The organism is Chitinophaga niabensis (genome assembly GCF_039545795.1).
Lineage (GTDB): Bacteria > Bacteroidota > Bacteroidia > Chitinophagales > Chitinophagaceae > Chitinophaga > Chitinophaga niabensis_B.
In genome coordinates this window covers 6575710-6633005 of sequence record NZ_CP154260.1, presented here as the reverse complement: position 1 = coordinate 6633005, position 57296 = coordinate 6575710, and the positions used below count along the sequence as shown (strand labels likewise).

General features: G+C 45.7%; 57 protein-coding genes and 1 riboswitch (2 of these 58 only partly in view). Of the genes, 24 read left to right on the top strand and 33 right to left on the bottom strand.

Translation table 11 applies throughout. The features are described 5' to 3' along the window. The 4 genes from AAHN97_RS26740 to AAHN97_RS26725 form a co-directional block, all read right to left on the bottom strand. Positions 1-164, bottom strand: partial view of a FecR domain-containing protein gene (locus AAHN97_RS26740; RefSeq protein WP_343305134.1) — the 5' portion only. The gene continues 1030 nt to the left of window position 1, outside the view; the window shows 164 of its 1194 coding nt (coding positions 1-164); it begins with the start codon at positions 162-164; the stop codon falls past the left edge of the window. A 56-nt stretch (positions 165-220) separates the two neighbouring features. After that, positions 221-763 (bottom strand): RNA polymerase sigma factor, encoded by a 543-nt coding sequence (locus AAHN97_RS26735; RefSeq protein ID WP_343305133.1) that lies wholly within the window; start codon positions 761-763, stop codon positions 221-223. Positions 764-828: 65 nt separating this feature from the next. After that, positions 829-1371, bottom strand: coding sequence for a hypothetical protein (locus AAHN97_RS26730; RefSeq protein WP_343305132.1), 543 nt, complete (start codon positions 1369-1371; stop codon positions 829-831). A gap of 271 nt (positions 1372-1642) precedes the next feature. After that, positions 1643-1966: a YegP family protein gene (locus AAHN97_RS26725; protein WP_430516959.1), complete on the bottom strand. Its 324-nt coding sequence runs from the start codon at positions 1964-1966 to the stop codon at positions 1643-1645. Between the two features lie 81 nt (positions 1967-2047). Between AAHN97_RS26725 and AAHN97_RS26720 the strand changes: the two genes are divergently transcribed. After that, positions 2048-2605: a Crp/Fnr family transcriptional regulator gene (locus AAHN97_RS26720; RefSeq protein ID WP_343305131.1), complete on the top strand. Its 558-nt coding sequence runs from the start codon at positions 2048-2050 to the stop codon at positions 2603-2605. A gap of 82 nt (positions 2606-2687) precedes the next feature. Continuing rightward, on the top strand, positions 2688-3434 hold the full coding sequence (locus AAHN97_RS26715; RefSeq protein WP_343305130.1) for a type 1 glutamine amidotransferase domain-containing protein: 747 nt from the start codon (positions 2688-2690) through the stop codon (positions 3432-3434). Positions 3435-3462: 28 nt separating this feature from the next. On the opposite strand, the gene AAHN97_RS26710 is transcribed toward AAHN97_RS26715, so the two are convergent. After that, positions 3463-3993 carry a GNAT family N-acetyltransferase gene (locus AAHN97_RS26710; protein WP_343305129.1) on the bottom strand — a complete coding sequence of 177 codons (531 nt, stop codon included), beginning with the start codon at positions 3991-3993 and terminating at the stop codon, positions 3463-3465. A 60-nt stretch (positions 3994-4053) separates the two neighbouring features. Between AAHN97_RS26710 and AAHN97_RS26705 the strand changes: the two genes are divergently transcribed. Further along, complete coding sequence (locus AAHN97_RS26705) at positions 4054-4986, top strand: ankyrin repeat domain-containing protein (protein ID WP_343305128.1); 933 nt, start codon at positions 4054-4056, stop codon at positions 4984-4986. Between the two features lie 4 nt (positions 4987-4990). On the opposite strand, the gene AAHN97_RS26700 is transcribed toward AAHN97_RS26705, so the two are convergent. The 5 genes from AAHN97_RS26700 to AAHN97_RS26680 form a co-directional block, all read right to left on the bottom strand. After that, positions 4991-5362: a hypothetical protein gene (locus AAHN97_RS26700; protein ID WP_343305127.1), complete on the bottom strand. Its 372-nt coding sequence runs from the start codon at positions 5360-5362 to the stop codon at positions 4991-4993. Positions 5363-5430: 68 nt separating this feature from the next. Then, complete coding sequence (locus AAHN97_RS26695) at positions 5431-5865, bottom strand: FKBP-type peptidyl-prolyl cis-trans isomerase (RefSeq protein ID WP_343305126.1); 435 nt, start codon at positions 5863-5865, stop codon at positions 5431-5433. A 27-nt stretch (positions 5866-5892) separates the two neighbouring features. After that, complete coding sequence (locus AAHN97_RS26690) at positions 5893-6633, bottom strand: tetratricopeptide repeat protein (protein ID WP_343305125.1); 741 nt, start codon at positions 6631-6633, stop codon at positions 5893-5895. A gap of 20 nt (positions 6634-6653) precedes the next feature. Further along, positions 6654-7205 (bottom strand): hypothetical protein, encoded by a 552-nt coding sequence (locus AAHN97_RS26685; RefSeq protein ID WP_343305124.1) that lies wholly within the window; start codon positions 7203-7205, stop codon positions 6654-6656. A 66-nt stretch (positions 7206-7271) separates the two neighbouring features. Next, a complete protein-coding gene (locus AAHN97_RS26680; RefSeq protein WP_343305123.1) occupies positions 7272-8045 on the bottom strand; it encodes a DUF4350 domain-containing protein in 774 nt (257 codons plus the stop codon). A 110-nt stretch (positions 8046-8155) separates the two neighbouring features. Here AAHN97_RS26680 and AAHN97_RS26675 point away from each other — a divergent pair, with 110 nt between their 5' ends. Continuing rightward, positions 8156-8863, top strand: a complete 708-nt coding sequence (locus AAHN97_RS26675) for an MIP family channel protein (RefSeq protein WP_343305122.1) — start codon at positions 8156-8158, stop codon at positions 8861-8863. 127 nt (positions 8864-8990) lie between these two features. Here the strand turns inward: AAHN97_RS26675 and metE are convergent, their stop codons facing one another. Beyond that, positions 8991-11300 carry a 5-methyltetrahydropteroyltriglutamate--homocysteine S-methyltransferase gene (gene metE, locus AAHN97_RS26670; protein ID WP_343305121.1) on the bottom strand — a complete coding sequence of 770 codons (2310 nt, stop codon included), beginning with the start codon at positions 11298-11300 and terminating at the stop codon, positions 8991-8993. A gap of 145 nt (positions 11301-11445) precedes the next feature. Beyond that, a riboswitch (cobalamin riboswitch) is annotated at positions 11446-11643 on the bottom strand. Positions 11644-12055: 412 nt separating this feature from the next. On the opposite strand from metE, the gene AAHN97_RS26665 reads away from it, so the two are divergent. The 5 genes from AAHN97_RS26665 (at position 12056) to AAHN97_RS26645 (ending at position 15326) form a co-directional block, all read left to right on the top strand. Continuing rightward, complete coding sequence (locus AAHN97_RS26665) at positions 12056-12439, top strand: response regulator (protein ID WP_343305120.1); 384 nt, start codon at positions 12056-12058, stop codon at positions 12437-12439. A gap of 129 nt (positions 12440-12568) precedes the next feature. Beyond that, the gene (locus AAHN97_RS26660; protein WP_343305119.1) at positions 12569-12784 is read left to right on the top strand and encodes a hypothetical protein; all 216 of its coding nucleotides are present in this window, start codon (positions 12569-12571) and stop codon (positions 12782-12784) included. A 21-nt stretch (positions 12785-12805) separates the two neighbouring features. Next, entirely contained in the window at positions 12806-14092 is a 1287-nt protein-coding gene (locus tag AAHN97_RS26655) for a Y-family DNA polymerase (RefSeq protein WP_343305118.1), read from the top strand. A gap of 3 nt (positions 14093-14095) precedes the next feature. Next, a complete protein-coding gene (locus AAHN97_RS26650; RefSeq protein WP_343305117.1) occupies positions 14096-14572 on the top strand; it encodes a hypothetical protein in 477 nt (158 codons plus the stop codon). A 4-nt stretch (positions 14573-14576) separates the two neighbouring features. Beyond that, positions 14577-15326, top strand: a complete 750-nt coding sequence (locus AAHN97_RS26645) for an SOS response-associated peptidase (RefSeq protein WP_343305116.1) — start codon at positions 14577-14579, stop codon at positions 15324-15326. A gap of 115 nt (positions 15327-15441) precedes the next feature. Here the strand turns inward: AAHN97_RS26645 and AAHN97_RS26640 are convergent, their stop codons facing one another. Continuing rightward, a complete protein-coding gene (locus AAHN97_RS26640) occupies positions 15442-17496 on the bottom strand; it encodes an ATP-binding protein (RefSeq protein WP_343305115.1) in 2055 nt (684 codons plus the stop codon). A 678-nt stretch (positions 17497-18174) separates the two neighbouring features. Between AAHN97_RS26640 and AAHN97_RS26635 the strand changes: the two genes are divergently transcribed. The 4 genes from AAHN97_RS26635 (at position 18175) to AAHN97_RS26620 (ending at position 22486) form a co-directional block, all read left to right on the top strand. Beyond that, positions 18175-19560, top strand: coding sequence for a cytochrome ubiquinol oxidase subunit I (locus AAHN97_RS26635; protein WP_343305114.1), 1386 nt, complete (start codon positions 18175-18177; stop codon positions 19558-19560). After that, positions 19560-20594, top strand: coding sequence for a cytochrome d ubiquinol oxidase subunit II (gene cydB, locus AAHN97_RS26630; protein ID WP_343305113.1), 1035 nt, complete (start codon positions 19560-19562; stop codon positions 20592-20594). Before AAHN97_RS26635 ends, cydB begins: the two co-directional genes overlap by 1 nt. Positions 20595-20875: 281 nt before the next feature. After that, positions 20876-21835 (top strand): helix-turn-helix transcriptional regulator, encoded by a 960-nt coding sequence (locus AAHN97_RS26625; RefSeq protein WP_343305112.1) that lies wholly within the window; start codon positions 20876-20878, stop codon positions 21833-21835. Between the two features lie 48 nt (positions 21836-21883). After that, on the top strand, positions 21884-22486 hold the full coding sequence (locus tag AAHN97_RS26620; protein ID WP_343305111.1) for a GyrI-like domain-containing protein: 603 nt from the start codon (positions 21884-21886) through the stop codon (positions 22484-22486). Positions 22487-22682: 196 nt separating this feature from the next. Here AAHN97_RS26620 and rnc read toward each other — a convergent pair whose 3' ends face one another. From rnc to AAHN97_RS26605, 3 genes are read right to left on the bottom strand one after another with little or no spacing between them, the layout of a single operon-like run. Then, positions 22683-23411: a ribonuclease III gene (gene rnc / locus AAHN97_RS26615; protein WP_343305110.1), complete on the bottom strand. Its 729-nt coding sequence runs from the start codon at positions 23409-23411 to the stop codon at positions 22683-22685. 4 nt (positions 23412-23415) lie between these two features. Further along, positions 23416-24669, bottom strand: coding sequence for a beta-ketoacyl-ACP synthase II (fabF, locus tag AAHN97_RS26610; protein ID WP_343305109.1), 1254 nt, complete (start codon positions 24667-24669; stop codon positions 23416-23418). A gap of 23 nt (positions 24670-24692) precedes the next feature. Continuing rightward, positions 24693-24929, bottom strand: coding sequence for an acyl carrier protein (locus AAHN97_RS26605; RefSeq protein WP_012788038.1), 237 nt, complete (start codon positions 24927-24929; stop codon positions 24693-24695). A gap of 458 nt (positions 24930-25387) precedes the next feature. Between AAHN97_RS26605 and AAHN97_RS26600 the strand changes: the two genes are divergently transcribed. Genes AAHN97_RS26600 through AAHN97_RS26590 form a run of 3 tightly spaced genes read left to right on the top strand, consistent with a single transcriptional unit; the run spans position 25388 to position 30963 of the window. Beyond that, positions 25388-26467, top strand: coding sequence for an efflux RND transporter periplasmic adaptor subunit (locus tag AAHN97_RS26600; RefSeq protein ID WP_343305108.1), 1080 nt, complete (start codon positions 25388-25390; stop codon positions 26465-26467). Positions 26468-26490: 23 nt separating this feature from the next. Further along, positions 26491-29619, top strand: a complete 3129-nt coding sequence (locus tag AAHN97_RS26595; protein ID WP_343305107.1) for an efflux RND transporter permease subunit — start codon at positions 26491-26493, stop codon at positions 29617-29619. Between the two features lie 18 nt (positions 29620-29637). Further along, complete coding sequence (locus tag AAHN97_RS26590) at positions 29638-30963, top strand: TolC family protein (protein ID WP_343305106.1); 1326 nt, start codon at positions 29638-29640, stop codon at positions 30961-30963. A gap of 54 nt (positions 30964-31017) precedes the next feature. On the opposite strand, the gene AAHN97_RS26585 is transcribed toward AAHN97_RS26590, so the two are convergent. Further along, positions 31018-31443 carry a hypothetical protein gene (locus AAHN97_RS26585; protein ID WP_343305105.1) on the bottom strand — a complete coding sequence of 142 codons (426 nt, stop codon included), beginning with the start codon at positions 31441-31443 and terminating at the stop codon, positions 31018-31020. A gap of 93 nt (positions 31444-31536) precedes the next feature. Next, positions 31537-32286 (bottom strand): carboxypeptidase-like regulatory domain-containing protein, encoded by a 750-nt coding sequence (locus AAHN97_RS26580; RefSeq protein WP_074241139.1) that lies wholly within the window; start codon positions 32284-32286, stop codon positions 31537-31539. A gap of 118 nt (positions 32287-32404) precedes the next feature. Between AAHN97_RS26580 and prs the strand changes: the two genes are divergently transcribed. After that, positions 32405-33334 carry a ribose-phosphate diphosphokinase gene (gene prs, locus AAHN97_RS26575; protein WP_343305104.1) on the top strand — a complete coding sequence of 310 codons (930 nt, stop codon included), beginning with the start codon at positions 32405-32407 and terminating at the stop codon, positions 33332-33334. A 9-nt stretch (positions 33335-33343) separates the two neighbouring features. After that, positions 33344-33775, top strand: coding sequence for a GNAT family N-acetyltransferase (locus tag AAHN97_RS26570; RefSeq protein WP_343305103.1), 432 nt, complete (start codon positions 33344-33346; stop codon positions 33773-33775). Here the strand turns inward: AAHN97_RS26570 and AAHN97_RS26565 are convergent. Then, positions 33751-34137 (bottom strand): YcxB family protein, encoded by a 387-nt coding sequence (locus AAHN97_RS26565; protein WP_343305102.1) that lies wholly within the window; start codon positions 34135-34137, stop codon positions 33751-33753. The two genes, AAHN97_RS26570 and AAHN97_RS26565, sit on opposite strands and share 25 nt — an antisense overlap. A gap of 131 nt (positions 34138-34268) precedes the next feature. After that, the gene (locus AAHN97_RS26560; protein WP_343305101.1) at positions 34269-34763 is read right to left on the bottom strand and encodes a hypothetical protein; all 495 of its coding nucleotides are present in this window, start codon (positions 34761-34763) and stop codon (positions 34269-34271) included. 272 nt (positions 34764-35035) lie between these two features. On the opposite strand from AAHN97_RS26560, the gene AAHN97_RS26555 reads away from it, so the two are divergent. Next, entirely contained in the window at positions 35036-35782 is a 747-nt protein-coding gene (locus AAHN97_RS26555; RefSeq protein ID WP_343305100.1) for a diphthine--ammonia ligase, read from the top strand. Positions 35783-36915: 1133 nt separating this feature from the next. Here the strand turns inward: AAHN97_RS26555 and AAHN97_RS26550 are convergent. Beyond that, positions 36916-40239 carry a vitamin B12-dependent ribonucleotide reductase gene (locus AAHN97_RS26550; RefSeq protein WP_343305099.1) on the bottom strand — a complete coding sequence of 1108 codons (3324 nt, stop codon included), beginning with the start codon at positions 40237-40239 and terminating at the stop codon, positions 36916-36918. Between the two features lie 286 nt (positions 40240-40525). Between AAHN97_RS26550 and AAHN97_RS26545 the strand changes: the two genes are divergently transcribed. Beyond that, positions 40526-41287: a geranylgeranylglyceryl/heptaprenylglyceryl phosphate synthase gene (locus AAHN97_RS26545; protein ID WP_343305098.1), complete on the top strand. Its 762-nt coding sequence runs from the start codon at positions 40526-40528 to the stop codon at positions 41285-41287. Positions 41288-41712: 425 nt separating this feature from the next. Here the strand turns inward: AAHN97_RS26545 and AAHN97_RS26540 are convergent, their stop codons facing one another. Both AAHN97_RS26540 and AAHN97_RS26535 read right to left on the bottom strand, forming a co-directional pair. Further along, the gene (locus AAHN97_RS26540) at positions 41713-42441 is read right to left on the bottom strand and encodes a LytR/AlgR family response regulator transcription factor (RefSeq protein WP_074243099.1); all 729 of its coding nucleotides are present in this window, start codon (positions 42439-42441) and stop codon (positions 41713-41715) included. 59 nt (positions 42442-42500) lie between these two features. Beyond that, positions 42501-43532, bottom strand: coding sequence for a sensor histidine kinase (locus AAHN97_RS26535; RefSeq protein WP_343305097.1), 1032 nt, complete (start codon positions 43530-43532; stop codon positions 42501-42503). Positions 43533-43708: 176 nt separating this feature from the next. Between AAHN97_RS26535 and dxs the strand changes: the two genes are divergently transcribed. The 3 genes from dxs (at position 43709) to AAHN97_RS26520 (ending at position 48339) form a co-directional block, all read left to right on the top strand. Beyond that, positions 43709-45637, top strand: coding sequence for a 1-deoxy-D-xylulose-5-phosphate synthase (gene dxs, locus AAHN97_RS26530; protein WP_343305096.1), 1929 nt, complete (start codon positions 43709-43711; stop codon positions 45635-45637). Positions 45638-45681: 44 nt separating this feature from the next. Further along, a complete protein-coding gene (locus AAHN97_RS26525; RefSeq protein WP_343305095.1) occupies positions 45682-46737 on the top strand; it encodes a ferredoxin--NADP reductase in 1056 nt (351 codons plus the stop codon). A 168-nt stretch (positions 46738-46905) separates the two neighbouring features. Next, a complete protein-coding gene (locus tag AAHN97_RS26520) occupies positions 46906-48339 on the top strand; it encodes a PAS domain-containing protein (RefSeq protein ID WP_343305094.1) in 1434 nt (477 codons plus the stop codon). A gap of 3 nt (positions 48340-48342) precedes the next feature. Here AAHN97_RS26520 and AAHN97_RS26515 read toward each other — a convergent pair whose 3' ends face one another. From AAHN97_RS26515 to AAHN97_RS26470, 10 genes are all read right to left on the bottom strand, one after another. Beyond that, on the bottom strand, positions 48343-48717 hold the full coding sequence (locus tag AAHN97_RS26515) for a hypothetical protein (RefSeq protein ID WP_343305093.1): 375 nt from the start codon (positions 48715-48717) through the stop codon (positions 48343-48345). Positions 48718-48838: 121 nt separating this feature from the next. After that, entirely contained in the window at positions 48839-49552 is a 714-nt protein-coding gene (locus AAHN97_RS26510) for a pirin family protein (protein ID WP_343305092.1), read from the bottom strand. A 166-nt stretch (positions 49553-49718) separates the two neighbouring features. Next, the gene (locus tag AAHN97_RS26505; RefSeq protein ID WP_074241164.1) at positions 49719-50129 is read right to left on the bottom strand and encodes an OsmC family protein; all 411 of its coding nucleotides are present in this window, start codon (positions 50127-50129) and stop codon (positions 49719-49721) included. A 267-nt stretch (positions 50130-50396) separates the two neighbouring features. Beyond that, on the bottom strand, positions 50397-50924 hold the full coding sequence (locus tag AAHN97_RS26500; protein WP_343305091.1) for a YceI family protein: 528 nt from the start codon (positions 50922-50924) through the stop codon (positions 50397-50399). 46 nt (positions 50925-50970) lie between these two features. Next, a complete protein-coding gene (locus AAHN97_RS26495; protein ID WP_343305090.1) occupies positions 50971-51846 on the bottom strand; it encodes a pirin family protein in 876 nt (291 codons plus the stop codon). 106 nt (positions 51847-51952) lie between these two features. Next, a complete protein-coding gene (locus AAHN97_RS26490; RefSeq protein ID WP_343305089.1) occupies positions 51953-52867 on the bottom strand; it encodes a helix-turn-helix domain-containing protein in 915 nt (304 codons plus the stop codon). Between the two features lie 5 nt (positions 52868-52872). Continuing rightward, positions 52873-53664, bottom strand: a complete 792-nt coding sequence (locus AAHN97_RS26485) for a segregation and condensation protein A (RefSeq protein WP_074241172.1) — start codon at positions 53662-53664, stop codon at positions 52873-52875. A gap of 66 nt (positions 53665-53730) precedes the next feature. Further along, positions 53731-54675 (bottom strand): DUF3078 domain-containing protein, encoded by a 945-nt coding sequence (locus AAHN97_RS26480; protein WP_343305088.1) that lies wholly within the window; start codon positions 54673-54675, stop codon positions 53731-53733. A 77-nt stretch (positions 54676-54752) separates the two neighbouring features. Then, positions 54753-55127 carry a large-conductance mechanosensitive channel protein MscL gene (gene mscL / locus AAHN97_RS26475; protein WP_343305087.1) on the bottom strand — a complete coding sequence of 125 codons (375 nt, stop codon included), beginning with the start codon at positions 55125-55127 and terminating at the stop codon, positions 54753-54755. Between the two features lie 60 nt (positions 55128-55187). Next, the gene (locus tag AAHN97_RS26470) at positions 55188-55961 is read right to left on the bottom strand and encodes a PPK2 family polyphosphate kinase (protein ID WP_343305086.1); all 774 of its coding nucleotides are present in this window, start codon (positions 55959-55961) and stop codon (positions 55188-55190) included. Between the two features lie 70 nt (positions 55962-56031). Here AAHN97_RS26470 and AAHN97_RS26465 point away from each other — a divergent pair, with 70 nt between their 5' ends. Continuing rightward, positions 56032-56898, top strand: coding sequence for a DMT family transporter (locus tag AAHN97_RS26465; RefSeq protein WP_343305085.1), 867 nt, complete (start codon positions 56032-56034; stop codon positions 56896-56898). Between the two features lie 55 nt (positions 56899-56953). On the opposite strand, the gene frr is transcribed toward AAHN97_RS26465, so the two are convergent. After that, on the bottom strand, positions 56954-57296 hold the 3' portion of the coding sequence (gene frr, locus AAHN97_RS26460; protein WP_343305084.1) for a ribosome recycling factor. 221 nt of this gene lie beyond the right edge of the window; the window shows 343 of its 564 coding nt (coding positions 222-564); its start codon lies beyond the right edge, outside the window — the gene reads right to left on this strand; the stop codon is at positions 56954-56956.

Below are 57296 nucleotides of genomic sequence, written 5' to 3'. Positions count from 1 at the left end.
GCCTTTTCTTCATTGATCAGTTCTTCCAGGATCGCACGGTTACTTTCATGGGCAGCAAGCCACTGCTCCAGTTCAAGCCGCTCTGCATCGCTGAGCGTATTGCGGAGATAACCGGCCAGTAAACCCGTCATCCTGAAAGTAGTATGTAATTGCTGATCTTCCATGTACTTAAATAAAAACAGCACCCAAATACAAAATGGGACAACCGGGACCAATTATTTTAAAAAAAACTTAACAGGAAATTGAAAGATTTAGGGGAAAGCAGCTTCCGCAAGGATTTCAGGGCACGCATCTTTTGTTTGTTGACGGTACCGATGGGGATGCTCAGCCGCTCGGCGATCTCGGCATTTTTCAATTCCTCTTTATAGGCCAGTTCCATGATCAGGCGGTATTTTTCGGGGAGCTGTTCAATAGCGCCATATATTTCGCGCATGGCTTCTGCTTTGAAGATCGTGCTGAGGGTCACTTCTTCTGATATGGGCGCAGCAAGTTCCAGCGCATGTTCGTGTTTGCGCTGGCGCTGAATTTTTTCAAGGTAATTGAGACAGGCATTACGGGTGCTGATGTACAGAAATGCTTTCAGGGAGAGGAATGCATCAAAATCTGCCTGTTTCTCCCATACCTTCAGCATCACGCCCTGTACAACTTCTTCAGCGGCAAAGCGGTCTTTCAATAGCTTTTCTGCGAAAAAACAAAGGGCGGGGTAGTATTCGGAAAACAAGCAGTTAAACGTAGCCTCATCTCCGCGCCGTAATGCACTCATTGAAAAAGAATCGGGAAAAGCAGCCTTCATACCTCCGTTAATCTGGCAGAAAGATAGAAAAAAATCTACGCTAACACTATTTCCCTGTTTGTGCGGTTACCCGGCAGGTCTTCCGCCACAGCCATCACCCTGTATCCTGGATGTGCTTCAGTGCCTGCAGTATACATCCAATCCTTCCCGTTCCTGCCCATGAGGGCATTCCCTTCTTCCTGCATGACGCCCTCCGCATCATAAACCGCCACAGTCACCCGGTATACCCTGAAATCATCTGTAGCGCGGACAATAATGTCGTTTCCGGCCTTTTCTATGTTTTCTATCACCGGGGGATTGTAAGCATCCCTGATCGCAATATTATAGGCATTCTGCCCCGGCTGGGCCACGGAACGGTAAACAGCAGCCATATCCGGATCTGCCAATACTCCTTTTGCATAGGCCGTTGCCTCCGTGAATTTGTCCTGCGCCTCCAGCTGTTTCCCCGTTGCGGCTTTTTCCCTGGGTTGCTGGGCTTTGGATACAATCGTTTTCCCGCCCCTTTGTTTGATGGTTACCTGTTTACCGATACTGCCGGATAGTTTGTTGAGCAGCACATTATTGTCCGCTTTTGCCATAAAAAGAATTGTTTTGGTGTTATAACATTGTTTTTCAAGCTATTATAACAACAATGGCGGTTCAATTGTTCGGTTATTGAAGCACTCAGCTATATCGCTCCTATAGCATTCCTATAGCATTGTAGGCACATAGGTATATCGAAACGATATAGGAATGCTATAAGAGTGCTATAGGAATGCGCCTTCAGAGATATAGGGATATAGGATCATAGCACTAAAAAAGCCCGTAAGTAAAACTTACGGGCTTTTAATTTCGCTGAGGTTAAGCAGACTATTCAACTACATCCGCATCCGGCGCATTCTTTTTTACAGATGCAATACCTGCATCTCTGTTGGAAGTGCTGCTGTACGTTTCGCTGGTACCTATCACCTGGCTGTTTGCTGCTTTCAATACGAAGTAAGGACTTCCGTCCGCAGCCGTTTTCTTCTCATACCTTTCATCTGTCTGGGAATTATTCCGTACAGATTCGATGCCTGCCAGGCAATTGGCTTTTGCGGTGTACGTTTCACTGTTAAGAATGGTTTCGCCATTACCGGCTTTTAATGTAAATCGAAATTGTCCGTTGGAGGTTGGGGTGATAACAAATGTGGCCATAATGTATTGTTTTAGTAATAGAAAGTTAAAGAAAATAACGGAATTTTACACTGGGTTTAAATTTGTAATATAAAACCATTTATGTCTGACTTCCTGATAGAACATTTTAAACAGATCATTCCCCTGGATGAAAAAGAGGCGGCCTACATTGCCTCTCATTTCACTTATAAGAAATTTAAAAAACACCAGTTTGTGGTACAGGAAGGTTCTCCTGTCCCCTATAGCTTCCTCGTAGCAAAAGGTTCCCTGAAATCTTATCATACGGACGATAATGGTAAAGAACATATCCTGCAATTCGGATTTGAGAACTGGTGGATCACGGACTTTCACGCATATTCCAATGAAACACCAGCCACCATTCATGTGGACTGCATGGAAGACAGCGAGCTGTATTGCCTCTCCCTGCAGGACCGTGAGAAGTTATGCCTGGAAATGCATAAGGTAGCCTATTTCTTTCTCACAAAAGCCAATAAAGGATATCTTGCTTTGCAGCAAAGGATCCTTTCCCTGCTGAACAGCAATGCCAAAGAACGTTATGAACAATTGCTCCTGTTATACCCCGGCATCCTTAATAAAGTGCCTAAACAGCTAATTGCGGCCTACCTGGGTGTATCGAGAGAAACCCTCAGCCGTTTGTGATCTATGTCACATTAAATTGGTGATCTACCTCCTGTGCCGGATGTTGGCTGTTACTGAACTTTGTACTTCTAAAACAAATTGTATGAAGTACCTTTTATTTGCAGGCCTCGCTTTAACCGGTGGCCATGCAGCCAAAGCACAGGAGAAGAAAAAAGTGCTTATTGTATTAACCTCCCATGACCAGCTGGGCAATACCGGTGAAAAAACCGGCTTCTGGACGGAAGAATTTGCCACCCCTTATTATGCATTAACAGATCAGGGCATTGAAGTAACTATCGCATCTCCCAAAGGAGGCCAGCCCCCCATTGATCCTAAAAGCGATCTTCCTGAAAACAGTACGCCCGCTACTAAAAGATTTAAGGCAGACAAAGAGTTGCAGGAGAAGCTAAGCAAAACTATTCCGCTTTCAAAAATAAACCAGAAAGATTTCGATGCTGTATTCTATCCGGGCGGCCATGGCCCCATGTGGGACCTGGCAGAAGACAAACAGTCTGCAAAACTGATCGGATCATTCTATCAGCATAATAAGCCTATTGCGTTTGTATGTCACGCCCCTGCTGCGTTACAACATGTAAAGGATCAAAACGGAGAAGCTTTGATCAAGGGAAAAAAAGTAACGGCTTTTACGAACACTGAAGAAGCAGCTGTGAAACTGGATAAAGTAGTGCCATTTTCTTTAGAAGATATGCTGCGTTCGAAAGGTGCCAAATATGAAAGAGGAGCAGATTGGCAGGCATATGCCGTAACAGATGGATTATTGATCACCGGGCAGAATCCGGCCTCTTCAGAATTAGTGGCCAAACAACTGATACAGTTGTTAGCTAAGTAGTTCTAACCCCGGGGGATCTCTCCCGGGGTTACTCCAGCTTCTTCAGCATGTGAATATCCGTAGGTTCTTTTTCAAAAAGCACCTTATCCACTTCATCTGTAACCGCGGCCCCGTTCCCCATATAAAAAGAAACGGCGGACTTTGTTTCTGTAGAAGAGATATAGAGGGCCTTTGCCCCTCTTTTCTTTGCTTCCTCACTCAGCATTTGCAGGATGGTTTTTCCAATGCCCTTCCTTCTGAAATTCCGGGAAACATATAAGAGATCTACCTGCAACTGGTCCTGTACAGCGCCGATAAAAGCATGCGCCAATACACCAAAACCTACCAGCGCATCTTCATTAAATGCACCTATGCCCATACCGCCTTTTTGCAGTTCAGATCTGAATCTTTGCTGGACCTCCTTTAAGGCCACAGCATCCCAGCTGGAACATTCACATTGCATTTCAACGGAAGAAAGGGCGCCTTCATTCAGGGTATAGATCTTGTCTATTGATTCCGAGCGGTCAATCTGAGCCAGCTTGCCGGCCATTTCAGGGGTTAGGGGGCGATAGGTTATCATGTTACGAAGGTACTTGCATCTGCCCAAAAGAATCGTTAATTTAATACTAAATCCTCCCCCATGGAAAAGGACCCGATCGTTCAACAGACAGTGGCTGCCATTGATTCCGGAGATACCATTATCCTCGAAGCACTTATAGCAGAGAACCCCTGGCTATTAACCGAACGGCTTGTCAACGGAGAAGAAGGATATTTTAAAGACCCTTACCTCCTTTGGTATGTGGCAGGTAATCCTGTAAGGCAGCCAAAGCTGTCCGATAATATTTTAGATGTAGCCGCACTTATTATTAAAGCATTGCCTCAGCACAATTTGAAAGAGCAGGCAGGATATACGCTGGCGCTTGTATGTTCAGGCCGTGTGCCAAGGGAAAGCGGGGTACAGCTGGCATTGATAGATCTGCTGGTAGCAGCCGGCGCAGATCCTGAAGGTGGTTTTGGCACGGCGGCCATTCACCAGGAAGTGGAGGCGGTGGAACACCTGATCAAAAAAGGCGCAAAAATAAATATGCTGGCAGCTATCAGTACAGGGCGCACCGCCATTGCAAAAGAATTCATTGTATCTGCCAATGCAGAAGAACTTCAGCAGGGGCTTGCGCTGGCTGCATTGTATGGCAATACGGAATTACTGGAAGCATTGATAAAAGCGGGAGCAGATGTGAAAGCATTTTGCCCGCCGGGGTTCCATCAGCATTCTACACCACTACATCAGGCTGTGGCGGCACGCCATTTAGCAGCTGTAAAGATATTGGTGGAAGCCGGTGCAGATCTTTATATCAAAGACCCCACGTACCTGGGCACACCTATAGGCTGGGCGCTTCATCTGGAGCAGATCTCGGAAACGCCGGAACACGCAGCACAGTATAAAGCGATCAGTACCTGGCTCAGGGAATATATGAGCAGGGAAATTGCGCAGGACCTTTTCAAAGCAGGATTAATTTCAGCCGGGCAGGTGGAACAGGCGGTTCCTGTTATTGCTATAAAACTGGGGAAATGAACAACTATTTGATCGCTTCGCCCAATTCTTCGCTCATTTTTTTCATCTTGTTGTAAGACGCTTCACTGTTCCTGGTTTTATCCATTTTGATCTTCAGTTCTCCCGGGAAAAATTTGATATCGAAGGAGGTTTTGTCATCTAATGTGATGGAACCATCGTAGGTAACACTACCATCTCCGCCAAAGATATTATTGGGTTTTACGAAACGGTGCAGTACACGCTGTACGGCTTTATTATTTTTCTTATTAAAAGATGCGGTGATCTTATACGTTTCGTTGTTGTCTGAAATAGAGAGGCTGATTTTGTCTGTTGCATATGCAAAGAAGATACAAAAAACCAGTGCGCAGACAGAGAGAAGGGCGAATGCTTTTTTCATTGGAGGGGATTTACCCCTAATTTACGATAAATTTAAAAAGGCCCCGATAGTTCGGGGCCTCTAATTATCTAGCTGATGCCTAAAAGTTCCACTTCAAAAATGAGGGTACTGTTCGGACCGATGTAAGAACCGGTTTGCCTTTCCCCGTAAGCTAAGTTCGGCGGGATAAAGAAACGCCATTTGCTGCCCTGGGGCATTAACTGCACACCTTCCGTCCAGCCCTTGATCACCATGTTCAGGGGGAATGTAGCCGGCTGACCACGTTGCACAGAACTGTCGAATATTGTTCCATCTATGAGGGTACCATGGTAATGGCAGGTAACCTTGTTATTGGCAGTTGGTTTAGGGCCTGATCCTTCCGTGATCACTTCATACTGCAGGCCGCTGGGCAAAGCCACAACGCCCGGCTTATTCTTATTGGCTTCCAGGAAATCCTGGCCGGCTTTCAGATTTGCAGCGGCTTTTTCATTCTTCATATTAAACAGTTTATCAGCAATTCCCATATGATTTAATTTCTGCAAAAATAGCCATTATAAAGAAGATAATTCTCTTTTAGACAAACGTGCCCATTGTGCATGGAGCCTTCTTACATACCGGGGATGAAGTTCAATTTCATCTACGGCGGCCTGGAAATGTACCTTCGCCTCCTGCTGACGTTGTTGTTCCTTTAACAGCAACCCAAGGCGGTAACGGGCTTCGAGAGAATGGTGCAGGCGGATGATACGGTTGTATTCCTCTTCCGCTCTTTCCTTTTCCCCGCTTTTTTCCAATGCCTGCGCATACAGCAATTCATCAACGGAATTATTGATCCTGTTCTTAATGCTCAATACCTTGTGGAAATTGGCGGCGCTTTCCGCAAACTGCCCGTTGTGAAACTGGATCTTTGCGAGGGTAAGGAGGATGCCCTGATCATTGGGCCGCTGGGCAATACAGGACTGTGTTAAGGTGATGGCTTTATCATACTGCTTACTCAGCATATACTCTTCTGCCAGGTTCATTTTATTGGTAATGGTATCGGAGATCCGTAACCTGCGTTCCAGGTCCCGGATACGGGCGCCGGGGAAAAAGATCCGTTGCAGGTTATTCCAGAAATCACCCCTGTTAATTTCGGGAAGTATCTCCCGGATAATGTAAATGGCACAACCGATCACGGGAACAAACAGGATGATATAGACGTAGTCCCTCCGCCCTGTTTTAAAGGCGTGAAAGATACAGATCCCCTGCACTATAAGGATCAGGTAATAGGAATTATTCCACCAGAGAAATGGCATAGTGAAAAGGTAATTATTTTTTATTTCAGCAGCTGCAGGTCTTCCTGCATCTTTTGTAGCCGGCTAAGATAAGTGATGAACATAGGATCTACTCCCCCCATTTCCAGACTTAACTCATCGTTATCAATCTGGTATTGTGTGATCATCTTTTGCCTTTCCAGGGCAATTTGTGCCAGTTCCCGTAAAGAAGCATCCAGTCTTCCTTCAATTTTATACTGGCCGAAAGTAGTAGCAATGATCACATTATCAATAGTATTGAAGAGGAACACTTCATTGCCGTGTATCTTAATGATCTGGTTCTTATCTGTGAGCCGCAGGTGTTGTGTATCCATTCCCAATGCTCCTTCTATCACGTCTTTCAGGAAATTTTCGGGGTCCTTCAGATGGCCATACTCCTCGTACCAGTCCTGCAGCCTGAATAAAGTATCTGCCCCGTCATCATTTCCGAAGGGAGAAAATTCATCCATACAATCATAATAGAAATCCTCCTGTAGAATTTTAACGAAAGCAGGATGGGAGGTTTCCCTGGCAGGCCCTGCTCCTTCGGGATCATCAAAATAAAATTCAGGCATGGGTGGTTATTTAGTTGAACAGTTAAAGGTAAATATTGCGGCCTGTTCAACAAAATAAAACAGGCATCAACGTTTGCATTGCTGCAGTAACCATTTCACAAGGTCTTTTACTGCGGCAGGATTCTCATAGTCCGCTGGGATGCGTTTTCCATCTACATATTCATTATACAACCAGGGATCGCCTACTGCAAACACGGTTCCTTTTCCTACTTTGGAAACTGCCATGATCACATCATCGCTCATTGTTACGGAAGCTTTTGCAGGCGGTTTCACTTCCAGTATGCTTATCTCTTTGAGGTAGGCCTTTTTAATGGAAGGAAAGATGGGATGATTAGCTGGGATCAGCACGGCGCCTGTCGGGAAATCTTTTCCTTTTACCATGTTCCGGCTGCGGTCTGTAAACGTGATCCCGAATTTTTGGGAGAGTTTGCTGAACTGGTGAAGTTCTGCATTGGCGCTATCGTTTCCCATCATTACCAGTACGCCGCCATTTTCTACCCATTTATAAATAGCGTCTATGTGTGTTTGTGTTACCAGGTTAGGGCTGGGATTTTCTTTTGCATTGTCTGCATCCACAATGATATAGATGGCGGCTTTTTTCAGGTTGGCCGCGGTGGGGGCTTCATATAAAGTAGCCGTATCCGCACCATTGTTAAGGAATTCCTGCCCGAACATGGAAAATCCGCTTTGCGGGGTTTCGCTCCATTTGTAGTGCCAGGAATAGGTTTTGCCGGTGGAGTCCTTCTTCTGTTCGTTATTAAAATAGCTGTCCAGCAGCACCGTTTGTGCGGAAACGTGAAATGTGGCCATCACGAGGATGGCGGAGAGCAGTGTTTTCATCTTGTAGCTAATTTACTATGCTTTGACGTCATTTGCAACCGTTTGCATACGGCGTGGTGAACAATACTGTTAATTAAATTGTAGATTGAAGAACTAAAACAAACCCTTTTATGGAAATAAAATCATCCACAAAGTATTTTGCAGAATTGGTAGGTACGTTCTCCCTTGTATTATTTGGCTGCGGCGCTGCCGTGGTATCAGGTATTTCCACTACCGGCCCGGCAGGGATTGGTTTACTGGGTATTGCGATCGCCTTTGGTGTATCCGTTGTGGTGATGGCTTATGCCATAGGCGGCATCTCCGGCTGCCACATTAACCCTGCTATTACCATTGCCATGCTTACGGCGGGTAAGATCAAAGCGGGAGAGGCTTTGGGTTACATCATCTCACAATTCATCGGTGCTACCATTGCTGCAGGCGTGCTGTATTGCATCCAGAAAGGATTGCCCGGATGGACACCGGGAGAATGGGCTTTAGGTTCCAATGGCTGGGGACCCGGTTACCTGGCAGAATATAATATTGCTTCTGCCTTCCTGGCTGAGGCGGTGCTCACTTTCCTGTTCCTCTTTGTGATCTTTGGCACTACCTCTAAATGGGGGAATGGTACCATGGCCGGGCTGGCTATTGGGTTTACCCTTGTGCTGATCCACCTGGTGGCTATTCCTATCACGGGAACTTCTGTAAACCCTGCCCGGAGCTTCGGGCCGGCTATTTTTGCTGGCGGAAAAGCCCTGGAACAACTCTGGTTATTTATCGTTGCCCCGGTTGTTGGGGGAATTGCAGCTGCGATTGTATGGCGGGTGTTGGAGAAGAAGTAAGCCTCCGGTGCTGGGAAAAATCATTCTCTGTTAAAAAAAAGTCTCCCATGCCGGAAAACAAATGCCTTCCCACGCTGAAAAAGAAATAAACAAAAAGCCTCCCTGCACCGGGAGGCTTTTTTAGTTTTTATAAGGATGGTTGTTTTTCCTGTAAAAGGCTCCTCGCCTCTTTCGCCGCAGCCACCATATTCTCCAGTGCGGCTTTGGTTTCCGGCCATTTGCGTGTTTTCAGTCCGCAATCCGGGTTCACCCAAAGGTTCCGCACAGGCAGTAACACGGCCGCTTTTTGCAGGAGGCTCACCATTTCTTCTGTAGCCGGTACCCTTGGTGAGTGAATATCATACACACCCGGCCCTATCTCATTTGGATAATGGAATCCTGCAAAGGCTTCCAGCAGCTCCATTTGTGAACGGGAGGTTTCTATAGTGATCACATCTGCATCCATCGCTGCAATATGTTCAATGATATCATTGAACTCACTGTAACACATATGCGTGTGGATCTGTGTATCGTCCTTCACTCCGCAGGATGCTACCCTGAAGGCTTTCACCGCCCAGTGCAGGTATTGCCCGCGGTCATCTTTCCTTAAAGGCAATCCTTCCCGGATAGCCGGTTCATCAATCTGTATAACACCAATTCCGGCTTTCTCCAATGCCTGTACTTCTTCCCGGATGGCTAATGCAATCTGGTTGGTAGTGACAGAACGGGGTTGATCGTCCCGTACAAAAGACCATTGCAGGATGGTAACCGGCCCTGTGAGCATCGCTTTCATGGGAAGATGTGTTTGCGCCTGTGCGTATTTCGTCCATCTAACGGTCATGTCTTTTGGCCGGCTTACATCGCCATAGATCACCGGAGGTTTTACACAACGGCTACCATAACTCTGCACCCATCCATTACGGGTGAAAGTGAAACCATCCAGCATTTCGCCAAAATATTCCACCATGTCGTTCCGCTCGAACTCTCCATGCACCAGTACATCCAGTCCTATCTCTTCCTGCCAGCGTATAGCCGTAAGGGTGGCAGCTTCAATAGCTGTATCATATTGCTGCTGCGTGATGTCTCCTTTGCGCAGTTGTGCACGCAACTGGCGGATATCGTCTGTTTGCGGGAAAGAACCAATGGTAGTGGTAGGGAATAAAGGAAGATGGAATCTTTCCTCCTGCACCTTCTGCCTTTGCGGGAAAGGGCTTTGCCTGCTCGCATCTGCATTGGTGATAGCAGCCGTGCGTTGTTTCACTTCCTGTTTATGGATACGCGGAGACGCACTGCGCGATCGGATGGCTGCCTGGTTAGCTTTTAACAAAACATCATTACCTTTTAAGATAGCATGCAGTTCAAACACCTCCTGTAACTTCTGGCGTGCAAATGCCATCCATGACTTCATCTCCGGATCAAGGTCTGTTTCAAAGTCCAGGTCTGCCGGGGTATGCAGTAAAGAACAACCCGGTGCTATCATCACCCGTTCTTCTCCTAAAGCTGCTACTGCTTTTTTCAGGAAGTCCAATGATGTGGCATAATCATTCTTCCAGATGTTCCGGCCATCTACCACGCCCAATGATAAAGAGGTTTTAGGCGGCAGGGCAGCGAGTACTGCATCCAACTGATGTGGTGCACGGGTAAGGTCTATATGCAAACAACAAACCGGCAGATTAGCGGCCAGGACTGTGTTTTCTCTCAGGCCTTCAAAGTAAGTTGCTACCATGATCTTGAGCCCTTTGCATTGTTTGGCGATCTCCTGGTAAGCCTGTTTGAATGCATTGGTTTCTGCTTCCGTAAGGTCCATGGCCAGGAAAGGTTCATCCAGCTGCACCCATTCAGCGCCCTGTGCCTGTAACTTTTGCAGCACGCTGATGTATACAGGCAGCAACCTGTTCAGCAGGCTGATCCTGTGAAAACCGCTGCCCTTTTCCTTGCCAAGCAGGAGATAAGAAACGGGGCCGATCAATACGGGTTTAGGTGTATTGCCTGTATAATGGCGGGCACCATCAAATGCGCTGAACACTTTGCCGGAGAAAAGGCGGAACTCCTGCTTTGCGGTGAACTCGGGAACAATGTAATGGTAATTGGTATCGAACCACTTGGTCATTTCCATGGCTGTGATGTCCAGCCCATCCTTCTGGTAACCGCGGGCCATGGCAAAATAGAGGTCTATCTCCGTATTCTCTGCCACATCTGTTACCACAGGTGCGTAGCGGTCTGGTATGGCCCCCAGGAGCAGGGTCATATCCAATACCTGGTCATAAAAACTGAAATCATTACAGGGGATCAGGTCCATCCCTGCCTGCTGCTGGATAGCCCAGTGTTCTTCCTGCAGGCGTTTGGCGGTTGAAAATAGCTCGGGGCGACTGATGCGGCCCTGCCAGTACTGTTCGTTGGCTTTTTTGAGCTGACGTTGTGCTCCCATACGAGGGTAGCCAAGATTGTGTTTGAGCATACGCATAAACTTTTAAAACATTAATGTGAATTAATGTCCCTTACGGTTTCTGGTATGCTTTCAGGACTTGTGAGAGGTAAGAAATGAAAAGACACGTCAGGGCATGCCCTTCCGTTCCCGACTACTGCTTCAATTCGCGAAAGCATTTGTCTTACACAGCACGGCAAGTATCCTGGCTTGTAACATTACTGCCGTTCTTCTCACTCGTCTATTCAGGTTAGAGCAATGAACATGATTGGCAGTAACAGGTAGCGTTACTTACAGTTGCGCGACAGCCCGTGATTTGCACACGGTTCCAAATTAAAAGCGACTTTCATCGCCTACCGCACTGTGGAAAGAAAGAATAAGTAAAGAACTCAGGAGCAAATATAGGAAGGTGCAGAATATTTTCCTATACTTTGTTAAGCGGCAGTTAAATGACTTGTTTTTAAATTGATTCCGGTTAATGAGCGTTAACATACTGGAATGCAATAATTTTTGGCACAGTATTCGCAAATATGATTGCAGCTAAATGCATTTTGCTAAGTAGTTTTAACCATAACTAACCGGAAACCGAAGGCCCTCGCCACCATAGAGTAACTGTATACCTATATTGCCCGTTGAACCGCGAGCAAAAAACAACGGAACCGTATACACGCTACATCAGAGAAAAAAACAAAAACTTTCATTGGAAGCAGCATGGATTGCGCCGCTGGCTACACAGCAGCAGGGCATCGTACGTCCTATGCAGCCTCGTTAACTTATGTGTATCGTATATGAAAAAGATACTGGTTATTGAAGATGACCTGCTGATGATCCGTGTACTGGAGCTAATACTGAAGAGAGAAGGATTCGACACAGAGCTGGCATTAAATGGCAAAGAAGCTATTCTTAATCTTGTTTTGAATGATTATGATCTTGTATTGATCGATCTCAAACTACCATTTGAAGACCTGAGGGAAATGGCCGACCAGATCCGCAGGAGCCAGGAAGCAAGGCCCTTTCCTATTATGGTGATCATTCTCGGTGCCTTCATGCAGAGCGCTATTTCAGACTGGTTTGGCCTGGAAGCAGCTGAATTCATCACCAAACCTTTTTCACCACAAGATCTGGCAAAAAAAGTGAACCGCCTCCTGAATGTGAGGCGCCTGCAAGACTAGCCGGCCTTTTAATCTAACGTTTGTAACTCATTGGTCCGTTCCCCGGGTAATGACCCCGGTTATTTCCCGGGATAAATGGACAATCTGTTTATCAGCTCCTCCGTATCTTTATGCTTAAACCGCTACCGCATGGAGCCATTCTCCGTTACCATCAAAGAACAGTCTTATCTTGTAACACCTTATGCCAAAGGGTATTCCATTTCTTTTCACGTGACTGCGGAAAACAGTCATATTATTTTTGAACTGGATGAAGAAGATAACCTGCGGGCCCTTACCAGCGGGGATCCTGTGGATGCCGGCATTATTTCCGCACTGGCGGAAGCTATCACAAAACATTTTGCATAGTCCCAAAAATATTCGGTAGTTTTGCTAAAGAACTTAGCAAAAGACAAAATGATCGCCATTGTAGATTGTAACAATTTCTATGCGAGCTGTGAGCGGCTCTTCAACCCCAAGATCAAAACGAGGCCGGTGGTTGTATTGAGTAATAATGATGGATGCGTAGTAGCCCGGTCAGAGGAAGCCAAAGCCCTGGGCATCAAAATGGGAGAAGCCGCTTTTGCTATTGAAGACATGCTGGTGAAAAACAACGTAGCTGTTTATTCTTCCAATTATACCTTGTACGGCAGTGTTTCCAATCGTGTAATGAGCACGCTTGCCCGCTATTCCCCCAACATGGAAATATACAGTATAGATGAGGCCTTCCTGGATTTCTCCGGTATGAAAGATTTGTTTGCGCTTGCAGCAGATATCAAAAAAACCGTTGTACAGGAAGTGGGCATCCCTGTTTCTGTTGGGGTAGCTCCCAGCAAAACACTGGCAAAACTGGCCAACCGTTTCACCAAAAAACATTCCCGCGATATTGGTGTGCACGTACTGGATTCTCCCGAAAAAACAATCGCTGCACTGGCAGCCACACCGGTAGAAGATATCTGGGGTGTTGGTGCACAATATGCTGCCTTACTGCATAAACATAACATGCATACGGCATTGGATTTTTCCCGCGCGGCTGATGATTGGGTACGTAAAGAAATGTCTGTTACGGGCTTGCGGATGTTACGTGAATTACGGGGTATCCCTTCTATTGAATTGCAGGAAGAACCGCCGCCGAAGAAAGGCATGGGCGTATCCCGCTCTTTTGGAAAATTATTAACGGAGAAGAATGATATCAGGGAAGCACTGGCCAGTTACATGGCTATCTGCGGAGAAAGATTACGCCGCCAGAAAAGCTGTGCAAAACTGATCACCATATTCCTGCACACCAATAATTTCCGCACGCAGGATAAACAATATTACCGCTCCATCAATGTACAATTGCCCACTGCCACCAATAGCACAAAAGAACTGATCCATTACGCCATGCTGGGGCTGGACAGGATCTTCAAACCCGATTTCAATTTCAAAAAAGTAGGCGTGCTGGCGCAGGACCTTGTGCCGGAAGACCAGGTGCAGCAGAACCTTTTTTCTGAAGCTGATCTTGAAAGAGATGCCCGTTTAATGAAAGCACTGGATAACATCAACCAGCACTTTTCCAATAAACAATTGGTGCGGTTTGCCATCCAGGGAAATGGCATGAAGTGGAAACTGCGGCAGGAGAAATTATCTGCCTGTTTCACCACCCGCGTTCCTGAAATATTAAAAGCTAAAGCGTAGCACATGCATAATCCGCTCGCACTATTAGATAAGGTTGTACTCGATGGGCTCATCTCCGCGGGGCATGCTTATTTTGTGCGGCAGACCTATGCACGCGGAAATGATCCCCGCATGAAAGAAGTGCTGCTGCTTTCTCCCTACCTATCCAAAACAGCAGCACTGGCGCATTATGAAGCAATAGCCGAAGACCCGCGCAGGTACATTTACATTTTAGAAGAGCAGGAAAGGCTTTACCGTGCAGCAGCACAGCCACCCGGTTACCTGGTATATATAGCACTGCTGAACGAAAGAACATGGCAACCCTCTTATCAACTCGCTGCAAAGATCAGACGATATATCTCTTCAGAGACCGGCTGGAAACCGGAACGGAAGGATGAAGTGCAGGCCTCCCTCTTCATGCAGTTTGGAGAATTTTTTATTACATTGAAACTGAACCAGGAAGAAATTAAAGTACCCTTATCTGATATCGAAAAATTATAGCCCAATGTGTTACGATCTCTCTTTTTCTACCAGTATTGAATCAGTATATGATTATCTCCCGGAGCTGAAAGACCTTGGACAGCTGGATATGTATTTTGAGCCTACTTTTCACAAAGTGGCACAGGCTTATCCCAAGTGGCCTGTGGTGATCGCTGACAAAGGGCAGTTGAAACTCCTGAAATTTGAATGGGGTGTTATTCCCGGTTATATGAAAACACCGGAAGAAATAAAGAAAGGGCGTAAATGGATGGTGAATGCACGTTCTGAAAAAGTGCTGGATACAAAAGCTTACTGGAGCCGTATCCGTAAGAACCGTTGTCTTATTCCCGCCACCGGTTTCTTTGAACACCGGGAAATACCCGGTTGGAAAAATAAAGTGCCTTATTACATCAAGGTAAAAGATCGCAGCATGTTCTTCATTGCCGGGCTGTATGCTTACTCACATATTCCCCATCCTGAAACAGGAGAACTGCCGGGTACCTTTACCGTACTTACCCGCGATGCAAATGATATCATGAAGCGTATCCACAATGGAGGAGATAATGCAGGACGGATGCCGCTCATTCTTCCCATAGAACTGGAAAAGGAATGGCTGAATCCCAATCTAACGGATACGGATCTACAGAACATCCTGCAATACACGTTGCCTTCAGATAACCTTGAATACTGGCCGGTGAATTCTGTGAGAAAAGCAAAACCGGATGATGAAGGGGTTATTGAAAGGGCAGAGTATGAGGGCTTGCCTGCGTTATAAGAACAATAAAGCTGTGAATGGCAAGAGCATCAGGCTAGCTTGCACTGTAAAAATAAATATGCCTGGCTGCATTGCGATAACAACTTGCCTGCTGCTTAAAGCTGCAATCTGCTTATTAACTCACCTTCGCTACCATCCTTTCCTCTGTTACAAAACAGGGGGCATCTAAATATTTATCTACTACTTCATATAAGCGGTCGAACTCAACAGGTTTGATCAGGTATTCATTCACCCCTGCTTCCAACGCAGCTTCCTGTTGTTCGCGGAAAGCATCTGCAGAAATAGCAATCACCGGAATATGGCGCAGCGTGGGGTCTTCGCGGATCAGTTTCAATGCTTCACGTCCGGTCATTTTAGGCATATGCATATCCATAATGATCAGGTCCGGCATATGCGCACGGGTCATCGCTACGCCATCCAGCCCGTTATCTGCGATCATGATCTGAATGCCGATGTTAGAGAAGAACCGTTCCATGATCATCTGATTGGTCTGGTTATCCTCCATCAGTAAGATCCGTTTGCTGGAAGACAGTACGGAGAATTGCTTCTTGCCGGGAACAATCTCCTGCAGCTGCTGATTCTTTTCAATCTTCAATGGCAGCGTTACTGTAAAGGCAGTGCCTTCGCCCGGTTGACTCCAAACTTCTATTTCTCCACCCATCAGTTCTGCAATACGTTTGGAAATAGCCAGGCCGAGACCGGTTCCACCAAACTTGTGATAAATAGTTTTATCTGCCTGCTCAAATGGCTGGAAGATCAAAGCTTGTTTTTCTTTGGCAATACCTACTCCTTCATCCGCTACCCGGATGCACCATTGCAATGCATTCTTCTTAAAACAATAGAGTGTTACTTTTTTATTTGCAGGGGTGAACTTGATGGCATTTGCCAGCAGGTTATTCAGGATCTGCGAAAGATGTACACGGTCTCCCAGGATATGGGAAGGCAAGCCGTTATCGATCTGTAACTGCAGTCCCACATCCTTCAGCCTTGCGGCATTCTGGTAAATGGTCACCACGCTGCGCAGCCAATCCCGCAGGGCAAATGATTCCTGGCGGATATCATCTGTTTTGCCCGCTTCTATCTTAGCCAATTCCAGTACATTATTGATGATCTCCAGCAGGCTGTGGCTGCTGGTATAGATATTCTCAATGTAGCTTACAATATCACGTGGTACCTTATTCTTATTGCTCTTGTCGTTCAGCAAAAGATAACTGATACCAATAATGGCATTCAGCGGATTGCGGATCTCATGGCTGATCTCCCGCAGGAAAGCAGATTTGGCGGCATTGGCATTTTCCGCTTCATCCCTGGCAGCGGTAAGGTTAGCCCTGAGAGATTCCAGTTCGGCCACATATTCTTCCAGCTGCAGATCTTTCTTCTTCATCTGCGCCAGGGTATTCTGCAGATCTTTCAGGATCTCTCCCTGTACTTTATAATTCGCGTTCAGTTGTGCGGTACGGTTCTCTACTTCTCTTTCCAGTTTCTCATTATAACTTTCCAGTTCTTTATAAGCCAGTTTCAGTTCTGCTTCTTTACCGGCTATCTCTTCATGCCTTTTTCTCAATGATTTATTCCGGATGCCCAGGGTTTTAACAAGACTGGCAATATTCACCTGGTAGAAACTGATCACCATACCATTCAATACCACCACTACCGTCATGATCAGCCAGCGGAAAGCAAAGGTCATACTGCGGGTGAGTTCCATGGGTTGAACTACCTCGTAATAATAATTAGCTTCCAGTAATATAAGGCCGGTAACGGGCATGGCCATACAGGCACATTTGAGCCCCTTTTCCTTTGGAGAGCAGATCAATAATGGAACACCAATGAGAAAAAGCCCCAGGAAATGTACCTGTGTGCTTTCGCCGAAAGTTGTGCCATAATACAGCATTACGCAGCAATACACGAACAACAGTCCGAACTTGGCCTTGGCGTAATGATGTTTACGATTGAGCAGGAGGATGCTGAGGAAGCCGGCAACAAATGCCATGGCGGTATAAAAAATGATCCACTGACCTGAGATAAGTGAGAGCGATACACCGCAGAAAGTGCATAACAGGGCGGTAAGGAAGCTGAATGAATTCACGATCATAACCTTGCGGGCATCATCGTCTTTCACGGCAGAGGTAAGGCCTGTTTTCTTAATGATATTGAACTGGTGGTAGATCATTTTTCAAACAAATACCTGTATCAAATGTAAGGCATTTTCACATGCCATCAACAAAACAAATGAGACCGGCAACTTTAGTAATATTATGGTTATCAATAAATTAGTATAACTTCTCCTGCACAATATAACTGGCGGGGCAACGATTGATTAACAAAATCCGCGCTTAAAAAATTTTGGCCCGATAAAGATCGGGCCAGGGTAAAGTTTACTCTCCAATTTAACTTATTAAACTATCTGGTAATAAATATTTTTCGATCTTGGTTATGCTGTGTTCTAACCCTAATTTAATAACACAAAATGGTAAGAATTGTTAACCATTGGTTAATAATAAATCTTGGCCTGTTCAAAAAATGAACAGGCCCGGGGAGAACCCCAGACCTGTTAAATACGCTCCAATTTAACTCACGGCAGCCAGTTCTGCTATTGGTACTGCTGCTATGACGGCCCAAATATAAAAATCAGCCCAGCCGGGGAGTGTTAAAAGCTTGTTATTACACGAAGGTGCTATATGGAAACAACCATGATGGGTTAAAACCCATCTATTTATATATAAATAACCTTTCTTTCCTCCGGTTGTTTTATTAACTTGACTAAGGTCAGGCGGGATGCCTGATGTTAGTCACCATCCGCTCATTGTTACCATATTACTTTTGCAGGACCAACATCAAAAACCGGATTATGCCCTCAGTTGAAATCCTTTCCCGCATCCAATTTGCTTTCACCATTGCCTTTCATTATATATATCCCCCGCTCAGCATAGGTCTAGGTCTTTGCCTGGTGATCATGGAAGGCATGTATCTCCGCACGGGGATTAAAATGTATGAGGATATCACCCGCTTCTGGATCAAAATATTCGCCCTCATCTTTGGTATTGGCGTGGCCACGGGTATTGTGATGGAATTTGAATTTGGCACCAACTGGGCTGTTTATTCCCGCTATGTGGGAGATATATTCGGCAGCGCCCTCGCAGCAGAAGGCATTTTTGCTTTTGCCCTGGAATCCGGTTTCCTGGGTATTCTGTTATTTGGATGGAACAGGGTGAGCAAAGGCGTTCACTTTTTCTCCACGATCATGGTAGCCCTGGGTTCTATCTTTTCTGCCCTCTGGATTGTGATCGCCAACTCCTGGCAGCAAACACCAACAGGTTATATCATTGAAGGGGAAGGGCTGGAAGCCCGCGCCATCATTACGGATTTCTGGGAAATGGTGTTCAACCCTTCTTCTGTAGACCGTTTCTCTCATGTGATCATTGGTTCTTTCCTGGCCGGTTCTTTTTTAGTGATGAGTGTGGCCGCCTGGTATATTGTGAAAAACCGTTTTGTGGAACCTGCAAAAGCCATGTTCAAAGTGGGCCTTTGTGTAGCTACAATTGCTGCACTGGCACAGCTTTTCACCGGTCACCGTTCTGCCCATTATGTAAGTGAATACCAGCCCGCGAAACTGGCTGCCATGGAGGGACATTACGATAGTTCCGCCGTGGCTGATATGTACATTGTTGGCTGGGTGGATGCCAAGTCTGGCAAAACAACGGGCATTAAAATTCCCGGCGGACTTTCCTTCCTCACCCATGGCAGTTTTAATGCCCCCGTTACAGGATTGAATGCTTTCCCTAAAACAGAACGCCCTTCTGCTGTGAACTTCGTTTTCCAGACCTATCATATCATGATCAGTATTGGCATGTTCCTGATAGCGCTTACACTCACGGCCTGTTTCCTGCTCTGGAAAAAGAAACTGTTCTCCCAGAAATGGCTCATGACCATTTTTATATGGGCTGTGTTGTTGCCCCAGATTGCCAACCAGGCCGGATGGTATGCTGCAGAAGTTGGCAGGCAGCCCTGGGTAGTGTATGGCCTGCTGCGTACTTCGGATGCTTTATCCAAAGAAGTGAAAGCAGAACAGGTGGTTTTCTCCCTGGTATTATTCAGTCTCGTATACACTTTACTGTTAGTGCTTTTCCTCTACCTCCTGAATAAGAAGATTGTACATGGCCCGGAAATGACGCCGAATGAAGAAGATGGCAGCGATGAATTCTCTAAACGTAACATTAAACAACTGCAGGCATAATGGAAACAATTTTCGGCATAGACTTACCAACACTCTGGTTCCTGGTGATCGGAGGGCTCATTACGGGTTATGGCGTACTGGATGGATTTGATCTCGGCGCAGGGAGCCTGCACCTGTTCTTTAATAAAGAGGAAAGCAGGCGTATTGCACTCAATGCCATTGGGCCGGTATGGGATGGAAATGAAGTGTGGCTGGTAATTTCAGGCGGCGCCCTCTTTGCAGGCTTCCCATTGGTGTACGGCACTATCCTTTCCACCTTTTATGTTCCTTTCATGCTGTTCCTGGTAGCGCTCATTTTCAGGGCTATCTCCATTGAATTTCGCAGTAAGGAAACCATGGCCTGGTGGCGGAAAATGTGGGATATCAGTTATATGGTTTCCAGCACACTGATCACTTTATTACTTGGATTGATCCTCGGCAACCTGATCCATGGCCTGCCGTTCAATGAAAAACATCAGTTCACGGGTAACCTGCTCTCTTTCTTTAATCCCTATTCCATCCTCATCGCTTTTACCACCCTCTCCCTTTTTATGCTCCATGGTGCTATTTACCTGGTGATGAAAACGGAAAACCGGCTGTACGCCAAACTCACGATCATGGTGAACAACTGCAGCAAGTTCTTCATCCTCTGTTTTATCCTGGCTTCCATGTCTACCCTCATCTATATCCCCCATATGACGGACCAGTTCAAGGAATATCCATGGTTGTTTGCTCTTCCCCTGCTGGCAGTGCTGACCGTGCTGAACATCAAACGTAACATTGACAATCGTAAATATTTTACCGCTTTTGTGTTCTCGAGCTGCATTACGGCTATGCTCCTGATCCTTTTTGCCATTGGTTTATACCCTAATATCATTATTTCTACCACAGATCCTGCCAACAGTATCAGTATTTATCATGCCGCCTCATCGCCTAAAGCACTGAGGATCATGTTATTGATAGCAGCAATTGGTACGCCGCTGGTGCTGGGTTACACTATATTTGTCTTCTGGACCTTCAGGGGAAAAGTGAAGTTAAATGAGATGAGCTACTAAAAAAGAAACCCCGGCAAGGAATTGCCAGGGCTTTACCATTTAACCTAACTATATGCTGTAACAGCAACTAGTACTTTACAAACCGCCCTTTCAGGGGAGGTTGAATATCCTAAGGGGTTATGCTTTAATAGTTAGACGATGTTATTTTAAAAAACATGTGCGTTGAAACACCCTTTTCTACATCGTCATATTATTTGACCAATAAAGAAACGCAAAGTTTAAATACGTCAAAAGTTTTCCAGAGGTTTCCTCACGGCTACAGGAAAATGTAAATTTGGTGTATGAATCGTATCGACCGGCTAACTGCCATTCTTATTCAGCTCCAGGGCAAAAAAGTGGTGAAAGCCCAGGAAATTGCAGACCGCTTTGAAATAAGCCTCCGCACGGTATACCGGGATGTGAAAGCTTTGATGGAAGCCGGGGTGCCTGTTGGTGCCGAGGCCGGTACGGGCTATTATATTGTGGAAGGTTACCACCTGCCGCCGGTGATGTTCAACCGTACAGAAGCTGCCGCCCTCCTCACAGGCGAAAAACTGATGGAAAAACACAGCGACCACTCCAATCAACAACAGTTCAGCAATGCCATGCAAAAGATCAGGGCGGTGCTGCGGGGAACGGATAAAGACTTCCTGGAATCCCTGGATGATAATATTGCAGTACTCAAAACCCGCCCTTCCAATGTGGGCGAAGAATTTCCCAACCGCTTCCTGAGTGAGATCCAGGACGCACTGGCCCGGCAGAAGGTACTTTCTCTCGATTATTACTCTTATTATAGTGATACCTCCTCCCGCCGGGATATTGAACCCATCGGGATCTTTCATATGAACAGCAGCTGGCACCTTATTGGCTACTGCCGCTTGCGGCAGGATTACCGGGATTTCAGGGCAGACCGGATTAAAAGTCTTTCTACCACAGAACAGACCTTTAACAAGAGCAGCCGGATGAGCCTCCAGGAATTCATCGCCAAGGGACACAAACAAAATGAAGAACGGCTCACTGAAGTGAAAGTGCGTTTCACCAATGAAGTGGTACGCTACCTGGGTGAACAGAAATACTATTACGGTTTTGTGGAAGAAAGCGCCGGAAAAGATCATACGGAAATGACCTTCCTCTATGGCAGCCTCCCCTGTTTTGCCCGCTGGCTGCTGGCAATGGGCAACAACGCTACCATTATTTCACCGCTCAACATGAAAGATATCCTGCAGGTGAAGATTAAAGAATTACTGGCGCATCACTGCTGACATAATGTTGTCACTACCCCTGCTTTCCTTTGCATAAACTAACATCATATGCAAAAGACAGACCTCGCCAAAGAACACAAGCAATACTACAGTGCAAAAGCCACACCGGAGATCGTTACGATCACTGCGGCTGACTTCATTACCATTGAAGGTAGTGGCGATCCCAACTCCGCGCTGTTCAATGCAAAAGTAAAAGCGCTGTACACAACGGCTTACACGATCAAAAAGATCTTCAAACTGCAGGACAAAGATTTTAAAGTAGCCAAACTGGAAGGTTTCTGGTGGACGGAAAGTGGTGCTGAAGTAAATGCAGTACCTGTTAGCGAATGGGAGTGGAAATTACGGATACAGCTTCCTTCCTTTGTTAAAAAAAGTGATTTTACACAGGCAGTGGCACTGGCCGGCAATAAGCAGATACCTCACCTGGATGAATTGCGCTTTGAACATTACCCTGGAACACTGGCGGTACAGATCCTGCATACCGGTTCTTATCATGAGGAAACGCCTACGATCCACAAGATGCTGGCCTACATCAAACTGCATAACCTGGAAGTCAGCGGCACGCATCATGAGCTGTATATTACAGATCCTTCCAAAACGCCGAAAGAAAAGTTGAGGACTATTTTAAGGTTGGATGTGAAGTCGAAATAGCAGAGAAGTTGAAAGCTCCACTCAACCGGCTGTGAAATCGAAATAGCTATGTTAAAAAATAAAACCCTCGCCTCAACCGGCTGTGGAATCAAAGCAGGAGTGGGAAAATGGAGGATCATTCTTAATTCCGGCTGAGATCAAATCGCAGTGCTTTTAGATATTTGCACAAAGGTGAATGGGCAACTGTTCACCTTTTTTATTTATCGTCTGCCCCAATACCCAGCAGTTCTATAGCCTGGGAAGCTGCGATCTGGCTGGCATCTTTTTTATTAAAGGCTTTACCGGTGCAAATGAGTTCACCGTTGAGCATGGCGCCCACTGTGAAAATACGGCGGCCATTATCCATTTGTTCTTCTATCAGTTCAAACTCCAGCGTTTTGCCATTTTTGTTAGCCCAGCCATAGAGTTTGTTCTTGTGGTTCATTTCTACAGACTCCAGTGTTTCCAGATCAATGTAGGGAACAAGGAGGCGTTTGTGCACAAACTGTTTCGTTTGATTATATCCCTTATCCAGGTAAACTGCACCTACCAATGCTTCCAGTGTATTGCCAAAGATCTGGCTGATCTTCAGGAAGCTGTTATACTTATCATAGATGGTGAGTTTGCGCAGGCCCATTTTGATAGCGATATCATTGAGCTGTTGGCGGTTCACGATCTTTGAACGCATTTCTGTGAGGTAACCTTCTGTTTTGTAGGGGTATTTTTTGAAGAGGTAGTCTCCGATGATTGCTCCCAATATGGCATCACCGAGGTACTCCAGTCGCTCGTTGCTTTCGAGAAATTTCTCTTTGCTGGAACGATGGCTCAAAGCCACTTCATATAAAGCCAGGTTACCAGGGTGGAACCCGAGTAAATTATACAGGTCTTTATACAGTTGCTTTTTCCCGTAGATGAGCTTATATAGAAATCCTGGAAGTATTTTCACACAATCAAGGAACAAATTTTTTGAAAATAACCGAGGCATTGTGTCCACCAAAACCGAAAGTATTGCTGAGGGCTGCTCTTACTTCGCGTTTTTGGGCAACATTGAAAGTAAAGTTCAACTTGGAGTCCAGTTGGGGATCGTCCGTAAAATGGTTAATAGTGGGAGGAACCAGGCCTTCAATAATACTCTTGATAATGGTAATAGATTCCACTGCTCCTGCTGCGCCCAACAAGTGGCCGGTCATGGATTTAGTGGAACTGATATTCAGCTTATATGCTGCATCGCCAAATACCTGTTGTACTGCCTTCACTTCCGCAACGTCTCCCAGGGGGGTGGAAGTTCCGTGTACATTGATGTAATCAATGTCTTCAGGAGCCATTCCGGCGTCATTCAGTGCTGCTTTCATTACATTGAAAGCACCCAGCCCTTCCGGATGGGGTGCAGAAATGTGATGTGCATCTGCAGTGGCACCACCTCCTGCTAATTCTGCATAGATCTTTGCACCGCGTGCCATAGCATGCTCATAACTTTCCAGTACAAGTGCGCCTGCACCTTCTCCCATTACAAAACCATCACGGTCCAGATCAAATGGCCTGGAAGCCGTTTTAGGATCATCGTTACGTTCACTCAATGCCTTCATGGCGTTAAATCCGCCAACACAGGGTTCATTGATGATGTTTTCAGATCCTCCGGTAATGATCACATCTGCTTTGCCCCATCTGATATGGTACATTGCATCAATAATAGCATTGGTAGAAGAAGCACATGCTGAAACCACGGAGAAGTTAGGCCCTCTGAAACCATGCCGGATGGATATATGCCCTGCGGCAATATCCAGAATAAGGCGGGTGATCAGAAAAGGACTGAACCGCGGGGTTCCGTCACCAGCAAAGAATTCCTTCAGCTCGTGGCTGAAGTTGATCATACCTCCAACACCCGTACCCCAAATCACCCCAACACGGTCTACATCAACGGAATTGCGATCGATCTTTGCATCGGCAATTGCCTCATCGGCTGCAATAACTGCTGTTTGGGTGAAGGGATCCATCTTGCGTGCATCCTTCTTATCCATGAATTGAGTGGGATCGAAGTCCTTAAGCTCGCAGGCGAAGCGGGTTTTGAATTTGGCAGCGTCGAACTGCTTGATGAAGTCAGCGCCGGATACACCGTTCGCCAATCCCTGCCAAAAGGCATCTATGGAATTGCCGAGCGGTGTTAGCGCGCCTAAACCTGTAACGACTACTCGTCTTGGTTGCATTAAAACAGTTCTGATTAGTTGGATTATTTTACGTGTTCTTCCAGGTAAGCTACTGCCTGGCCAACAGTGGTGATAGTCTCTGCTTGTTCGTCAGGAATGGAGATATTGAATTCTTTTTCGAATTCCATGATCAGTTCTACAGTATCCAAAGAGTCAGCGCCTAAGTCGTTGGTAAAGCTGGCTTCAGGAGTTACCTCGGCCTCGTCAACGCCTAATTTGTCAATAATGATCTTTTTAACTCTTGATGCAATGTCTGACATAATTTTAAGTGTTTTTGGTTTAAAACTTGACTGCAAAAATATAATATTTATTGAATTGCCAAGACCATAGTCAAATTTTAACGGAGATTTTCCAATTTAGCATCACTGTTAAATCCTCACGAATGGCGCTTGTGGCGGGATGCGCGGTTGTTTAACGGGTTTCGATATACGCGAAATTCCTTATGTTATCTCCCCTTTTTGCGAACATTTACACCATTATATATTATATAAGCATCCCGATACCCTCTTTTTATGGCACATAGGTGTTATGACATACAAGTTGACCATTCAAATATTTATTGCACCACTTAACCAGATTTAAAACCGGAACGGGGTACGCTTGACGTCCAATTATTACATTTGTCCGGCCATGAAAGCGTAACTTGCAGGTAAGCGCAGGTGTCTACGTGGAAACTGATCAGAACAGGAAATCCAGCTAAACAATATATTTATTAATCATGCGCAATAAGACCTTAAGAATCGTTCTATTATTCCTTATTCTGGCGGTAGCCGGCTTTTTTGTATACAAAATGACCGCCAGGAGTGAACCCAAGGAATCCGCCGGACCATCCAAAACAGCAGGTCGCGGTGCAGGAAGACCCATACTCGCAGATGCTTATGTAGTTAAACCCGTTCTGCTGGACCAGGCCATTGAAGCCAGCGGTACCCTCCAGAGTAATGAAGAAGTAGAATTGAAACCGGAAATTACTGGCAGGATCACCAAGATCTATTTTAAAGAAGGCACCACCGTTAGTAAAGGCACCCTCCTTATTAAGATATATGACGGAGATATTGTTGCACAGATCCGTAAACTGGAGTTGCAGCGTGAATTATCCAAAACTACCCTCTCCCGCCAGCAACAGCTGTTAAAGATCAATGGTATCAGTCAGCAGGATGTGGATGTTACCAGCAACCAGGTGAGTGCTTACGGTGCAGATATCGAATATAATAAGGCGCAACTGCAGAAAACAGAGATCCGCGCGCCCTTTAGCGGAACGCTGGGGTTAAGGAATGTAAGTGAAGGCGCGATTGTGGGGCCAACTACTATTATGACCACCCTGCAACAGCTGAATCCTTTAAAAATAGATTTTGCTGCTCCTGAAAAATACCGCAATTCCATCAACAAAGGAGAACCGGTAACTTTCACTGTTACAGGCGATACACAAAAATATAAGGGTTCCATCTATGCCATCGATCCAAAGATCGACCTGGCTACCCGCAGCGTAATGATCCGCGCTTTAGTTCCTAACCCTACCGGTAAACTATTCCCCGGTTCTTTCGCTAAAACTTCTATCCGCCTAAAAGATAACCCGAATGCGATCATGATCCCCTCACAGGCTGTGATCCCGGGCACCCGTTTTAAACAGGTGATCGTGGCAGACAGCGGAAGAGCAAAATTTGTGAACGTGGAAACGGGCTCCCGGAATGAAAGTAATGTGGAGATCTTAAGTGGACTTCAGATAGGCGATACAGTTATCACAAGCGGTATTCTTCAATTAAAACCCGGCTCTCCCTTTAAGTATAATAAGGTACAGTAGAAGAACGCTAAAAAGAAATTAACATGAGTTTACCTTCCATATCGCTTAAGCGACCGGTACTGGCAATTGTGATGAACATCATTATTGTGATCTTCGGTCTTGTGGGTTATACTTTCCTGGGGGTACGGGACATCCCGGCTATTGACCCTCCGGTTGTGAACGTGCGCACCTCTTATGGCGGCGCCAACTCGGACATCATTGAAACACAGATCACGGAAACGCTGGAGAAAGCTATCAACGGTGTGGCCGGTATCAAAAACATCTCTTCCCTCAGCAGCCAGGGTAGCAGCAATATTACGGTGGAGTTTGAACTGGGAGAAGACCTGGAAGCTGCTACAAATGATGTGCGGGATAAAGTTTCACAGGCACAACGTAACCTGCCCCCTGACCTGGAAGCACCACCGGTAGTATCTAAATCGGATGCCAGCTCAGATGCCATCATTTCCATGACGGTGCAAAGTAATACCCGCAACCAGCTGGAAATAACAGAATTTGCCACCAACGTATTACTGGAAAAACTGCAAACCATCCCCGGCGTAAGTTCTATTCAGATCTGGGGAGAAAAGAAATATGCCATGCGGATCTGGATGGACCCATCCCGTTTATCCGCTTATGGCCTTACTCCCGGAGATGTGCAGGATGCACTCACAAGAGAGAACGTGGAACTGCCTTCCGGTAAAATAGCCGGTAATGCTACTGAGCTAACCGTGCGGACTTTCGGCCGGCTGGATACAGAAGATGAATTCAATGCGCTCATTATTAAAAATGTGAATGGCGCGGAGATCAGGCTGCGTGATATAGGACAGGCTGTATTAGGACCAGAGAACGAAGAAACGCAACTGAAAGAATCAGGTATCCCGCAGATCGCACTCGCATTGATCCCGCAACCGGGTTCCAACTATGTGGCTATTTCCAACGAATTCTATAAAAGGTATGAAAGTCTCAAAAAAGAAGTACCGGAAGATTTCAGCCTGAACATTGCGATGGATAATACGGCCTTCATTAAAAAGAGTATCCACGAAGTACAGGAAACACTCATCATTGCATTGGTACTGGTGATCCTGATCGTGTACCTCTTCTTCCGTGACTGGCTGATGGCGCTCCGCCCTATCCTGGATATTCCCGTTTCCCTGATCGGTGCATTCTTTATCATGTACGTCTGTGGCTTTACCATCAATAACCTTACCCTGCTGGCCATTGTACTGGCAACGGGATTGGTGGTGGATGATGGTATTGTGGTAACGGAGAACATCTATAAAAAGATTGAAGCCGGCCTGCCAAGAATGCGTGCGGCGAAGGAAGGTTCTGAAGAGATCTTCTTTGCGGTAATTGCTACTTCCATCACACTCGCTTTCGTGTTCCTTCCTATCATCTTCCTGCAGGGTTTTGTGGGAAGCCTGTTCCGGGAATTCGGGATTGTAGTGGCTGGCGCCGTATTGATCTCTGCATTTGTATCACTCACATTAACACCTGTGCTGAACGTAAAGCTGGCACATAAAACACATACACACTCCTGGTTCTACGAAAAAACAGAACCCTTCTTCCAGTGGATGGAACGCAGCTATAAGAACTCACTCACTGCCTTTATGAAAATAAGGTTCGTGGCGGTGGTGATCATTCTTGCCTGCCTTGGTATGATCTACTGGCTGTTCAACAGCCTGCAGTCAGAACTCGCGCCGATGGAAGACAGGAATACTTTCCGTTTATCTATCACCACACCGGAAGGAACTTCTTACGATGCGATGGATAAATATGTAACAGAACTGGTACAGTTCCTTGCAGACTCTATTCCTGAAAAAGAAGTGATCCTTTCTGTAACTGCTCCGGGCTTTTCCGGTGCCGGTTCTGTGAACACGGCCTTTTCTTTTGTAACACTTCCCGAGCCCAGTGAGCGTAAGCGTTCACAGAAGCAGATCGTGGAAATGGTGAACCGCAACATGTACCGCTTCCCGCAGGGAAAGGTATTTGCCATTGAGCAACAAACGATACAGGTAGGGCGCCGTGGTGGTTTGCCGGTATCTTTTGTATTACAGAACGTGAACTTTGAAAAACTTTCTGCCGTTGTTCCGAAGTTTGTGGAGGAAGCCAATAGCAATCCTGTATTCCAGGGAGTGGACGTAGATCTCAAATTCAATAAACCGGAGCTCCGCATCCAGATCAACCGCGCGAAAGCAACAGAACTGGGTGTTTCCGTAGCAGATATTTCTTCTACTTTACAACTGGCACTCAGCAACCGCCGCTTTGGTTACTTTATCAGGAATGGTAAACAATACCAGGTAATGGGCCAGGTGTTCCGTGCAGACCGGGATGATCCTATAGATCTGCAAAGCATCTATGTGCGTAATGCCCGTGGCGAAGCCATCCAGCTGGATAACCTGGTTACGATGGAAGAAGAAACAAGTCCGCCGGTGATCTATCACTACAACCGGATGAAATCTGCCACGATCTCTGCAGGACTTGCTCCGGGTAAAACTGTTGGTGATGGTATTGCTGCCATGAATGCTATCTATGCCAAACTGGAAAGAGAAAAAGTAATAGATGATTCATTTGATACAGCGCTGAGTGGTTCTTCCCGTGACTATGCGGAAAGTGGTTCCAATACCATGTTCGCATTGTTACTGGCACTGGTGTTGATCTATCTTGTACTGGCCGCACAATTTGAAAGCTGGGTGGATCCGTTCATCATTATGTTAACCGTACCGCTCGCCTTTGCCGGAGCATTGCTTTCGCTCTGGGTATTCGGGCAAACCTGGAATATCTTCTCGCAGATCGGGGTGATCATGCTGATAGGGCTTGTTACCAAGAACGGTATCCTCATTGTGGAGTTTGCCAATCATATGCGTGATGCCGGTAAAGACAAAGGCGTGTCTGCTGTGGAAGGTTCTGTGATGCGTTTACGGCCCATCCTTATGACCAGCCTTGCGATGGCCCTGGGTGCATTGCCCATTGCCATGAGCCTTGGTGCCGCCGCAACCAGCCGTATTCCGCTGGGTATTGTGATTGTGGGTGGTATTATGTTCTCGCTGGTGCTCACCTTATATGTGATCCCGGCGATGTACACTTTCCTGAGCCGCAGAAAAAAGAATGTTGAATATGAAGAAGCGTTGCTGCAGGAAAATCCGGAAGCGGCTGCTGCAACAGCACATGCATAAGAATCATTAATCAATACGATGAAACTGATCAGAATATTTTTAGCCGGCATTTTTTCACTATTGCTTGTTACGGGCGCCAAAGCACAACAGGTGCTTACGCTGGAACAGGCCATAGACCTTGGCTTAAAGAACAACTTTGATATCCGCCTCGCCAAAAATGATGCTGCGGTTGCTGCCAACGATAATGCCTACGCCAACTTTGCGTTTGCACCCCGTGTGAATGGTACTGCTTCTAAAGTATGGACCAATACCGGTACCAAACAGGAGTTCGGAAATGGCAACAAGCGGGATACAAGTGGTATCAAGAACAGGCAGTTCCAGGGAGCGGTCAATCTTAACTGGACGTTGTTTGACGGGCTTAAAATGTTTGCTACCCGCCAGCGTATCCAGGCGATTGAAATATTAGGTGAGATGGGGGTGAAGAACCAGGTGGAGAATACCATCGCTGCTATCATCAACAGCTACTATAATATCGCACAGCAGAAGCAACAACTCCGGGCACTGGCAGAACAAATGAGCATCTCTGAAGAAAGGGTGAAATTGTCTGATGCGAAGTTCCAGACGGGGCTTGGGCCTAAAACAGACTGGCTGCAGGCAAAGGTGGATTACAATGCACAACGTGCTATGTGGCTCCGTCAGCAAACAACAATTGAGCAGAGTAAAGCTTCGCTCAACCAGTTACTGGCTATTGCGGATGAAAGTACCAATTACGATGTACATGATACCATTCCGGTGAACCTCACACTGTCCTACGGCGAGATCCAGGAAAATATCCACCAGACCAATCCGCAGTTGCAGATGGCGAAACAGAACCTGGAGATTTCACGTATTGCTTTGAAGGAAGCGAAAGGGGATTTCTTCCCGGTGCTCTCTTTCAATTCTGCTTACAACTTTAACCAATCCAGGGCGAATGCAGCGGTGAACCAGTTCAGCCCTGTATTTAATCAGAACAAAGTTTTCAACTACGGATTCTCTGCTACGGTGCCTATCTTCAATGGTTTGAACGTACACCGCCAGGTGAAGAATGCGAAGCTGAACATCGAATACCAGCAGCTTGCTTTAGATAATCAGCAATCCCAGGTAAACCTTTTCCTGAGAAATGCGTTTAAAGATTATGAGTATTATAAAATGTCCCTCACGCTGGAAGAAGAAAGTGTAGACCTTGCGAGGGAAAATGTGATGGTGGCGCTGGAGCGTTTCCGGCAGGGGGTATCTACCACGCTGGAATTGAAGGAAGCGCAGCAAAGTCTTGAGTTGGCGGCTTACCGTTTGATCCAGGCAAGGTACAATACCAAAATCTCCGAAACAGAATTGATGCGTTTGAAAGGAACGCTTTTGAAATAATGAATACCTGCTTAAAAGAGAGGGCTGTTCCGCGAGGAATGGCCTTTTTTCTTTTTATGAAGTATCTGCAGAAAGCCTGCCGCGCAGAAGAGGGCGGAGTTTTTTTCTTTTGAGGGTGAAGGAGGTTTTTTTTGAGGGAAGAGGGAGATGATCTTTTTTACTGAGGGCTTGCCGCGCAGAAGAGTACGAAGTTTTTTTTCTTTTGAGGGTGAAGGAGGTTTTCTTTGAGGGAAGAGGGAGGTGATCTTTTTTACTGAGGGCTTGCCGCGCAGAAGAGTACGAAGTTTTTTTTTCTTTTGAGGATGAAGGAGTCTTTCGTTTGAAGGAAGAAAGTGATTTTCTTACTGAGAGCTTGCCGCGCAGAAGAGTACGAAGTTTTTTTTCTTTTGAGGATGAAGGAGTCTTTCGTTTGAAGGAAGAAAGTGATTTTCTTACTGAGAGCTTGCCGCGCAGAAGAGAACAGAGCCTTTCTCTTTTCAAAAGAAAACATACCTCCGCTCAATAGCGAACAAACCGATGCAGTGAGTGACACAACGGGGGCTGATTAAAGATCAATTGCTGATCCAAAAAAAATTATTGTTGTGTGGATGTATCCTTTGGTTTCAATCCCTGTTCCCGGAGATACCTGTCGTAGGATTGTTTGATGAAGAGCATCAGGTCATAATCCGATGCATTGAGCAGGAATGCATAACTGGGCCGGTGCGTGAGCATAAAGGAATCCAGCGCAGGGCTTTCCAGCTTGGTAAGTCTGGCCACGAGTTCAGGATTATAGCGATAGTCGATATGTTTCTCTTCTTCCCAATATTGCAATTGCTCCCCGAACTTCTCTTTCCGTTTACGGGCCTTGCTGGGAATCAGGTAACTCAATGCGGTGATAGGATTAGAAGGCAATGTTTTGAGAACGTCCAGCGCGCCGGGCCTTTTATATCCGAAGTATTTCTCATATTCATCCCGGATGGCCAGGGAATCCCTTTTATAGATCCGGCCACGCACATTCACCCCCTGCAATCCAAAGATCTGGCGTTTCAGTTCAACATTCTGGGTAGAGGAAATGCCGGTTGCAATGATAGATGTTCTTACATAACTCAGCATGGAAAACTCGATAGTATCTCCCGGAAGGGCTTCTATATAATAACGGCCGGTTTCATTACTCACCGTACCTATCCTTGCCCTTTTATTCCAGATACTCACAGAAGGCAGTCCCACACGGGTATCACCATCCGTAACCATTCCGGTTAACCGCACCTGCGCCGCCGCTTCCTGCAAAGCGGGCACTATAAAAATTAAGAGTGCAACAGCGTATCTGAATAGAAAATACTTCATACTAATATTTCAAATTTAGCGTTCCAAGCTCAAATGAAACGTTAAAAATATGCTTAATCCCTTCCCTATTGCCGTTGGATTTGCATAAATTCGGTCATAATCATCCGAATATTGTGCCATGCCGAAAAAGATCTTATTTGCCACACAACGTTACCAATATCTGAAAGCACGCATTTTAGCGATCGCCCCGGCAGACTGGGAAGATGGTCATATCATTATCCGGGATTTCCCGGACGGGGAGCATTACCATCGTATAACCAGCAACGTTAGCGGGAAAGAAGTAGTGCTCATTGGAGGGACCATTGATGATAAAGAAACCCTCGAACTCTTCGACATTGCCAACGGTTGTATCCAAACAGGCGCTACCTGCCTGAACCTCGTGATCCCTTACTTCGGCTATTCCACCATGGAACGTGCCGTACAGCACGGGGAAATTGTAAAGGCCAAGAACCGTGCTATTCTTTTTTCAGCTTTACCCACCACCCTCAATACCCGGGTAATAATGATAGACCTCCATGTGGATGGCATCTCTTATTACTTTGAAAGTAATGTCCGCCCGGTACACCTGTATGGCAAACTGCTGGTGCGGGAAGCTGCCCTGGAACTTGCGCAAGGTAAACCTTTTGTGCTGGCCAGCACAGATGCAGGCCGGGCAAAATGGGTAGAATCCCTCGCGAATGACCTCCAGGTGACTGCAGCTTTTGTCTTCAAACGCCGTATTTCAGGCGAAGAAACGCATATTACCGGCATCAGCGCTAATGTGGAGGGCCAGCTGGTGATCATCTATGATGATATGATCCGCACCGGCGGTTCCCTGATCCAGGCTGCCCGTGCTTACAAAGAAGCCGGTGCCCGGGAAATTGCCGTAATCACTACCCATGGCATCTTTGCGGGCAATGGATTTGAGAAGATCCGCGACAGTGGTCTTGTTCAAAAGGTGATCTGCACAGATACCCACCCTAATGCCCTGCAAATAACAGACCCGCTTTTACGCGTACAATCTGTGGCCCCGCTGATCCTTGATTATTTTCTGAGCATTCCGCAATAATTTTGTTCCATGTTTGATATACGACTTATTGAATACGGCAGCTGTGATTACCAGGCCATGGTATCACTGCGTGATAAGATACTCAGAGCACCGCTGGGCCTCACTTTTTCTGACGAATACCTGCAACAGGAGATCTCCGATGTGCTCATAGGCGGCTTCGAAGAGGAAAAACTGCTGGCCTGCTGCATTCTGACCCCTGTGAATGAAACAACGGTGCAATTGCGCCAGATGGCTGTGGATGATCATCTACAGGGTAAAGGCACGGGCAGCAAGATCCTGCGGTTTGCGGAAGTATATGCTTTGGAGAACGGTTTCCGGGAATTAATGATGCATGCGCGCGAAGAGGCAGCGCCTTTTTATCGTAAAAACGGATATGATGTGCGGGGAGAAGAATTTGAAGAAGTGGGCATTGCCCATTATGAGATGTTCAAACGACTGTAATCTTTGAAGATGGCCTGCATCAGGCGGCTGAAATTATCTTTGGCATCCTCACTTTCAAAAGCGCTGGTAGGAATGAGAAAAAAACTGCGCTTATCCCTGTACAGAAAGAAAAAAGAATTTGTTTCCACGATCTGGGAGAAATTCTTCCAGGACAATGATCTTTCCCCCGGGCCGGTAGAAATGGCCATGCCTTCTTCATTATAACGCAAACGGATACTGTCCTTAAAAGTAGCGGCTTTATTATAGGTAGATACGGGTAACAAATACCAGAATGCCCATCCCAGGATCACCATCATGGCAGAAATACCCAGGAGTGCATTAAAGTTCACCACATGAAACAGGTATCCTGTTACTGTGGCCACCAATAAAATAATAAGAGTGTTACGAAATACTTTTATCTCGCCACGCCGGAGAAAGTGGAAGCGTAATGCATTTATAACCTCTTCCCTATTGTACGTAAACTGAAGGAAATGCATTCATCGAACTTACGAAATTATTTTGATGCAGTCAAAGACATTGGTGCATCTAAATCATCGCAAGTGGAAACGGGTGCATTCTTCCGATTTACGGCGGAAGTGGTCATGCGCTTGTCTGTCAGGTCTTCTTCATTCAGACCGGGGAAATTCTTTTTGATGAATTTCAGGTACTGCTGCAAGACTTTGGGATCAACCTTGAAAGGAGCTACCGGCGCGTCTATATTATCGCCTTTTATGGAGGAGCTGTTATTTACGCGGGTTTCATTTTGCAAATACCATTTGTAGAGGTCTACCATGGCTTTTTGCATTTCAGTATCATCTACCTTTTCTACTTTGGAAGACTGGGGCAGGGTCCATATGAACTCTTCCAATCTGTTTGTATTGGTGGTAGTTTTGGCTTTTGCACCTTTGTCGGTTTTCTCGCCGTTATTGTCATTCTTATCGCCAGGATGGGCGAACGCTGCAGTGGCAGTTACTGTTCCCAGCACCAGCAAAAACAACAGCTGTTTCATAAGGTAATTTTTAATGACCTAAAAATACTAAATAAATAACATAAAATACTCCCCGGGGGCTAAATACGCACTTCTACGGGACAAACTGCGGTTTTCACGGTATAAACAGCCTCGGAGTACAAATAAAAGACGACCCATGGGATAAAAAGTTGCAAACCGGCCCCATCTTTTTTAAAATATATCCGCTGGCCAGGGGATCAGCCCCTAAAACGCAGGTTCCCTTATATATATTACGTAGCCGGTAAGCAGGATTTTGAATAATTTTACAGTACATGAATGCATATATTAATTGGAGTGGCGGAAAAGATGCTTCTTTCGCCCTCTGGCAATTGCAACAACAGCCCGATTACCGCATCCGGTATCTCTTCACCACACTCAGTGAAACTTTCCAACGTGTTTCCATGCATGGAGTGAGAGAGGTGCTGCTGGACGAACAAGCTCGCCAGACGGGCATTCCCCTTAAAAAGGCCTATTTGCCTGAAAATGCTTCCATGGAAGATTATAACCGGATAATGAGCACACAACTGGCTGAATTACAGGCAGAAGGGATCAGTCATGCTGTTTTCGGGGATATTTTCCTGGAGGATCTGCGTACTTACCGGGAAACGCAACTGGCGCAGATTGGCATGGAAGGAGTGTTCCCGCTTTGGAAAAAAGACAGTACCCAACTGGTAAAAGATTTCATTGCAGCGGGCTTTAAAGCCATTATTGTTTGCGTGAATGCCAAATATCTTCCGGCTTCTTTTGCGGGCAGGATCATTGATGAAGCCTTCCTCGCCGATCTCCCTGCAGAGGTTGATCCTTGCGGAGAGAACGGCGAGTTCCACAGCTTTGTGTTTGACGGCCCCCTCTTTTCTACACCTGTGGCTTTTACAGTAGGTGAAACGGTAGAAAGAGTGTACTCCCCTGTTCGTAATGGGGAAGGTAATTGCTATAAAGATGATGGTGAAAACTGTTTTCAACAAGAAACGACTGATTGGGACACCCGTTTCTATTTCTGCGATCTGCTTCCTGTCTGAAGGCCTTTAGTTAGGTTTTTGATTCTTTGGGTAAACCACATCATTCCCGCACACCGGTAAGAAAAACAAAAGCAATGGATGAATCCATTGCTTTCGAGAGTCATTTACTTTGCAAGAAGATTCTCGCGGTGTAGGAATATTTGGTTTTTCATAGGACAGTAACCATATAAAAATTAATACTTTAACAAATATAAAATAATTTGAATAAATAGGAAAAACTCTTTTCTAATATTCAAAATTGTTAAAATAAGTGGCGGAAAATGAAAATAAATAAAATAAAAGCCACTTTTTTGAAGGAAATCGAATGTAAAAGCTACCCAAGAGGCAAAATCGGTTTTGCAAGGTTCAGTCCGGAGGAGGAGTTTGTTAACAAATAAGGCGCTTTTTTGCCCAAACTGGCACTTAGTATGGCATATTTAACAAATGGGAAACTGCTGTTAACATTTCAACTATTTGGATGATCCTATCTTTGCAAAAGATGCTACATGATCACGTAGTAGTATCGGGATAAATCTTTGTGGTTCGGGTAGAATTTTCCAAACGCATTCTATTTTACTACTACAAGATGTTATCAATTGCATCTTTCATCTTATTTCAATTGTGAAGATGCAGATCTGTTGAAACCATTTCACAATGCTTTTTAAGCAGTATTGATAAGCTACCCTCTAAGGCGCAATCCCTTTCCTGGAGCATGTTTCAGCGCTCCTTACTTTCTCTTCCATTTAAGTATACATTTATTACCAGCTTCACAATTGATATGCTTTGCATACTAATTCATGCATCTTTTTTGCAGTGAGTGTGTTATTTTTTGCAAATTCTTCGTAAAAGTCAGGTGAGAATGGCTTCGGCTGAAACCCTTTGTGGGAAAGGGGGAAAAGAAAAAGGGCACTTAGAAAAGTGCCCTCAATTTGTTACTATCCTATGAAAACCCTATTTGTATACAAAGGTATATCTATGTTAACTTTATTTGAAATTTTTACCTTCGAATAACAAATAATTAACAAACGATTTGCTGCGTACAATCCACACAAACCCAACACCAAAGCCACTTTCGAAGGGTACTATCAAAATACTTTTTTTGCCATGCTTGTTAAACATTCCTAAACAATTGCCTGCACAATTGCATGAACAGATCAGCTGCAACCCATGCTGTTCCCACAATTCAGGCATTTGTAACAAGTTCCTGAACGCACCGTGATGTGACCACATGTGCTGCAGGCAGGTGCATCACTTTGCATGCTACGCATGTATTCCTGTGTGCTGTTCTCTCCGCTCGCAGCTGCTACAGGCTGAGCTTTCGGAGATTTCTGTCCGGAGGGATTACTTGCTGCACCAACAATCCTCATATTGGATAATTCAGGTTTAACGACGGGTTCATCCCAATCATCTTCTCCTGTATTACCTGGTGCATCGAGTATATGTACAAGATCAGTTCGGCCTAAGTATTCATAACCAAGCACTCTGAAAATATAATCGATCAATGAAGTGGAAGAGCGGATGTTTGGATGATCTACCATACCAGCAGGCTCAAAGCGGGTAAACACGAACTTATCTACAAACTCTTCCAGCGGCACTCCATACTGCAAACCAACAGATACTGCAATCGCAAAGCAGTTCATCAGGCTGCGTAAGGTAGATCCTTCTTTTGCCAGATCAATGAAGATCTCTCCCAATGTTCCATCGTTGTATTCGCCTGTGCGCAGGAAAATAGGTTGGCCTCCTACCTTTGCTTTCTGCGTAAATCCGCGGCGTTTGGCAGGTAAGGTTTTTCTTTCCACGATCCTGGATAATGCACGTTTCAGTGAGGTATCCGAACTAGCGATCATCCGCTTATTCAATTCCTCCAGCAATTCATCGATCGTGAGCTGATCCATATCTATGATCTGCCCGCCACCTTCTGCTGAGGTTTCCGTTGCTTCTGCTGATTTCTTCCGCTTATCTCCTTTTGTATTGAGTGGCTGGCTCAGTTTAGATCCGTCCCTGTATAAAGCGCAGGCTTTGAGGCCTAACTCCCAGCTGAGTTTATAAGCATCTGCAATCTCTTCTACCGTTGCCTCATTGGGCAGGTTGATGGTTTTGGAAATAGCGCCTGAAATAAATGGTTGTGTAGCTGCCATCATACGGATGTGGCCATGTGGATGTATATAACGCTCTCCTTTTTTGCCGCATTTATTAGCGCAGTCAAAAACAGGAAGGTCCGCTTCTTTCAGATAAGGCGCTCCTTCTACCGTCATAGTGCCACATACATAATCATTGGCCGCTTCAATCTGCTCATCTGTGAAGCCTAGTTCATGCAACAGGCTGAATTCCATGTTATAGAATTGCTCCGGCGTGAAACCAAGTCTTTGCAGGCATTCTTCACCCAGTGTATATACGTTGAACACAAAGGCCACATCAAATGAGGAGGTCACCGCCGCATCCAGCTTCCGGATCTCCTCTGCAATAAATCCTTTCTCGCTCAGTGTTTGCGGGTTGATGTAAGGCGCTCCGGCAAAACTGCCTGTGCCCTTTGCATAATCCACAATGGCTTTGATCTCATGCTCTTTATACCGGAGGTTGCGTAATGCGGTAGGAATAGATTGATTGATGATCTTGAAGTAACCACCACCGGATAACTTTTTAAACTTAACGAGTGCAAAATCAGGCTCCACGCCGGTTGTATCGCAATCCATTACCAGCCCTATTGTGCCGGTTGGCGCAATCACGGTGGATTGTGCATTGCGGTAACCATATTTTTCACCTAACTGCACGGCATCATCCCAGGCTTTTGTAGCAGCCTTCAGTAAGGTATCAGGACAATATTTTGCATTGATCCCTAATGGTTTGATCTCCAGCCCTTCGTAAGCATCTGCCGCATCGTATGCTGCTGCCCGGTGGTTACGCATCACGCGCAGCATTTCTGTTTTATTCTCTTCATATTTTGGGAAAGCGCCCAGGTGACTGGCCATTTCCGCTGAAGTTTTATAAGATACGCCGGTCATGATGGCTGTAATAGCTCCGGCAATTCCGCGGGCTTCTTCACTATCATATGCTATGCCGCTTACCATGAGCATGGAACCCAGGTTAGCATATCCCAGCCCGAGTGTTCTGTACTCATAACTGAGCTGGGCCACTTCTTTGGAAGGGAATTGTGCCATTAATACAGAGATCTCCAGTACAACAGTCCACAGCCGCACGGTGTATTCAAAACCCGGCACATCAAACTGGTTGCTGGCTTCATCAAAGAAACGGCGCAGGTTCACAGAGGCCAGGTTACAGGCTGTATTGTCCAGGAACATGTATTCCGAGCAGGGATTGGAAGCATTGATGCGACCACCTTCCGGACAGGTATGCCATTCATTGATGGTGGTATCATATTGTGTTCCCGGATCTGCACAACGCCAGGCGGCATAAGCAATCTGGTTCCAGAGGTCCGCCGCTTTTACTGTTTTAACGGTTTTACCATTCATGCGGGCCTTTAATTCCCAATCTGCATCTGCTTCCAGTGCATGGAAAAAGCTATTGGGGATCCTCACGGAGTTGTTGGAGTTCTGGCCGGAAACCGTTTTATACGCATCTCCCTCATAATCAGAAGAATAGCCTGCCGCAATGAGGGCCGCTACTTTCTTTTCTTCTTCCACCTTCCAGTTCACGAATTCCAGGATCTCGGGATGATCGAGGTCCAGGCAGACCATTTTTGCAGCCCTGCGGGTGGTGCCACCTGATTTAATGGCGCCTGCGGCCCTGTCCCCTATCTTAAGAAAGCTCATCAATCCGCTGGAAGTACCACCACCGCTTAGCTTCTCTCCATCGCCACGTACATGGGAAAAATTGGTACCTACGCCGGAGCCATATTTAAAAATACGGGCTTCCCTTACCCAGAGGTCCATAATCCCCCCGTCATTTACGAGATCATCACTCACACTGAGGATGAAGCAGGCATGGGGCTGGGGTCTTTCATATGCTGAGGTGGATCTTTCCAGTTTATTGGTACGGGGGTCTACAAAATAGTGCCCCTGGGGTTTGCCTTTGATCCCATAACTCTCATGCAGCCCGGTGTTGAACCATTGCGGGGAATTAGGTACACAAGCCTGGTTGAGCATGCAATAGGCCAGCTCTTCATAAAAGATGGCAGCATCCTGCGGGGAGGCAAAATAAGCATATCTTTCCCCCCAGGCACGCCAGCAATTGGTCATTCTGTGCACCACCTGTTTCACGGAGGTTTCCCGGCCAAGGGAACCATCCGCCTGGGGAACACCCGCTTTCCGGAAATATTTCTGAGCCAGAATGTCTGTAGCTATCTGCGACCATCCCTTGGGAACTTCTACATTATTCATTTCAAAAACCACATCCCCGCCAGGGTTGCGGATTACAGAGGAGCGATATTCATACTCGAACTGATCATAGGGGCTGATACCCTGTTGGGTAAAGTGACGGGTGAATCTAAGGCCACCAGCCTTATTATCTTGATTTTTCATATGCCCTAGAATATTTACAGGATTAAGCAAATCGGTTTATAACTCTCTATCTACGCGGGATTACTAAAATAATTTTTAAAACCTTTCTACGCTTATTATTCTTATCCACAGGCTGTGCATAAGCGAAAAGACCAGGCCGATTAACAATCAGGGGGTAAAATGGAGAACTTGGCACTCTTTTGGTGCTATTTCAGTTGTAAAATCAATGCTATGCATACTTATTTAACTATGTGCCTTATTAGAAAATAATTTATACATTTGCCACAACCGGAACAATGCAATATTAATGTATAAAAAAATATACAATTCCTTTATTGAAAGAAAGGCAAAAGGTACAAAGTCATTCGCAGTTCTAATTGATCCCGATAAGGTAACCCCTGCCGGTATTGCTGATCTGACTGCCAAATGCACTGAGGCGAAGGTTGATTATATATTTTTGGGTGGAAGTCTTGTGATCACCAACCATCTTGATGAGGTGGTGCAACAGATCAAGGCTACCTGTTCTATTCCGGTGATCCTCTTCCCGGGTAGCCCTTCGCAGGTTTCACGATTCGCGGACGCATTGCTTTATCTTTCTGTGATCTCCGGCCGTAATCCCGAATTACTCATTGGCCAGCACGTAGTTTCCGCGGCGGCAGTGAAAAAAAGTGCCCTGGAAGTGATCTCTACCGGTTACCTGGTAATTGACGGAGGTGCCCCTACCACCGTTTCCTATATTAGTAATACTACCCCCATTCCGGCAGATAAAGATGATATTGCTATGGTTACTGCCATGGCCGGCGACATGCTGGGCATGAAAGTGATCTATATGGATGCCGGCAGCGGCGCCCGTAAACCTATTACGGAAAGCATGATCCACAGGGTTGCCAGCCAGGTAGACATCCCGGTTATTGTTGGTGGCGGTATCCGCGATGCGGAAAAAGCCTACCGCAATTGCAAAGCCGGTGCAGACATTATCGTTGTTGGAAATGCCATTGAAAAAGACTTTTCCCTTATCAAGGAAATTGCTGATGCCGTACATCAGGCGCCGGTGAATGTTAATCGCTAAGTTGCTCTTATCCTGTGGGTTCCATTCTGCAGGATAAAAATCCGCACATCAAAAATTATTTACGGGAAATGCAAAAATGTATAAAATCTTCAACGAGGTTGTATATCTTAGCATCCGAATTATAGAGCTATCTATTTTAATTAAACCAACCAGGAAGAGAATCCCCCGATATACCGTGAAGTAAGTCCGTGTGTTTTTATGGTTCCATTTCATTCCCTTGTATTGCTGCCTGGATGGTGATTATATCTCCATGTCTATTACCGTGTTAGGTAATGGCGAAAACAACATTGTAAATCTGGCCCGAAATGGCCTTTTTTCATAAGCATAATTTAGCGGGCTGTTCTTTCCAGGACAGCCCTTCTGTATTCCTATAAAAAAAGCAGCATGCGGTTGTGCATACTGCTTCCTCATTATTGAAGGTCTCTTTATAAGCTCATCATTTCTTTAAACTTCACTGCCTGGCGGCGGCTCACTTCTATTTTTTCCCCTCCGCGCATTTCCAGCAATAAACCTCCGTTGAAGTAGGTATCGATCCTTTCTATCATCCGCAGGTTCACAATGTGTTTGCGGTTAGCACGGAAGAACACTCTTTCGTCCAACCTTTCTTCCAGTGCGTTGAGTGATTTGAGGATGAGAGGTTTGTTGGTTTCAAAATATACCCTCGCATAGTTACCCACGCTCTCAAAGAGGCGGATCTCCTGGAGTTTTACAAACCAGCAACGGTCTCCATCCTTTACAAATACCTGGTCACTTTCTCCCAGGATATTGCGGATACCGGAAGCGGCAGCCAGCCTTTCTTTTTCATCCACCTGGTGCAATTTGTGAATGGCATCTGCCAGCCGCTTGGGTTCTATGGGCTTTAGCAGATAATCCAGGGCATTGTATTCGAATGCCTTGAGGGCATATTCGTCATACGCCGTGGTAAAGATCACCTGTGGTGTTCTTTCCAGCTCAGCCAGGAGGTCAAATCCGGTTTTATCCGGCATCTGGATGTCCAGGAATAAAAGGTCAGGCCTCAGCGTTTCTATCTTTTCCATCCCGTCTTTTGCATTCACCGCCTCTCCAACTACCACTATTTCCGGGTGATCTGCCAGGAGTTTCTTTAGTTCACTCCGGGCCAGCCTTTCATCGTCTATGATCAATGCTTTTTTCATACTACTGTTTGCATTTTTGGTTGATGATCCTGCGTCCATGACATGCAGGACGCATCTTTTTATAACAACGGCATCAGCACTTTTGCTTCAACAGTTGCTTTATCAAGGTTATAGATTTCAAATGAGGCACGTTTGCCGAACAGCAATCCCAGTCGCTGGCGGGTGCTGGCCAGGCCAAATCCGTTGCCATTCAGGTTCTCTATGATCTGCCCGGTATTCCGGATGGTGATCTCATGCTGCATATCGTGCACATGAGAACCTATCAGGATCAGGCCGCCGTTCACTTCCCGGGAAATTCCATGTTTAATGGCGTTTTCTACAAGGGTTTGCAGCATCAGCGGCGGTATGGGTAACTCCAACGTTTCCGGGTCTATATCATATTGCACTTTAAGTCTCTCTTCAAAACGGATATTTTCTAATGCAAGATAATCTTTTACGATGCTCAATTCGTTTTCCATACTCACAGTTTCTGCTTTATCCGCCTGCATGGAATTGCGCAGGATATTGCTTAATTCCGTGATAGCAGTGCGGGCCCTTCGAGGGTTTTCATCTACCAGGGCCCTGATGCTGTTGAGGGCATTGAAGATAAAATGTGGGTTCAGCTGCGATTTGATGGTTTTAAGCTCCAGGGTACGCACAGTAGCCTCCAGCTTTAATTGTCCCAGTTGGGAATTCCGGCTCTCCTCCACATAATGCCACATGAAATAGATCACCGCCCACAATGCCAGGAAAACCGTTTGCTGAAAGATCACTTTCAGCCAGTAATTATTAAAATCGAACTCCAGGTGGCTGGGATTGATCAGCCAGGCCAGACAGGTTAGTAAAAAGGAGTCCAGCGCAGCACATACCAGGATACCAAAGAAAAAGTAGATAGCTACATTCTCAAATGGCTTTTCTATCCATTTAAATTTGACGATAATTGCCCGAAAAGCATGTGTGATAAGAATACCCAGTACCACCACCTCTAAAACGTGGATTAACATGGAGGTCCCCAGGAAGTCGAAGAAGTAACCGAAGAAAAAGTAAAGAAAGGCATAAGCTCCCCACCCCAGAATCTGACACCACCAATATTTTGACAAGCGTTTAAACATCCCTGAAAAGTTAGCAAAGTCTTTCGATTAAATAAAACCTCGCGTGTCATCCAAAAGTAGTTCCTGCGCCCATGGGTCTAAAAGCAATTTTTATCAATGGCGGAATAGGCATTTAAATGGGAACCCTTAAATAACTTAAAAACTTGTATTTTTGGGGCTTAAACCCTAATGCTGATATGGAAATTACGGCCGGTCAATTACTAAGCCAGATCGAATACCCTTCTGATCTGCGAAAATTGAGCAAGGAGCAGCTTCACCAGGTGTGTGACGAGCTGCGCCAGTTCATTATTGACGTGGTGAGCGTACATGGCGGACACTTTGGTGCCAGCCTGGGTGTGGTTGAGTTAACTGTTGCCCTTCACTACATTTTTAACACCCCTTATGACCAACTTGTTTGGGACGTGGGTCATCAGGCTTACGGGCATAAGATCCTCACGGGCAGAAAGAGCGTTTTCCATACCAACCGTAAATACAAAGGCATCAGTGGTTTTCCGAACCGTGGAGAAAGTGAATATGACACTTTCGGGGTAGGCCACTCCAGTACTTCCATCGGCGCAGCATTAGGTATGGCCATTGCTTCCAAAAACAAGGGAGAACTGGACCGCCAGCATATTGCCGTAATTGGTGATGGCGCCATGACAGCCGGGATGGCTTTTGAAGCCCTCAACCATGCAGGGGTATCCAATGCCAACCTACTGATCATCCTGAACGACAACTGCATGTCCATAGACCCTAACGTAGGGGCTTTGAAAGAATATCTCACAGACATTACCACTTCTCATACCTATAACAAGTTCCGGGACGATGTATGGAACCTGCTCGGCAAGCTGCCGGTAGGCAAGAAATTCACGCGGGACATGGCCTCCAAACTGGAAGCCAGTGTTAAAGGCATGGTGTCCAAATCCAGCAATCTCTTCGAAAGCCTGAACCTGCGCTACTTTGGTGCAATAGACGGGCATAATATCACCAAACTGGTGGATACGCTGCAGGACCTGCGCGATATTCCCGGTCCCAAACTGCTGCATATTGTTACCACAAAAGGTAAAGGTTATGCACTGGCGGAAAAAGATCAAACCAAATGGCATGCGCCCGGTTTGTTCGATAAGATCACAGGTGAGATCTTTAAGAAAACTATCGATACGCCGCAACCACCTAAATACCAGGATGTTTTTGGCCATACTATTATTGAACTGGCTGAACTCAACAAAACCATTATGGGCATTACCCCGGCTATGCCTTCCGGCTCTTCCCTCAAACTGATGATGGAAAAGATGCCGGACCGTGCCATTGACGTGGGAATTTGCGAACAACATGCCGTAACCCTCTCTGCAGGCCTTGCCACACAGGGGATGACGGTGTTCTGCAATATCTATTCTTCCTTTATGCAAAGGGCATACGACCAGGTGGTGCACGATGTGGCTATCCAGAACCTGCCCGTGATACTCTGCCTGGACCGTGCAGGTCTTGTTGGTGATGATGGTGCTACGCATCACGGGGCTTATGATATCTCCTACATGCGTTCCATTCCCAATATGATCGTGAGTGCGCCGATGAATGAAGAAGAATTACGGAACCTGATGTATACTGCCCAATTGCCTGGTAATAAATCACCTTTTGTGATCCGCTATCCGCGTGGAGAAGGTGTAATGGCAGATTGGCGCAAACCTTTCACAGAGATCCGTATTGGCACCGGCCGTAAGATCCAGGATGGCCGCGATGTTGCGATCCTTTCACTGGGCCACCCCGGAAATTTTGTGACTGAGGCCATGAAAGAACTGATGACAGACGGACTGCAACCCGCACATTACGATATGCGTTTTGTAAAACCACTGGATACAGCTATGCTGCATGATATCTTCCAACGTTATGATAAGGTGATCACTGTTGAAGATGGTTGCCTGCAGGGTGGATTCGGCAGCGCTGTAATTGAATTCATGGTAGATAACGATTACAAAGCTGAAGTAAAACGTTTGGGTATTCCTGACCGTCTTGTGGAGCATGGTAAACCAGCAGAACTGCAAAGAGAATGTGGTTATGATGCTATCGGTATTGCGAACACCGTTCGTGAAATGCTCAAGAGTAAAATTACTGTTCACGCCAGTTGATAAAGGCACTGCGGCCATCGGAATACCGGTGGCCGTTTTCCATCATGAACAACCTGTATATACAATTACGTATTACCGCCATTATACCGGAAACCCCGGATACTTTCACTTACCGGTTTGAAGCAGTTGATGGTAAACCTGTTCTTTACCAGGCAGGCCAGTTCCTCACGTTCCTGATCACCCTGCATGGCAAAGAGATCCGCCGGTCCTATTCTTTAAGTTCCACCCCCGGCATAGATCCTCATCCCGCTGTAACCATTAAAAGGGTCACGAATGGGGAAGTATCCCGTCATATCATCCGGCATTGGCAGATCGGCGAGATTGTAACCTCCCTATTACCTTCCGGCCGTTTTACCCTGGAAAGTATGCCGGTTATAAAACGCGACCTGTTCCTCGTAGCGGCCGGCAGCGGCATCACGCCTCTTTTCTCCATTTTGAAACATGCTTTGAAATCGGAGACAGCTGCGCATATCACCCTCATCTATAGTACCCGTAATAGCGCAAATACCATTTTCTATCAGCAGATCCTGGCCCTGCAGCAACAGTATCCGGAACGCCTGACTATTTTGTGGCTGTTCAGCGATCCTGAGGAAGCAACCGGCATGTTCCGCCGGATGAGCAACAGCCTGCTGGAAATGATAGCTCCCAAACACCTGAAATACGATCCCGAACTGGCACAGTTCTTCCTTTGCGGCCCTGCAGAATACATGCGCATGGTGCAATTCACCCTGGTGTTTTTGGGTTTTAGCCCAGCACATATCCATAAGGAGAATTTTGTGGTGAACACGGAAGCAAAAATTGCCCGTATTCAAATACCGCAGGATACAAGTATCAAGCGGGTATTACTTAATATGAAAGGGAAGGAACAGGTATTGGAAGTGCCTGGAAATGAGAGTATACTGCATGCTGCTTTACGGCAGGATGTACACCTGCCTTATAGTTGTAAGGGCGGTGTTTGCGGTTCCTGCATTGCAAAATGTACCGGGGGTAAGGTATGGATGTCTGTAAATGAAGTACTTACGGATAAAGAACTGGCCCAGGGTTTAATCCTCACCTGTACAGGTTACGCACAAAGTGACCAGGTAACATTGGAATGGTAGAAATTGGCCAGTCCGCCAAATTTCCATAAATTGATTTCAAATTAATGCGATGAGCTATACTGCTCTAAAGCAGCAAGTCTTTATCTCCTCCTGGGATTGGTATGGACAAGCTGCTATAGCTGGATTTGGCTTTCTCTCGCAGCACGGTTCCCCTCAGTTAACCTCGCTTTGCTCCAGTATTTGTTGCATGCGTTCTTTATTGCCGGCTCGGCTGTTTTTATTTACGTGCTCGTTAGAAAGGACTTCAGAAAGAACATTAAACATTCAGAACAGTACCGGCAGTTGTTTTATGAACATCCGGTACCCATGTGGATCTATGATTGGAAGACTTTGCGATTCCTGGCAGTGAACAATGCTGCTATTCAGAAGTATGGATACAGCAGCGAAGAATTTCAGCAGATGAGTATCCTGGATATCCGCGATCCGTCTACCATTCCACAGATCCTGGAAGATGTAAAAAAAACGATTCAACATATTGCTTACCGCGGCATCTGGCAGCATCGGAAAAAGAACCAGGAAGTATTTGCAGTAGAGATCTATTCACACAGTACAAAGTATAGAGGACGGGATGCCCGTATTGTTATGGCAATTGATGTGGATGCCGAAATCAGATCAACTATTATGGCCAAAGACATTGGAACCCGCTATGAATTATTGGCACAGGTGACCCAGGATTATATTTATTACTGGGACATTGCCACCAACCACGTGACACGCAATCACGGGCCGGCTTCCCTTTTTGGATATAAGGAAGAAGATATCCTCCATAACGGAGCCTGGTGGAAGGAAAATGTACATCCGGATGATATCGGTAAAGTAATGACTTCCGTTGAACAGGCCATGCGTAACGGTGATATCAACTGGGAAGAGGAATACCGTTTCCGTTGTGCGGATGGCCAGTATAAATATGTGAACGACCGTGGGTACATTATCTATAATGATCAGAAACAACCGGTAAGGATGATCGGTGCGGTGCAGGATATTGATGACAATACCCGGCAGAAACATGAGATAGAGTTATTGTCTATGGTGGCCAGCAAAACAATCAGTTCCGTGCTGATCACGAATGCTGCCGGTGAAATTGAATGGGTGAATGAAGGGTTTGTGCAACAGACGGGATACACTTTAATAGAATCTCTCGGAAGACGGCCCAGGGAACTGCTGAGCGGCCCTTCTTCCAACAAGGATACCTTGCAGGAGATAGATATAAAAATGGCCAGCAAAAAGCCCTTCTCTGAAGAATATGTGAACTATAAAAAGAATGGGGAAGCTTATTGGGTAAAAATGGATGTTACACCCATCCTGCAGGAAGACGGGAATGTTTTCAAATTTGTATCTATCCAAACGGATGTTACGGAACGCAAAAAGTTTGTGAACCAGCTACAGCATCAGAATGAAGTATTGCAGGAAATAGCCCGCATCAATTCACATGATATCAGGAAGCCGGTTGCTTCTATACTGGGCATTGTTTCCGTGATGGACCTGGATAAGAACGAACCTGCCCTCAACACCCGTTTATTACAGATGTTACAGGAAAGTACAAAAGAGCTGGATGCTATGTTGTACAAGATCCAGGATAACCTGAAAAAGATGAATGACTAAAGCCTATTTGAAGGATTCGAACTGGTGGAACTCCCCTTTTAATTCATCGTGTAGTTTGTGAAAAACCTGCATACGGTCCTGCATGGTATTGAAGTCGTCTATCGGTCTGTCCTGGTGGATGAAAACAGGGTTGTTGTTACCCATGCTTTTTGCCGATTGTTTGAGATCATGACACATTTCGTCTGCAACTTCCAGCTGGCGGATAAACTGGTTTTGAAAGTGCTCGATGCCCACCATTCTTTCCGGGTCTGCCTGGAGTGGGACTATTTCTTCCAACCTGCTGCGCATGGAACGTATGTTGTTCCTGACTTCGTCAACTTCTCCTCTCCAGGCGAGGAGCTGTGCCTGCAGGTCTGATGTCTGTGTTGGTACTTCCATGATATATTGATTTAATTGAAATAAACATATCGATTTCCCTTTCACTTCTAATTTACGACACTTTTCTCTTTCAAAGCACAAACATCCGGGGATTTTATTCACCGGATGTTTGTTGTTTTTGTCAGGCAACCATGGGTATATCCATTAACAAAAATGAAGCATCTTCCTGCACGCTGAGGTCCAGTTTATCATAGTCTGAAACTGCTATAGCATCGCGGCTGTCCAGTATTTCATCTCCTACTTTCACCTTACCGCTGAGCACTAAAAGATAAGCACCATTGTCCTTTAATTTAGGGCTGTAAGTAAGGGTCTGGCCTTTATCGAACTGCCCGAGAGAGAACCATGCATCCTGGTTGATCCAGAGTGTTTCTTCACTTTCTTCAGGTGCTACCACTAACTGCAATTTATTATGCCGGTCAGCAGGGTCAAATGTTTTCTGATCGTAGCGGGGTTGAATATCTTTTACTTTTGGAAACAACCATATCTGCAGGAATTTAACGGTTTCTGTTTTGGAAGCGTTAAACTCTGAGTGTTGTATACCTTTACCGGCACTCATGATCTGCACATCGTGCTGATTGATGATCTTATGCCTGCCTGTATTGTCTTTATGTTCCAACGCGCCGGATAAAGGAATACTTACTATTTCCATATTATCGTGGGGGTGTGCACCGAAGCCCATGCCGCCTTTTACAGTATCATCGTTCAGCACGCGTAATGCACCGAAATGAATTCGTTCGGGGTTGTAATAACCTGCAAAGCTGAAGGTGTGATAAGACTGCAACCATCCGTGATCTGCGAATCCGCGGGTATTTCCGCGGTGAATAACTGTTTTCATATTTAAATCCTCCTGTTTGTTTTTCTATTGCAAAGATCCTTCAAACAAGCGCTTTTATCAATGGACGAATTCGACAAAAGCATGCACTATTCCTTATAAGTCTTTACAACAACAAAGGCCGTCAGCATTGCTTTCCGGCCTTTGAAATATTTGTATGCAAGCTCGTTTACACCAGCTTTGCATCCATAGTGATCTTTGTGTTGAGCAGTTTGGAGATAGGGCAATTCTCTTCTGCATCTTTTGCATATTCCGCAAATTTTTCAGCATCCAAACCAGGTACGCTGGCAGTTACTTCCAGGTGGCTGTTAGTGATAGCGCCATTCTCAAAAGTGATGGTAGCTTTTGTATCAATGTTACCGGGTGTTAAACCTGCTGCAGAAATAACAAAGCTCAGCTTCATGGTAAAGCAACCTGCGTGTGCGGCAGCAACCAGTTCTTCAGGATTAGTACCTGCGCCATCTTCAAAACGGCTGGTGAAAGAATAGGGGGTATTGCTCAATACACCTGTTTGGGTTGAAACTGTTCCTTTTCCTTCTTTACCGGTGCCTTTCCAATTGGCAGATGCGGATCTTTTCATGATTCAAATTTTTTATGGGTGAAATGTGAGTGATAGAGGTCTAAAATTAATGAATTATCGTAAACCCGTTGTTAATAAATAAAACCGGGCGAATTAAATCGCCCGGTTCACCTAAAACCCTAGACATTCATCTGCACTAATTCCACAAAATCTTTCATCAGGCATGTATCTCATCTGCAGTTCTTAACCTTCTCACATGCTTCCAGCCTATCTCTCGTTAACCTTCTATGCCGGGTATTGGTCCGTAGTATCTATTGATTGGTTTACTTATGCTTGTTTGATCATTTGCACGGCAGCGATCAGGCGCACTTCATCACTTACCACTAATCCACCGGCTTCTGTAGTAGCCGTCCAGGTTAAACCGAAATCTTTACGGTTGATCTTACCTGTGAGTTCAAAACCGGCTTTGGTTTGACCATAAGGGTCTACTGTAATCCCGGTATATTCCACGTTCAGTTCAACGGGGCGGGTATTACCACGGATGGTCAGATCACCTTTCAGTACAAAGTTTTCAGCATCTTTCTTCTTTACTTCGGTAGAAGCAAAAGTAATTTTAGGGTGGTTTGCCGCATCAAAGAAATCTTCGCCTTTCAGGTGTTCATCACGTTGTGTATTCTTGGTGCTGATGCTGCTTACGTTTGATTCAAAAGTGATCTTTGCATCGCTGAAATCATCCTTATCTCCGCTGAGGGTAGCATCGTATTCTCCGAAATAACCGGTCACGTTAGTGATCATCAGGTGTTTTACTTTAAATTCTATTTCGCTATGCAGCGCATCAATTTTCCAGGTTGCCATTTGTTTGTAGTTTTAATTTTTTATGAATGATTAGTGTTTATTGGTCTTAGTTCAGTGAGCCCATTTTGCCGTTGTTGTAATCTTCAACAGCCTGTATGATCTCTTCTTTCGTATTCATTACAAAGGGCCCATATGCGAAGATGGCTTCGTTCAAAGGCTCCCCGTTCAACACCAGCAGGCTGGTATCTGTGAGTGCTGTGATGGTAATGGTTTCACCGGCTGTTTCAAACACGGCGATCTCCACTCCCTTTGCTGTATGTGTATCATTGAAGCGGGCTTCACCTTTCAGGGCAACGATGCCTGTGGTATAACCCTCCGGTAAATGCAGTGTTATTGTTTTACCTGCCTTTAATTGTATATCGAACAAGTTCACCGGGCTAAAAGTTTTTGCGGCGCCTTTTTGTCCATTATAATCTCCGGCAATAATGCGCAGATAACTTTCTTCGCCCAAGTCCACTACAGGGATATCTTTTTTCTCCAGGTTCTGGTAGCGGGGCGGATCCATTTTATGCGCTTTGGGAAGGTTCACCCAGAGCTGTACCATTTCAAGGACGCCGCCGTTCTTTGTGAATTCCGTTTCATGCTTTTCTTCATGCACCACACCGGAAGCTGCAGTCATCCATTGCACATCACCTGCGGCAATTTTACCTGCATTTCCACCGGAATCACGATGTTCCAGTGCACCCTGGTAAGCAATTGTTACGGTTTCAAATCCACGGTGCGGATGTTCTTCCACACCACGGGGTTTGTCTGATGGAGGAAAGTAGCTGGGGGCCGCATAGTCCAGCAGGAAGAAAGGGCTTAACTGCTTTTCCAGGCTGCGATTGCCATTCGGGAAAAGGTTCTGCACTTTAAATCCATCGCCAACCATATGTGATTGTGCGCCCTGGTAAATACGTGCTACTTTTTTGAAGGTTGTCATTTGTGTGTTCTCCTTTTAAAGACAACACAAAATTACATGTTACAACATCTAACTGAAATGGATAGAACACTTTAAAAGGTGGACATTTTTACCCTTTCCAATTAAATTATTGATTTACAGGAACTTTCGCCAGCTCTTTAAACTCTGAGGGCGACTGGTTGGTGTATTTCTTAAAGAACCGGGAGAAGTAGTGCGGATCGTCAAAACCCAGTTTATAGGCGATCTCTTTGGCGGTAAGGTCTGTATTATATAACAGGCGCTGGGCTTCCAGGATCACGCGGTTGCGGATATGCTCTCCTGCAGTAATGCCGGACAGTTGTTTGCTGATCTCATTGAGCAGTACGGGCTTGATATGCAGCAGGGCGGCATAGTCGGACACGTTTTTCAACTGCTGGTATTTTTCCTCAATGAGGGATTTGAAGTTGATGAACAGGGCGCTGTTATGTTTAGCGTGGTATTCCGGAATTACGGAAATAGGCTGCGGCGCATTACGGGAGGCCACTACGAGGAAGTATTGCAACAGGTTTTGAAAGGCTACTTCGTAGTTAGGTTGTTTATTTTCCACTTCCTGCATCATGCGCCCTACCATCCATTCCAGTTCAGATTCATCTGATTTGCTGGCAATATGGATCACAGAGCTGAAATGATCGTTCACAAAAAGGCGGTTCCTGACCAGGGACATTTTGGACTGGTCGCTGGGGCACATGAGGGAATCGTGAAAAGCGATCATATAGCCATCCACTTTCTCAGAGAAGTTCATCTGGTGTACCTGACCGGGGGCCAGGAAGAACAGGGTATTGTCCTTTACCACATGTGTAACGGCATCGATGGTATGTGTGAGCTGCCCTTTTTTAATCCAGTAAATGGTATAAAAGTTATGCCGGTGGGGAGCTTCCTGGTGTTCAAAGAAATTGGGCCCCATACCGCAAAGGGTGGATACGCTGAAATCTGCGGTTTCCTCTGCACTTTGTGCATATTCCGGTAGAGAAACGATCTCTATATGTTCTTTCTTTTCTGCCATTTTATTTATTCTTCGAATACTACTGGTTCTCCTTCCGGTCTTTCAGAAGGATCAACATAATCGATGATAAAGTTATTCCGTCCTTCGCCTACCATAATACTGAGGAACCTGGCCTGCACCAGTTCCAGCATACCCAGGAACAGGAATATTGCATGTACCCGGTCTTTACAATGATCGAAGATCTTTTCAAAGGCCATGGTTCTTTCTGTGCGTGCCAGGTCCAGCATATATTCCCGGGAGCCTTCCATGGTATAGTCATATTTATATACCACGTGCTGGGGTTTATTGTTACGTTCCTTGACCCGCTGCATGATCTTTTCAAAGGTTTTGGTAAGTTTGAAAAGCGTAAGGGTCTGTACCTCAGTGCCTTCGCTGGTCACTTCTCCAATGATGGCCAATTCCCGGGCAATATTACCCCGTTTCATCTGCAGCATACGGTCCGCCTCTTTCTCCGCCAGTTCTGCGGCTGCCTGTTTGAAACGTTTGTATTCCAGGATCTTATCTACCAGTTCCATACGGGGGTCAATTTCATTACCCGCTTCGTCCAGCTCTTTGCGGGGGATCAGCATTTTTGCCTTGATCCGCATCAGGGTGGAAATGAAGAGGATGAATTCACTGGCCAGCTCAATGTTCAGTGTTTCAAGATGGTGGATATAATCCAGGAAGTCGTTGGTAATACTGGTGATAGGGATATTATAAATATCCAGTTCATCTCTTTCAATAAAGAAAAGCAACAGATCGAACGGCCCCTCGAACTGGGCTAATTTGATCTTGTATATCTCTTGGTCGTTAGCCATAATTAAATAATAAAAACCTGCCGGTAGGCCCGACAGGTTTATCAAAAATAAGGAAAATCCCCTGAATCAGAATTTAGCGGTAAGACCTATGCCCAGCACCTGTTTTATTTGTAGCCGGGGGCCTTTTACGCCGGTTTTGGTATTTTCAAACTCCTTCACATCATCATCGTAGATCATATCTACATTCACATTGGCACTGATCCATTTGTTCACTTTCAGGGCCAGGGTATTGGTCCAGAATACGTCTATATTCTGTGGATTATGTTTGTAATTGGAAAAAAGCTCCAGTTTTGAGCGGAATGTGATGTTCTTCACAATTTCCTTGTTCCAGGTGGCGGCCAGGTAAGCACCGAACTCCCCTTTTACATGTTTCCCGGTATCCACACCATAGGCCCCTTTGGCAGACAGGGTATCGTCCATCACTACTACCCAGCGGGCAGTGATGGGGGACATGAACAATGAAAACTCCTTATTGGGCATATAATCAATACCCGGGGACAGTACGATATATGCAGGAGCAAAGAACTTAGATGTCAGTTGCCTGGTAGTGTCTGCCGGATACAGGTAACCATTTGCAAACTGCGTTCTGAGGTTGAATAAAGCGCCCAGGTACCAGTGTTTTCCTATTTCGTACCCGTATTTGGAGGTCATATCAATCCGGTCGTCACTTTTACGGCTGCCAAGGCTGGTGGTGTTCACATAACCGTAAGCAAGGTCAATATTATTATCCCAGGAGTGTTTTCCTTTTTTATAATTCGCGAAAGCGTTTAAGGTACCGAGCAGGGAGAGTGATAGTTTATCACCACCTGCTGCCCAGTTCGTTAAAGATCCCTGGTTGAACATGAGGCCAAAATTGCCTCCCTTCTTCCATAATCTGCCAGTGGTATCTTTCTCTGCATTCTTAATCTTGGCTGCTGCTTCTTCTCTTACTTTCTTCATACTATTGTCTTGCGCCTGTATGGATCCAAAGGTCAGCAGGCACAGGGTAACAGCTAAATAAAACTTCTTCATTCTCAAATTGGTTATATAGATTAAATAGTGAACGGTTGGCCGTTGCCCGGCCAACCGTCTATCTTAACAAGGTTGAATTATTTTTGTTTAATGGCATCGCGGATCTCCATCAGCAATTTCTCTTCTGTGGTGGGGCCTGCAGGTGCTACGGGTTCTTCTGGTTTTTTCAGCCGGTTAATAGCCCTTACGAGGAGAAAGATAGCGAAGGCTACTATTATGAATTCTACCGTTGCCTGGAGAAACATACCGTATTTCACTTCGGCAGTTCCCACTTTGATCATCAGGCCTTTGAAATCAAATCCACCGATCAGGATTCCTACCAATGGCATAATGATCGCATCAACAAGAGAACCTACAATCTTTCCGAAAGCAGCGCCGATCACAACACCCACTGCGAGATCGATCACATTGCCTTTCATGGCAAAGGCTTTAAATTCACTGAAAAAAGACATACGCTAAAATTTAGTGTTAAGAAATAATGAATGGTATATACTAACCGCGATATTAATAATTTACGCTTGGTTATCCTCATTATTTTTTGGTACCGGCAATTTAGGGAACTTCATCTTCAATGATCTTAGTGTATCCCTTACCGTTTTAGCCACCACGTATTCCTTATACCAGTTCTGATCTGCCGGTACAATGATCCAGGGCACTTTATCGCACTGCCGGAATACATCTTCATATGCTTTCCAGTATGTTTTAAAGAGTTTAGCTTCTGCAAAATCTTTTTCGTTGTACTTCCACATTTTTGTTGGGTCCTGCGTACGTTCTGTGAGCCGTTGTTTTTGTTCTTCCGGTGAAACGTGTAAATAGAATTTCAGAATGTGGGTATCGTTATGTTCCGTCAGCAGTTTCTCAAAATCATTGATGGCATCAAATCTTCTTTTGATCGTTTTTTCATCTACCCATTTATGCACACGTTGCACCAATACATCCTCATAATGGGAGCGGTTGAATACCTGGATCATTCCCTTAGCGGGTGCATGCTGATGTATCCGCCACAGGAAATCATGGTCCATCTGTTCTTCCGTAGGTGCTTTAAAAGGCTGCACCTGTACCCCCATCGGGTTCATCATACCAAACACATTACGGATCACGCCATCTTTACCGCTGGCATCCATTCCCTGTAATACAACCAATAAACTATGTTTATGTTCAGCGTAGAGGAGATTTTGCAAGTCGTCCAGTTCACCCTGGATCCTTCTGAACTGCTCTTTGGTTTGCTCCTTCCCGAACTTCTGTGGGGCCGTAGTGGCTATTGATGAGAGTTTTACAGTAGGCATACGCGTAAGATCTTTATTAAATTTAAGCAAATTTATTTAGCATACCGGGATTCGGTATCTTTACGGCCCTATGGACCAACGCTTATTAAACTGGGGGATCTTTCTGCTCCTGTCCCTTACCTGGGGCAGCTCTTTCATACTGATGAAGCTGGGTCTGGAATCCTTTAACCCTTACCAGGTAGCAAGCCTGAGGCTTATTTCAGGTGGTCTGGCATTACTTCCTTTTTTCCTGAAAGCGATACGCGAAGTGCCTAAAAGTAAACTTCCCCTGATCATTGTTTCCGGCCTGTTGGGTAATGGTATCCCCGCTTACCTGTTCTGCATTGCGGAAACGAGGATAGACAGTTCGCTGGCAGGTATGCTTAATTCTTTCACACCGGTATTTGCCTTATTCTTTGGGCTGGTGATCTTTCGCGCTCCTGTAGCAAAAAGGCAACTGATAGGCCTTGCGATAGGTTTTGTTGGGGTGATCTGTTTATTCCTTGCCAAAGGGATCAATACAAATGAATACTGGTACTATGGCTTCTTTGTAGTACTGGCTACAGCCTGTTATGGGTTGAACATTACTATTGTGCATCATTACCTGAAAGGGCATGCCTCTATGCACCTGGTATCCATCTCTCTTTTCTTTATGGCCGTGTTTGCCTTGCCTATCTTGTTATCCGGTAATTTCTTCTCTTTATTCCAGGGAGATGATAAACCCTGGATGAGCCTTGGTGCGAGTGTATTATTAGGTGTAATGGGAACAGGTATTGCTTCTATACTTTTCTACCAGCTGATCAGGTCTGCCGGAACTATTTTTGCTTCCATGGTCACTTATGGTTTACCTATAGTAGCTATAGGCTGGGGTTTATTAGCCGGTGAGGTAATCAATGTGCTGCAGGTATTGTGTTTATTTGGGATCATGGGCGGCGTTTACCTGGTGAACCGTAAATAAAAAGAGGCTGTTCCCTTTAAGAAACAGCCTCCTGCAGATCTTTATACCCGAGGGCTTAAATAGCCATAATCTCTTTGTCCTTAGCTGCGCAATGCTTGTCTATTATCTGGATGAATTTATCCGTCAGCTCCTGTACATCCGCTTCAGCGTCCTTCGCAATATCTTCACTCAGTCCGTCTTTCTGTAATTTCTTGATAGATTCGATAGCATCTCTGCGGATATTCCGGATAGCTACCTTTCCATGTTCTCCTTCACCATTCACTTTTTTCACGAGTTCTCTACGGCGTTCTTCTGTAAGCGGAGGCAGGAAAAGGCGTATGATGATACCATCGTTCTGCGGATTGAGGCCAATATTGGAAGCAATGATAGCGCGTTCAATAGGTTGAAGCATGTTCTTT

What these genes read in the sequence shown, in the direction of transcription:
- AAHN97_RS26540 (WP_074243099.1), bottom strand. Translation starts at nt 42,441, where the DNA reads ATGAAAAAAGCATTGATCATAGACGATGAAAGGCTGGCCCGGAGTGAA.
- AAHN97_RS26465 (WP_343305085.1), top strand. Translation starts at nt 56,032, where the DNA reads ATGGACCAACGCTTATTAAACTGGGGGATCTTTCTGCTCCTGTCCCTT.
- AAHN97_RS26525 (WP_343305095.1), top strand. Translation starts at nt 45,682, where the DNA reads ATGAACAACCTGTATATACAATTACGTATTACCGCCATTATACCGGAA.
- AAHN97_RS26700 (WP_343305127.1), bottom strand. Translation starts at nt 5,362, where the DNA reads ATGAAAAAAGCATTCGCCCTTCTCTCTGTCTGCGCACTGGTTTTTTGT.
- AAHN97_RS26645 (WP_343305116.1), top strand. Translation starts at nt 14,577, where the DNA reads ATGTGTTACGATCTCTCTTTTTCTACCAGTATTGAATCAGTATATGAT.
- AAHN97_RS26735 (WP_343305133.1), bottom strand. Translation starts at nt 763, where the DNA reads ATGAGTGCATTACGGCGCGGAGATGAGGCTACGTTTAACTGCTTGTTT.
- AAHN97_RS26705 (WP_343305128.1), top strand. Translation starts at nt 4,054, where the DNA reads ATGGAAAAGGACCCGATCGTTCAACAGACAGTGGCTGCCATTGATTCC.
- AAHN97_RS26665 (WP_343305120.1), top strand. Translation starts at nt 12,056, where the DNA reads ATGAAAAAGATACTGGTTATTGAAGATGACCTGCTGATGATCCGTGTA.
- AAHN97_RS26635 (WP_343305114.1), top strand. Translation starts at nt 18,175, where the DNA reads ATGCCCTCAGTTGAAATCCTTTCCCGCATCCAATTTGCTTTCACCATT.
- fabF (WP_343305109.1), bottom strand. Translation starts at nt 24,669, where the DNA reads ATGCAACCAAGACGAGTAGTCGTTACAGGTTTAGGCGCGCTAACACCG.
- AAHN97_RS26640 (WP_343305115.1), bottom strand. Translation starts at nt 17,496, where the DNA reads ATGATCTACCACCAGTTCAATATCATTAAGAAAACAGGCCTTACCTCT.
- AAHN97_RS26725 (WP_430516959.1), bottom strand. Translation starts at nt 1,966, where the DNA reads ATGGCCACATTTGTTATCACCCCAACCTCCAACGGACAATTTCGATTT.
- AAHN97_RS26510 (WP_343305092.1), bottom strand. Translation starts at nt 49,552, where the DNA reads ATGAAAACAGTTATTCACCGCGGAAATACCCGCGGATTCGCAGATCAC.
- AAHN97_RS26590 (WP_343305106.1), top strand. Translation starts at nt 29,638, where the DNA reads ATGAAACTGATCAGAATATTTTTAGCCGGCATTTTTTCACTATTGCTT.
- AAHN97_RS26675 (WP_343305122.1), top strand. Translation starts at nt 8,156, where the DNA reads ATGGAAATAAAATCATCCACAAAGTATTTTGCAGAATTGGTAGGTACG.
- AAHN97_RS26680 (WP_343305123.1), bottom strand. Translation starts at nt 8,045, where the DNA reads ATGAAAACACTGCTCTCCGCCATCCTCGTGATGGCCACATTTCACGTT.
- AAHN97_RS26555 (WP_343305100.1), top strand. Translation starts at nt 35,036, where the DNA reads ATGAATGCATATATTAATTGGAGTGGCGGAAAAGATGCTTCTTTCGCC.
- AAHN97_RS26730 (WP_343305132.1), bottom strand. Translation starts at nt 1,371, where the DNA reads ATGGCAAAAGCGGACAATAATGTGCTGCTCAACAAACTATCCGGCAGT.
- AAHN97_RS26470 (WP_343305086.1), bottom strand. Translation starts at nt 55,961, where the DNA reads ATGCCTACTGTAAAACTCTCATCAATAGCCACTACGGCCCCACAGAAG.
- AAHN97_RS26515 (WP_343305093.1), bottom strand. Translation starts at nt 48,717, where the DNA reads ATGGAAGTACCAACACAGACATCAGACCTGCAGGCACAGCTCCTCGCC.
- AAHN97_RS26545 (WP_343305098.1), top strand. Translation starts at nt 40,526, where the DNA reads ATGTATAAAAAAATATACAATTCCTTTATTGAAAGAAAGGCAAAAGGT.
- AAHN97_RS26480 (WP_343305088.1), bottom strand. Translation starts at nt 54,675, where the DNA reads ATGAAGAAGTTTTATTTAGCTGTTACCCTGTGCCTGCTGACCTTTGGA.
- metE (WP_343305121.1), bottom strand. Translation starts at nt 11,300, where the DNA reads ATGCTCAAACACAATCTTGGCTACCCTCGTATGGGAGCACAACGTCAG.
- mscL (WP_343305087.1), bottom strand. Translation starts at nt 55,127, where the DNA reads ATGTCTTTTTTCAGTGAATTTAAAGCCTTTGCCATGAAAGGCAATGTG.
- AAHN97_RS26625 (WP_343305112.1), top strand. Translation starts at nt 20,876, where the DNA reads ATGAATCGTATCGACCGGCTAACTGCCATTCTTATTCAGCTCCAGGGC.
- AAHN97_RS26695 (WP_343305126.1), bottom strand. Translation starts at nt 5,865, where the DNA reads ATGGGAATTGCTGATAAACTGTTTAATATGAAGAATGAAAAAGCCGCT.
- dxs (WP_343305096.1), top strand. Translation starts at nt 43,709, where the DNA reads ATGGAAATTACGGCCGGTCAATTACTAAGCCAGATCGAATACCCTTCT.
- AAHN97_RS26490 (WP_343305089.1), bottom strand. Translation starts at nt 52,867, where the DNA reads ATGGCAGAAAAGAAAGAACATATAGAGATCGTTTCTCTACCGGAATAT.
- AAHN97_RS26505 (WP_074241164.1), bottom strand. Translation starts at nt 50,129, where the DNA reads ATGAAAAGATCCGCATCTGCCAATTGGAAAGGCACCGGTAAAGAAGGA.
- AAHN97_RS26600 (WP_343305108.1), top strand. Translation starts at nt 25,388, where the DNA reads ATGCGCAATAAGACCTTAAGAATCGTTCTATTATTCCTTATTCTGGCG.
- AAHN97_RS26650 (WP_343305117.1), top strand. Translation starts at nt 14,096, where the DNA reads ATGCATAATCCGCTCGCACTATTAGATAAGGTTGTACTCGATGGGCTC.
- AAHN97_RS26715 (WP_343305130.1), top strand. Translation starts at nt 2,688, where the DNA reads ATGAAGTACCTTTTATTTGCAGGCCTCGCTTTAACCGGTGGCCATGCA.
- AAHN97_RS26660 (WP_343305119.1), top strand. Translation starts at nt 12,569, where the DNA reads ATGGAGCCATTCTCCGTTACCATCAAAGAACAGTCTTATCTTGTAACA.
- AAHN97_RS26495 (WP_343305090.1), bottom strand. Translation starts at nt 51,846, where the DNA reads ATGACAACCTTCAAAAAAGTAGCACGTATTTACCAGGGCGCACAATCA.
- AAHN97_RS26485 (WP_074241172.1), bottom strand. Translation starts at nt 53,664, where the DNA reads ATGGCTAACGACCAAGAGATATACAAGATCAAATTAGCCCAGTTCGAG.
- AAHN97_RS26710 (WP_343305129.1), bottom strand. Translation starts at nt 3,993, where the DNA reads ATGATAACCTATCGCCCCCTAACCCCTGAAATGGCCGGCAAGCTGGCT.
- AAHN97_RS26595 (WP_343305107.1), top strand. Translation starts at nt 26,491, where the DNA reads ATGAGTTTACCTTCCATATCGCTTAAGCGACCGGTACTGGCAATTGTG.
- AAHN97_RS26535 (WP_343305097.1), bottom strand. Translation starts at nt 43,532, where the DNA reads ATGTTTAAACGCTTGTCAAAATATTGGTGGTGTCAGATTCTGGGGTGG.
- AAHN97_RS26605 (WP_012788038.1), bottom strand. Translation starts at nt 24,929, where the DNA reads ATGTCAGACATTGCATCAAGAGTTAAAAAGATCATTATTGACAAATTA.
- AAHN97_RS26685 (WP_343305124.1), bottom strand. Translation starts at nt 7,205, where the DNA reads ATGCCTGAATTTTATTTTGATGATCCCGAAGGAGCAGGGCCTGCCAGG.
- AAHN97_RS26620 (WP_343305111.1), top strand. Translation starts at nt 21,884, where the DNA reads ATGCAAAAGACAGACCTCGCCAAAGAACACAAGCAATACTACAGTGCA.
- AAHN97_RS26550 (WP_343305099.1), bottom strand. Translation starts at nt 40,239, where the DNA reads ATGAAAAATCAAGATAATAAGGCTGGTGGCCTTAGATTCACCCGTCAC.
- AAHN97_RS26570 (WP_343305103.1), top strand. Translation starts at nt 33,344, where the DNA reads ATGTTTGATATACGACTTATTGAATACGGCAGCTGTGATTACCAGGCC.
- AAHN97_RS26720 (WP_343305131.1), top strand. Translation starts at nt 2,048, where the DNA reads ATGTCTGACTTCCTGATAGAACATTTTAAACAGATCATTCCCCTGGAT.
- AAHN97_RS26690 (WP_343305125.1), bottom strand. Translation starts at nt 6,633, where the DNA reads ATGCCATTTCTCTGGTGGAATAATTCCTATTACCTGATCCTTATAGTG.
- AAHN97_RS26500 (WP_343305091.1), bottom strand. Translation starts at nt 50,924, where the DNA reads ATGGCAACCTGGAAAATTGATGCGCTGCATAGCGAAATAGAATTTAAA.
- cydB (WP_343305113.1), top strand. Translation starts at nt 19,560, where the DNA reads ATGGAAACAATTTTCGGCATAGACTTACCAACACTCTGGTTCCTGGTG.
- AAHN97_RS26560 (WP_343305101.1), bottom strand. Translation starts at nt 34,763, where the DNA reads ATGAAACAGCTGTTGTTTTTGCTGGTGCTGGGAACAGTAACTGCCACT.
- AAHN97_RS26580 (WP_074241139.1), bottom strand. Translation starts at nt 32,286, where the DNA reads ATGAAGTATTTTCTATTCAGATACGCTGTTGCACTCTTAATTTTTATA.
- prs (WP_343305104.1), top strand. Translation starts at nt 32,405, where the DNA reads ATGCCGAAAAAGATCTTATTTGCCACACAACGTTACCAATATCTGAAA.